We start from the raw sequence: 50,509 nt of genomic DNA, 5'->3' as shown, positions 1-50,509 counted from the left end.
TAGCGGTGCTGTTCCTTGCGAATAATCAATAGTTCATACCTGATTACTTTACACGGAAAATCATTACGTGAGGAATACTCAAGAATAAAACAATAAAAATGGAGAAGGCATAATAATGATAAAGAATTTTTATGCCTTTTTTCAAATTAATTGTGGACTTCCAACCGTATTCAATTTTTTGGTGAGGCGGACTTGTCCAGCGTATTGAGTGGACTTCTCTACTGTAACGAGTGGTCTTCCATTAGCGGAATACTCAACTAACAAATTTTAAAATTCTAGAAACATCACGTTGGGAATAGCCAGCATTTATTCTCGCTACTTTAAATCGATTGTTTATTTGATTGATTTTCATAATTTAGAATTTCCTTTCTAAGTTCATGTTGAACAAACCAATTAACTTTTTGAGTTAATTCTTTATTACTAGATATTTCAAATAGTAATTCTAGAAGTTCATCATTTAATCTTAATTTAGATTTTGCATATTCTATATGAGATGAGTAATCATCTAAACATAAGAGATAATCAAGAGATACATCAAAAATGTTTTTCATTTTGATTAAAGTTGTAACATTGGGCAGACGTAAATTTCGTTCATAGCATCCAATAGTTGCTTTTCCGCCCTTAAATCCTAAGGCAGTACTGAGTTCTGGTTGTGATAGACCAGCTTTTAATCGACATTCTTTAAACCTATTGGGTAAGGTTTTATCTTTGTAATAAATAGTCATTTTAATTCTCCTTTCATGAAATGTAAGTAGTTGGGAAACACCCTATATATACTTACAGGCTCTATTTTATTGGAAAGAAAATTATAAACAACGGTACGAATTTTTGATTTGTAGGTACTTCAATGCTTCTCTTTAAATTATTTGGAGTGCAGTTGTCGCATTTTTAGTGAAGTGTATTTATTTTAATGAAAAAAATTAAAAAAATTTTTTCTAATTTTCCTTCTTACATATCCATTTCAAGCGTTTGGTTATGTAGAAAGGAGTTTTTTTATGGAAAACAAATGTAAAGTGATTGCGATTGCCAATCAAAAAGGAGGTGTGGGAAAAACAGTAACATCTGTATGCTTAGGTGTTTGTCTTGCTCAAGACAATAAAAAAGTCCTCATAGTTGACTTCGATCCGCAAGGAAGCCTTACTAAAGGACTAGGTTATAGAAGTCCTGACTCTTATCAACAAAGTATTAAAGATTTACTGTTTAATGAGATTAATGAAGTTGATGTTGATTATCGTGATTCTATCATTCACACAAATGAGAAATTTGATTTATTACCATCAAACATTTCTCTATCCGGAGCAGACATTCAATTATCAAGTGTCATGAGTCGTGAAACTGTATTTAAAAGAGTATTAGATAAAATCAAAGATGATTATGATTACATTCTAATAGATAGTAATCCAGCATTAAATTTATTTACGATTAATGGCTTAGTAGCAGCAGATAGCATAATCATTCCAGTTCAAGCCGAACCATATGCTACTGACGGATTGAATGATTTACTGCATACGATTGCTACTGCAAAGAAACAAATTAATCCTAATTTAAAAATTGATGGAATCTTAATCACAATGACAGATGCAAGAACAAACTTATCAAAACATATTGCAAATGAAGTAAGAGAAAATTATGGTAAGTTTATTCGAGTATTTAAAACGGAGATTCCTAGAGCGATTAAGACAAGTGAAGCAGCATTATCTGGTCAAAGTCCTATTCAATATGCCCCTAATGCAGAATCTTCTTTAGCCTATCGTAGATTAGCAAAGGAGGTGGAGCAAATTGGCAAAAACATTACCAAAACTAGACATGAGTTCACTCGATGATCTATTTACTACTGAAGAACAAAGACAAGATGCTCAATTAGAAAAAGTAATGAAAATACCAATAAGTGAAATTCACGAGTTTAACAATCATCCTTTTGGTGTTCGATTAGATGAAGATATGACAAAACTTATTGAAAGTATTCATGATAATGGTGTATTAGTTCCAGTACTTGTTCGTCCAGACAAAGATGGCAAAGGATATGAAATGGTGTCCGGACATCGTAGAATGTTTGCCTTAGAAAAAACAGGTGCGAATGAGATTGATGCTATTGTTCGTGAATTAGATGATGACCAAGCAACAATTATCATGGTAGATAGCAATATTCAGCGTGAAAACATCTTACCTACTGAGCGTGGTTATGCTTATCGAATGAAATTAGAGGCAATGAAACATCAAGGAAAACGCCCAAATATAACTTCTACCCAAGTTGGGCAGAAGTTGAATGGAAAATATTCAGTAGAATTATTAGCCGATGAAATGAATGCTACTCGTTCACAAATACAAAGATATATTCGATTAACTTATCTTGTTAAGCCATTAAGAGATATGGTTGATGGTATTCATGAAGATGGTTTTAAGATAGCTTTAAACCCTGCTTATGAACTATCTTTTTTGACCACAAAAGAACAAAATGAATTAGTTGATTGTATTACTACCTGTTTAGCAACACCAAGTCTTGCACAAGCACAAGAATTAAAGCGAAAAAGTCAATCGAATGAATTAGATGAAACCATGATGATGGATATGCTTATGAGTGATAAGCCAAATCAAAAAGAAAAGATTAGTCTGAAAATGGAGGAAATTAATAAATATTTTCCAAAATCATATACACCTAATCAAAAGAAAGAGTTAATTATTAAATTACTGGGTGATTGGGCTAGAAAAAAAGAAAGGAGTCAAGAAAGATGAAAATTTGAAATTCATACCTATGACTTAAAAATTTGTAAAAAAGGCTAAAACAAGGGATAAGTCCGGACTTTTGCAAAATGACAGCCTCATTCTGCCCAAAAGCGTGACTGTGTTTTCCCCCTACAACCCCCTTTCAACATACCGAAGAAAAATTCCGTATGTAAAGAAAGATAATTCATTCTTAAAAGATAAATAGTTCTTATATCTAGATAAGTATAAATAAGAAATAGAGTGATTTATACATTAGTTCTTTTATAGATAACAATCTAAAATGAAATTACATGAATGGAGGAATGTAGATGAAAACACGAAAATGGTTGATGATGTTAGTGACATTGCTTTTGATAACGGGATGTAGTCAAAATGATAGTTCTCAATCTAAAAAAGATTTAAAAACAGAAAGTGCTGTAAACCAGAATACGATTGAAACACAAAAAGTGAAGACAGATGAAAAATCAAAAAAAGATGTTAAAACAACACAGAAACAAGAAATTAAGAAAAGTAAAGTGGTAAATGAAAAAGAGATTATCCACATGAAAAATGAATCAAATAAGACTGTAAAAGAGGAAGTTAAGGAACAACCAAAAGAAGAATCTAAACCTATTGAGAAACCACCTGTTGAAACAACAACTCCCCCTTCTCAAGATAACTCAGTAGTTGAAGTTCCTGAAACTCCAATTGTTGAAGAACCAGTCAAACAAGAAGCAATGGCTCAAGCCGTTATGAACCAAATCAATGCTTATCGACAACAACATGGTTTACAACCTTTAGCACAATCTAGTTATCATCAACAAAAAGCAGATAGTCATGCTTATGAAATGGCAAAAGCGAGAGCCTTATGGCATCAGGATAATGGAGAATGCATTACAAATTCTCCAGATCCATTTAGTGCTTGGGTTACTTCACCTGAACACAACGAAATATTACTAAGAGAAAATAATACACAAGGAGTGGTGTCAATTTACTATGTAGATGGATATTATTACTCCGTATTCAAAACATCTTGGTAGACAAACAATTGAATCTATTGATACAGACACGACTATACCTCGTGTCTTTTTTCATGAAAGGAGAAAAATTAAAATGAAAGGTATATGGAAAAAAATCATGTTATTAACTGCATCATTTGCAATGATATTCTCATCCGTATTTTCAAATATTGCTGTTCCTGTTTATGCAGCAGGTAATGAAACGACATTCTTTGAGATAAATAAAGCAGACGATGTCATCAATGAAGCAAAGAAACATTTAGGTAAGCCTTATGTTTGGGGTGCTGCAGGACCTAACAGTTTTGACTGTTCTGGATATGTGAGCTATGTTTTAAAACAAACAGGATTATCTTTAGGTGCTGATCGTATCACAACAGATACTGCAATTAAATTTTTGAATGGAAAAGGTGTTACTGCTTATCAGTATCCAACTAATGAAAGTAATCCTAAGAATGCTAGAAAAGGAGATTTAGTTTTCTATTATGATAAAAATGGAGATGCTCTTCATATGGCATTTTATATGGGTGAAGGAAAAATTATTCACTGTGCTGAAAACATGCCTAGTGGACCACAAAAACAGGTTATGATAAGTAATGTGGATGATTTATCAACTAAACACGGATCAAGAATGGTAACTTATAAAGTTTATCGTATCTTCCCACAATCTGGTGGAATGCGAATCAAGAAAGTCAATGAAAATGGACAAGCTCTTCCCGGAGTTGTCTTTGAAATCACAAAACCAGATGGAAGTAAATCCAATGTTACAACTGGTTCAGATGGTATTTGGGATAGTGAGCGAGAAAAACTTGATTTAGAAGTTGGAACTTATAAAGTCAAAGAAATTTCAACGATTGAAGGATATTTGCTTGATAGTTCAGTGAGAACTGTTGAAGTCAAAGCTGGTCAAAAGGCAAGCGAAAATGTTTTAGTCGTTACAAATAAAGCTCCTACTGGAGAAATCACATTAACAAAATACAATGATGATAAAAGTGCAGGAGTTGCAGGTACAACATATCATGTTACAAGTGATACTGGTTATGTGAATGATGTGACTACCGATGACAGTGGAAAAATTCATTTAACAGGATTAAAACTTGGAACATATACATTTGTTGAAACGCATGCAGCTGATGGATATTTACTCAATGGAGAACCTATCACAGTAACTCTATCTTATAAAGACCAACATACTGCCATTATTACTGGTAATGCTGAACAAACTAATAAAGAACCAACCGCAAGTATCTCTTTAACAAAAGAAGATAAAGAAACCGGTGGAACTGCTCAAGGTGATGCTACTTTAAAAGGTGCAGAATATCAGTTGATTGCTGCTGAAGATATTTACAATAAAGCACATACCAAAAAATTCTATTCTAAAGGTGAAGTCGTTGCTACTCGTATTACGGATGAAAAAGGAAGCATGGAAGATGTGAAAGGATTGCCTTTAGGCTTCTACCAATTCAAAGAAACAAAAGCAAGTGAAGGATATCTAATTGATCCAACTGTTTATGACATTCATTGTGATTATGAAGGACAAAATGTAGAAGTGGTTATTAGAAACCAATCATCAAAAGAACAAGTAAAGAAACAAGCATTTCAAATCATCAAAGTATCTACTGAAGGAAGTGAAGAATCTGATCTAGTTGCTGGTGCTGAGTTTACTGTGAAATTAACAAGTGAAGTCAATCAAGTTGGGTGGGATAAAGCAAGAACTTACAATATCTTAACGACTGATAAAAAAGGTTATGCTAAATCAATCGAATTACCTTATGGAACGTATACAGTGAAAGAAACAAAAGTACCTGATGAAATGATGCCAGTGGAAGATTTCCAAGTTGTCATTACGGAAGATTCAAGAGAGCCACAAGTGTGGCGAGTATTTAATGATGCTCCATTTAAAGCATTGATTAAAGCAGTCAAAATAGATCAAGAAACTGGAAAAACTGTTTTACTTCCAGATACAACATTTAAAATTAAAAATTTAGATACAAATGAATATGTTGGTCAATGGGTATGGTTCCCTATTCCTCATTATGTAACTGAATTTAAAACAGATGAAACTGGTACAGTAACGACTCCTAGCACATTAGAAGTTGGTGAATATCAGTTAGAAGAAATTCATGCTCCTTATGGATATGTCTTAAATACGGAACCGATTAAATTCAAAGTATCAACATCGACTCCTTATCAAATTGCTGATGATGGAAAAACATCAATCATCATGGTCACAAAAGAAGATAAATCTGTCAAAGGACAAATCAATATTACTAAGATTGGTGAACAATTGGTTGATACAAAAGAAGATGAAAATGGAAATATCCAATTTATCTATGAAAAATTACCTGTTGATGGAGCAACATTCATTATTGAAGCAGATGAAGATATTTACTCTGCCGATAATCAAAAAGACTTAATTTATTTAAAAGGGCAAAAGGTTGCAGAAATCACAACTGAAAATGGTTATGCTCAATCTAAAAAATTGCCTTTAGGTAAATACAAAGTTTATGAAAAAAATGCTGGTGATGGATTTGTGTTAAACAAAGAAATCAAGAAAGTAGAATTAACATACGAGAATGAAAATGTACCTGTTGTTTTTGAAAATGTTGAATATGAAAATCAAAGACAAAAAGTAGATTTAAGTGTCATTAAGAAAGATAAAGAAGATGATACTTTATTAAAAGGTGCAACTTTTGGTTTATATGCAAGCGAAGATATTTATGGAATTGATAATACTCCTCGTGCTAAACGATTATTAATTGAAAAAGGAAAATTGATTGAAAGAGTAGAAACGGATGAAAATGGTAAAGCTATCTTCAATGCCGACTTGCCAATCAATGCAAAACTTGAAATTAAAGAAATCAAAGCTCCTATTGGTTATGCAAGTACAGATGAAATCATTTCCATTGATACAACATATCAAGGACAAGATAAAGAAGTGATTACATTTGAGGAAGTATTCAAAAATGAAATCACAAAAATTGAAGTATCGAAAAAGGATATTACGAATGATGAAGAAATCGAAGGTGCATTCATGAGCGTATATCCTAAAGACGATAAAGGAGCAATCTTTGATGCATGGATTTCTGGCCAAGATGGTAAAAATGAAGATGGTACAGTTAAGCCTCATATGATCAAAGGATTAGAAGTTGGTACAACTTATATCTTAGAAGAAATCAGTTCTCCTTATGGATATGCGATTGCTAATGAAATTGAATTTACTGTAAAAGATACTGGTGAAGTACAATCGGTTGAAATGAAAGATGAAATGATCTTTGGTCAAGTGAAATGGAATAAGACTGGTGAAATCTTCATGCAAACAGTTACTGGACAAACTGAATTTGGTAAAACTGTTAGTCCTGTATGGGAAGAATCAAATATCTTAAATGCTGAAATTACTATTTATGCAGCACAGGATATTACCATTGGAAACCACACTTACTATAAAGAAAATGAAGCAATTCAAACATTAGAAAGTGATTGGAATGCAGTATTAAGTAAGAAATTACCTGTTGGTCGTTATTACTATGTAGAAACAAAAACTCCACATGGATATATCAACAATACTGAAAAACATTATTTTGAAGTAGAAGATAATCAAATCAATGAATTGCAAACGATTGAAACAACATTGGTTAATGATCGTCCTACTGTAGATATTGATATGACTAAGATGTTAGAAGAACAAGAAATCTTTAAAAATCCAAATGCTTATAAAGACATTGTATTTGGAATCTTTGCTCGTGAAGATATTTATAACTATATGGGTGATGTAGCCATTGAAAATGGAACAATGATTTATACTTCTGGTATAAATGAAGATGGACATTTAACATTAGCTGATACTTTCGATTTACCAAATGGTGTTTATTATTTAAAAGAACTTTCTACAAATGGTCAATATGTATTAAATGATAATGAATATGATTTTGAAATTGCTTATCATGGTGAAGATGTATCTAAGTATACTGTAAAGATTGGCAATGATGGAATTATCAATAATGAACTTGCTCGTGGTATGATTCAAGTGAAAAAGACGGATAAAGATAATGAATCTAAAGTATTATCTGATGTGCCATTCAATATTTCTGCAAAAGAAGATATGAGTGAAATCATCAAAACAGTTAAAACAAATGATAAAGGGTTTGCTATCTTTGAAGAATTAGAACTTGGAACGTACTATATTCAAGAAGCGAAACAAATTGATGGTTATGTATTAAATGATCATATCTATAAAGTTGAAGTTACGAAAAATGGTGATGCTTTAGAAATCAATTGCGTGAACACTCCAACAGAAATGCAATTTAGTAAACAAGATATTACAACTGGTAAAGAATTACCTGGTGCAACCATTACAGTTACCGATAAAGAAACTGGAAAAGTAATTGATGAATGGGTATCTACCGATAAACCACACATCATTAAATATCTAGTAGAAGGTAAAGAATATATCATGACTGAAAAAATCGCACCTAAAGGATATGACATTGCCGAAAGTATTACCTTTACTGCCGAACATGGAGAAAAGATTATCATGAAAGATGCATTAAAACCAAAAACTCCAGAAACTGGCGATCAAACAAATCTTAATTTATGGTTAGCGCTAGCTGGTATTTCATCAATCGGTGTATTAGGTTCTATCTACTTATCAAGAAGAAAAAAAGAAGGTACGAATGAATAACGCTGATTTAATGACTTGGAGTGTAGTTGGAATCTTATTATTCCTAGTTACTATAAAGATTTATTTCCAAGTACGTTCAATAAAAAAACATCAACAAAGATTAAGGGGCTGTGACAGATAAATCAAAGCTCTAAGGTAAAAAAATACACCCAATCCTATAAGGAAAAAGGTGTATTTTTTTGGTATAATTTATGTATGACAATTACTCAAATTAACCAACCAAATTATACAGCATATCAGCCATATATGCTACTGGATTTTGAATTTTCTTTTCAAAACGATGTCCTTAAGGATGATTTGAGTATCACGATCCTGGAAGTCTTGAGGAGGATTGATCTGAGTAAGTTCATAGATTTCCATCATCTTGATTCTCGTTCTTATGATCCTGTCATGATGCTGACCGTCATTCTTATGGCCTTCGCTGAAGACGGCTACGCTTCTTTACGCAAGCTGGAAAAACTTTGCCGCTATGATGTCCGTTATCGCAGTATCACAAACGGCTTCATTCCCAGCTACAAGAGCTTTGAACGCTTCATCAATAACACACTGAAAGAATCGATAGAAACCATTGCGAAAGAAATCTATCTGTATGTACAAGATGAAAAGGCATTGGAAGAACAGATTCTTTATATTGACGGGACGAAATTTGAGGCCAATGCCAATAAGATGACTTTCTGCTGGAGAGGCTGGAGCAAGCGTTATCTTCCAAGACACTGGCAGAAATGCATGGAACTGTTGAGACAGGTAAACCGATACTTTAAGAAACATGAAATCGATATACATTATTCGATTCTGAAATATCCAAATATCGAATATATGATAAAAATAGATGAAGCACTTGAAAACTGGCTGAAGGAAAAAGAACATATCCGAAAAGGCAGAGGAAAACACGAGATCGCAAAATTGTGCGATGAACTGAAGAAAAGTGCAGTCAAGATGTGGCAGTATGCCATACAGGAAGATATACTTGGAGAAAGAAACAGTTTCTCCAAGACGGATCCGGATGCCACATTCATGCATATGAAATATGATTATTATAATCATACGAATGTGTTCAAGCCTGGATATAATGTACAGATAGGAGTAAACAATGGGTACATCGCTTATCAGTATATCAGCAGTGATGCCAACGACATGAGAACCCTGCAGCCATTTACAGAAGGATACAAAGAACTGTATGGGCAGTATCCAAAGATGGAAGTAACGGATGCAGGATATGGGAGCTATGAAAACTACAGCTACTGTAAAAGCAAGGGGATCAAAGGCATATTGAAATATAGCGGATATGAAAAGAAGAAAGAAAAAGTAACTGACAAGAACCGTTATCAGCTGCGGCATATGGAACGCATGGAGGATGGAACACCAGTTTGTCCTGCAGGACATGTGTTTGAAAAAGAGCGAATCGGAGTAAATCTCCAGGGACAGTATCCAAAAATGACAGTGTATTATAGAAATAAAAACTGTTGTGGGTGTGCACAAAGAAATAAATGCACGACTTCAAAAAATGGAAGAAGTGCAAGGATCGTACCGGCATTAGAGAAGATGCATACAGAAATAGATGAATATCTAAAGAGCGAAGAAGGAAAGATGTTGATGAGGAAACGCAGCGCACAGGCAGAGGGGGCATTTGCGGATATCAAGCAGGACTTTGAATATGTGCGACTTCATCGACGAGGGGAAAGCGGAGTAAAAGTAGAATTGATTCTGGTATGTATAGGATATAACCTAAGAAAGTACCATAATCGAAAAAAGGTGAAAAATATGAATTAGTTTTCCACAATGAGCAGGGGGAAGATTGAAAAGCAAAGGTAGAAAATAGCTATTTTAAGGATAGTTGTTTTTAAAATACCCAAAAGCAGGAAGAATTATTAAAAAAAGCTGTGATTTTCGGAGAAACTATAATTTCTCTTACTCGTCACAGCCCCTTTTCCTATATATAAATATAAATAATTGAAAGGAGCTTATTTATGGAATTATTAAATACAAAAAACAAATTAATAAAGCAAATTGCAAAATTCGAGGAGGATCTTATGGATAAGTTTGCTCAACCATCGTTATTATTTCTATTGAGTAATGATATTAAAAATATTATTGGAATTTATGATGAATGTATGGATGTAGAGTATGTCGTATTAAATTTAGGAGATACTTATACTATATTAGAAAGAAATGAGATTAACTTTTCAAAACTTCAAAAAGAAGTATTTGATTCACAAATGGAGTCCTATGTACTGCAATTATTAGATGATGGTTATAATTTAAAATTTATGGACTTAGATTTTCATGCTCGTCTTTGGGATTTTATTGACGAATTCATTTATGAAGTAAATTTATATGAAAACGGATTATACAAATATCTAAGTTTTTGTGAAAAAACTGGAATCTGTTATAAAACATTAATTCAGCATACTTCTCAAATTATTTGTACTGATGCGTTATTTCATTTTTATCATGTTGAATTTAGAAATCATGGTGTTATTTTAGATAATTGTATTGGAGATCAATATTTATTATTAGGTTCTAGCTTTGATGAAAATGATAAACGATATTATTCAGTTATGCTATTAAATGATCATCATGAAGTTATTGATAAAAAAGATTATTACCAACTAGAATCTTCTATCATTGACTATAACAATCGCTTCTATGATTTAAAAATTAAAGAACATAGAGCGTGTGAAAAATATATAAGTGATTCTATTCACGATCATATTGAATTTCTTAAAGAAAGAAATGAGGAAGTACAATGAAGACGAATGAATCATATAATGAATGTTTAAAAATCTTGAAGAATCATCATTACAAACATTATAAAATTGATTATATTCTTCAAATGAGTAAATCTGATAATCATCATTTCATTGGATATGCAACTTCAAAAGAAAATAATGATGATATGGTATATATTAAATTCAAAGACAAGAGTATGTCAGAAGTATATCCGATTCCAGACTGGGACTTTAATGTAGATGGTTATCTATTATCTGAACTTGAATAAGGATATACAATTGATTATATGTCATTAGAATGCCACGATAATACATGGTGTAACATTGATGAGTGGCGTGATGAATTAGAACATTTTGATGGACTTCAAACATATCTATCCTATTGTCAAAGAAACGATATTAATTCCAATATTATGAGCATATATTCTAATAACCATTTAAATATCATGGATATGTATAAGGAAAATAATGCTGGATATGATATTATCGCATCAACTTCTATAGGGAGTCATACGATTGTATTAGGATATAACAAAAGAAAAGATGAATATGTAACTTGGCGTACTTCCCCAAATCGTAATGGTGGTTATGATGTAGGATTTTACTATACCAACTATAAAGATGCTTTCAAAAATTATGAAGGACGTTGTAATGATATATTAGAAAATCATCTTTCTTTTGAAAAGAATAAAATCAAACCAAAAGAAAAAGGTTTTGAAAGATAAATATATGTATTTATACATTAAGAATGGTAATAATAGACTCATATCCATATTCAATAAAATTATAGGTAATTAAATTTCCTAAATATGTGAATGGTGATTTACGTATTTTTGAACGCTATTCGAACGGGGATTTACGTATTTTTAGTGTTTACTTGAATGGAAAGAAAATCGAAGTAATAAATATGCATTATTAATCAAAGGAGCAAGACGTATCGAGAAAAGTACAATTGCTGAAGAGTTCACTAAAAAATGAATTTAAGTCATATATTTTAATCAATTTCGCACATACAAGTAAAGAAATCATTGATTTATATGAGGAGGATTTTGTTAAAATTGATGGTACAGGGCTTGCAGGAGATATTTACGATGCAATACTAGCAAATTTAAGCGGTAATGCATCAAGATATGTCTTATCAACTGCTAGAGAAGGCATAAGAGCGAATAGAGTACGTGAATTAATTCCTGATATGCTTAGTTCATTTACTATAAATATTGCGTATCATGCAAACAATCCTAATGTGGGTATGGCTGTAGAAAAGGATATTAGTCGTTATAAACTATTTTTTTCTGATGTGGGATTGTTCATAACACTTGCATTTAAAGATAAGGACTTTACCGATAATATGATTTATAGTAAACTCTTGTCAAATAAACTTGATACAAATTTAGGTTATGTGTACGAAAATATCGTAGCTCAAATGTTATTAGCAAATGGTAATAATTTATTTTATTATACAATGGATAGCGATAGTTCTAATCGTCTATACGAAATTGATTTCTTACTTTCAATAGGCAATAAAATATGTCCAATAGAAGTTAAATCTGGAAATTATAGATCTCATAAATCCTTAGATTTATTTAGTACTAAGTTCAGTAGTAGAATTAAAGAAAAATATGTTATTCATACGAAAGACTATAAATCAGAAAATGGAATTCAATATATTCCTATTTATATGGTTCCATTTATATAAAAAAGACATTTAATTTATTTCGCCAACCGGCACAGTAAATGGCACAGTAAACTAGTGCAGATATTGATTTAAGAAATAATATTTATAGGACAATTATAAGTGAAACTATAATGGAACTGTAAATTTCAAATAGTTTTGATAAACTATTTGCTTAATTTTCCTTCATAAAACTAAATATACTAAATTATTAGGAATTTCAAATGTTGGAGTTCCTTTTTTCATACAAAATTAAAGGAGGTGCGAAAATGCCAAGCAAATATCAATATGTTCACGAACTATGGCTAGAACAATCTCAACATATAACTTCTTCACCAGAAAGTTGGATGACATTTCTAAAAACTGCTTCATGGACATATAAATACCGATTTGAAGATCAAATTTTGATTTATTCTCAAAAACCTAACGCAAGAGCCTGTGCTGATTTTGATACATGGAATCAAAAGATGAATCGTTGGATTAAGAAAAATACCAAAGGAATTGCTTTACTGAACGAAAAAGGACATGGTCTTCGTTATGTATTTGATATTAGTGATACACGAAGTCCAACAAATAAACCATTACACCTTTGGAATATCCAAGAAGAATACTATCCTGAATTTATTGAAATGATTGATAATAAATATGGTCCATTTCAACATTCAAGTAATGATTTAGGTGAGATATTAATGAAAATGGCAGAAGTTATTGCACAAGATAACTGCCAAGATTATTTATCTTCTCTTGTTAAATATAATCGAGATAGTAATCTAGAGTACTTAGAAGAACATGAAATACAAACACTATTTGAAAGTTTAGTATCGAATACTATTGCCTTTGAATTTATCAATCGCTGTGGTTTAGATACAAGTTTATATTTTGATGAACAGGATTTTTATCCTATTACAAATTTTAACTCCCTTGATACAATCGGGCAGTTAGGAATGACTTGTCATGATTTATGTGAAATGGGAATGCAGGATATTTCTGTAAAAGCACGAGAAATTATGATTCGTACATTTGCAAAAGAAACGCAAACAATAGAAAATGATAGTGTCAAAGATGAAAGGAGCGATTTACATGAAAACAATCACATACAGTCAAGTGGGAGATTACCAGATTCCCAATCTAATGGCGAACGAACCAATTCTCAACAGCCATTACGCACGATTAAGATACCAATACCTAAAGAACAATCATCCGGGACATTTATTCGCACTGAAAGCGAAGAATCAACTCAACCAACATCTCAAAGAAATCGAAGTACAAGCCCAAGAGAGAATGGAAACAATGATGCAACAATTATTAGTGAAGTATCCAGCACCGAACAAAGAAAACAATCAAATGGAATGGGTAGCTTATATGAACAACTTGAAATCAATAGCCAACGAAGTAATTCTCAAGGAGATTATCAACAATTAGATTTAGGATTTGGATTAAACGATACAGGTGGTGACGAACAAAGTTTACCACCTTTTAATATGGATTATTTATCTACTTTACTTTGTACAGATATAGGATTAACAAAAAAGAAAGAAGACATTGTTCAATACTTTAAAGAACATACCGATGATGAAGAACGCACTGCTTTTATCTCTGAATGTTATGATGATACATTGATTCAAACCTATCGAAATCCGCAATGGTATGATTTTAACTATATTGGATATAAGAAAAATAGACATGGGTTAGACATTTGGGAAGGAAACTATTTAAATAAGAAATCTTCATCGTTTCTATCTTTTATGGAAATTCAATCTGAAATATCCAAGCTAATTGATAACTATGAATACACATTACCAAATTGGGATGGCATGTCAGGTGTTCAACTTGCTTATCAAAATAAAGTATTCAATAAATATGCATTATTTCAATTCATGATTTATAGAGCAGAGTTATTAAAACCATCAAGTGAGATTATCGCATATTTTAAAGAACATACCGATAAAGACGAACAAGCTCACTTTATTCAGGACTGTTATCCAAATCATGTTGTTGAATGGCAAGTCGATGGTGTGCCTTTGGGATATGTAAAAAATCATGAGCATCTTCACCTTTATTATGGTACTTATGATAATCAATTAGAAAGTGTTGATTACACATGGAGTCGAGTAGCTTATGAAATTGATGGACTGATATTATCACGATATTACGATCCAAATGTTCAGATACCTACTTTAGAAGAACAACAAAATGCTGTATTTGAAAATGAAGAATCTTTAAGAAATGGAATTTTCTTTTCACAAGAAGAAATTGATAGAGTTTTAACTCGTGGCAGTGGCTTTTCTCAAGGAAAATATCGAATCTATCAACAGTTGCAAAAACATAGATCATCAAAAGAAAAAGAGGCCTTTTTAAAACATGAATATGGTATTGGTGGTTCTTCTCCTGCTGTTGGATATATTAGTGAGGATCATGATGGTAAAGGAATCACGATCACACGAAGTATCGAAAATCGTAAAGATGAAATCAAGGTTACTTTAAAATGGGATAAAGTTGTAAAAAGGATAAGTGAATTGATTGCGTCAAATCGTTATCTAAGTCAAAAAGAATTAGAATACTATCCTACTTATCTGCAAGAACAAATCAACAATGAATTAGATAAAGAACGTAAGCAACTAGAAAGCACACAAACATCAAATCAAACAGAGGAAATAATACCTGCTGATGTTCCCAAAGAATATCAATGGCATATGGGAGATACGGTATATATCGGTATTTCAGAATACGAGATTATTCAAAATAATGATACGATTGTGCTTCAAGATAAAGAATTCCCATTATTTAATGAAACTTATACTCCTGATGAGTTACGCAAAGTGTTAGAGGAAAATCCTCTAAATGATGGTTTACTTGTTCCTATCCAAGAAAAAGAAACAACAAAAGATGAACTGATTCAAGAGTATATTCCTTTATTTCTTGATAAGATTAAACGTTCTTCTATTTATCCGTCTCTTCGTGATCGTGATACAACCATTGATGAAGCTCAAGATTTAATTGCTTCAGAAATGATAAGTATTATTGGTTCGATAAACGCTGAACATCGTGAAATATATGAGTTATATACGAGTGATGAGGTTATGCGTAAGATAATCATCAATGATTTAATTGATAAAACATATCAGGATTACAGTTTTTCTTCTATACAAGAAACAACTATGCCACATATGTTATATCAACAGTTAACCCAATTAAATAGTCGAATAGCTGAAACAAAATCAGCATTAATTGTTTTATATCCAAGAAACGATCGTGAATATCCGCTTATGCTGTCATATGATGATAAAACACATACAATAGATATGTTTCATTTTTATGAAATAGATGGTATAGAAGTCAATGAACCGTTTATGACTTTTAAAATTGATGCAGAAAAGCAAGTATTAACGCCTATCTATTATGAAAATCCTTTGATGAATGTTCAGTTTGATTTAAACAATACTCCTGAAGAACAAAAAGAATTTGTATCTAAGGATATGGAAAACTATGCATCAAGTTGGCTCAACAATATGATTCAAAAAAACTATTATATTGAAAGTGAGCAATTGTATAAAACTTCAGATCATAAGGGTATCTATCGTATTTATTATAATGAGGATGAAACTATCAAAGTTTCGGATATGCTTTATACTCAGTTAGCTGAGTTTGCAAAAGAATATCATTATGATATCCCAAATGACTATCGAATGTATCAAAAAATAGAAACGATTGAAGATATTTTATCTTATCTAAATATAGAAGATATCGAAGTACAGTGGGATGATGAATTTGAACAGATTATTGCTGCAGATGAAGATAATACATGGAATGGAAAAGAGTTTTATGATTTCTTACTCAACGAAGCCATTGTTTATGATGATAAAGATGCTCCAAATGGAATACCAACTTCTGTATATGAACGATTAAAAGATTTTGCTTCTATTCAAAAAATACCGGAAATTAAAGAAAGTCCTAAAATTGATTATCATATTGCTGATGAACATTTAGGTGCAGGTACTCCAAAAGAACGATATAGAAATAACATTGCAGCCATCAAGCTGCTTTTTTCTTTGGAAAAACAACATCATAGTGCTACAAAAGAAGAACAAGAAATCTTGGCAAAATATGTTGGCTGGGGTGGACTTGCCGATGTCTTTGATGAATCCAAATCCAACTGGACAAATGAATATCATGAACTGAAAGATTTACTGAACGAAGATGAATATAGAAATGCAAGAGAATCCACTTTAACTGCATTTTATACGCCATCTGTAGTTATTGAGAGTATCTATCAGATTCTTTCTAATTTAGGTTTTCGATATGGAAATATATTAGAACCAGCATGTGGTACCGGTAATTTTATGGGACTTGTTCCTGAATCAATGAAAGATTCTAAAATGTACGGAATTGAACTTGATTCTATTACTGGTCGTATTGCCAAACAACTATATCAAAATGCAAACATCAGTATCGAAGGATATGAAGATACTAAACTTCCAGATTCTTTCTTTGATGTCGCAGTCGGTAACGTTCCCTTTGGACAATTTGGTGTAGTCGATAAACGCTATGATAAGTACCATTTCAATATTCATGATTATTTCTTTGCGAAAACATTAGACAAAGTACGACCGGGAGGTATTATTGCATTTGTTACTTCTCGATTCACGATGGATAAAGCAAATAGTTCAGTTCGAAAATATATCAGTGAACGTGCTGAATTATTAGGAGCAATTCGTTTACCAAACAATACCTTTAGCGAAAGTGCAAATACGAAAGCGGTCAGCGATATTTTAGTTCTTCAAAAACGAGATCGTCCTATGGTTGTTGATGAAGCATGGTTATATACCGAAAAGGATTCTCAAGGAAATGTCATGAACAGTTACTTTGTTTCGCATCCAAATATGATTCTAGGAAATGTTGAAAAGTCAAAAAATATGTATGGTCGAGAAGATCTAACAGTAACACCTTATGAAGATGTTACCCTTAAAGAAGCATTAGATAGTGCAATACAATCTATTCATGGACATATTGAAAATAGTATTATCAATGAATTAGAATTAGATTCCAATGAACCGGATATTGTATCTATTCCAGCCAATCCTGATGTACGTAATTATAGTTATACAATGGTCGATGGCGATATTTATTTTCGTGAAAACAGTCAGATGGTCAAAATGGAGTTATCGAAAACAGCTCAAAATCGTATTACTGGTTTAATTGATATTCGTGAGTGTGTTAGAAAATTGATTGATTATCAAAAAGAAGATTATCCAGAATCCATGATTGAAAGCGAACAGAAACACTTAAATGAACTCTATGATACTTTTACAGCCCAATATGGACTGATCAATAGTCGTGGAAATGCTCTTGCTTTTCGAGAAGATAGTTCCTATTATCTTCTTTGTTCATTAGAAAATATAAATGAAGATGGCACATTAAAATCAAAAGCAGATATGTTTACAAAACGAACAATACGAAAAAAAGAAGTTGTTCAAAGTGTCGAAACATCACAAGAAGCTTTGATGTTGTCATTAGCTGAAAAGGCTACAATCGACTTTGACTATATGTCATCCTTAACTGGATTCGATAAGGAAAAGATGATTAACGATTTACATGGAGTGATTTATAAAATCCCAAATGTGAATGAACCTAGTTTAGAAGAATATGTAACAGCTGATGAATATTTGAGTGGAAATATTCGTGAGAAACTTAAAATCGCAAAGATATCAACTTTAATTGATCTTCAATATCAAGACCATGTAGATGCTCTTACAAAGGCAATGCCACAAGATCTAAGTGCTTCTGAAATTGAAGTACGACTTGGTGCTACATGGATAGATTCCGATATTTATGAACAGTTTATGTTTGAAATCTTATCTACATCCGGTTTTGCAAAACAGCATATCCATATTACCTATTCTAAATTTACAGATACTTGGAATGTATCTAATAAGAATTGGGATCGTGGCAATGCAAAAGCTGAAAAAACTTATGGAACACACCGAGCCAATGCTTATCGTTTGATTGAAGATTGTTTAAATCTTAAAGGGACAAAAATCTTCGATTATGAATACGATGATGATGGTAAAAAAGTCGCAATATTAAATAAAAAAGAAACCATGATTGCGCAACAAAAACAGGATTCCATTAAAGATGCTTTTAAAAACTGGATATGGAAAGATTTTGATCGCCGAGAGCATTTAACACAAAAATATAATGAATTATTCAATTCAACAAGACCAAGAGAATACAATGGAGATCATTTAGAGTTTCCAAATATGAATACGGAGATCACTTTAAGAAAACATCAAAAAGATGCGATTGCTCATATTCTTTATGGAAATAATGTTTTACTTGCACACGTCGTTGGTGCTGGAAAGACCTACGAAATGACTGCTGCCTGTATGGAATTGAAACGTTTGGGTATTAGCCAAAAAGCAATGTTTGTAGTTCCCAATCATTTAATTGAACAATGGGGTTCAGAATTTCTTCAATTGTATCCTAGTGCTAATATTTTGGTTGCTAGAAAACAAGACTTTGAAAAAAGTAATCGTAAAAAGTTTTGTTCAAGAATTGCCACTGGAGATTATGATGCGATTATCATTGGACATTCTATGTTTGAAAAAATACCCGTATCCATTGAACGACAAAAACGAATGATTGAAGAACAAATCGAAGGTATTACCCAAGGTATTCAAGATTTAAGACAAAACAATGGTGAAAGATATTCCATTAAACAATTAGAAAAGACAAAGAAAACACTAAAAAAGCGATTAGAAAAATTAAATAGTGATGAAAGAAAAGATGATGTTGTAACTTTTGAAGAATTAGGAGTCGATCGAATCTTTGTAGATGAAAGTCATAACTATAAAAATCTATTCCTATATACCAAGATGAGAAATGTAGCTGGATTATCCCAAACTGAAGCCCAAAAATCATCAGATTTATTTATGAAGTGTCAATATTTAGATGAATTAACAAATGGAAAAGGAATTGTTTTTGCGACAGGAACGCCAATTTCTAACTCTATGACAGAGATGTATACGATTCAACGTTATCTTCAATTTGATGCTTTAAAGAAACAAGGATTAGAACATTTTGATGCATGGGCTTCTACTTTTGGAGAAACAATTAGTGCAATAGAACTTGCTCCAGAGGGCACTGGTTATCGAATGAAAACACGATTCGCTAAATTTTACAACTTGCCTGAACTTATCAATATGTTTAAAGAAGTAGCTGATATTAAAACAGCAGATATGTTAAATCTACCAGTGCCAACGGCTCATTATGAAAATATTTCAGTAAAACCAAGTGAAATGCAAAAAGAAATTGTAGAGTCACTTGCTGATCGAGCGCAAGAAGTTCGAGATGGTAATGTTGATCCAACACAGGATAATATGCTTAAAATCACAAATGATGGGCGTAAACTTGCATTGGAACAAAGATTAATTAATCCTTTACTTCCCGAAAATGAACATAGTAAAGTGAATGCTTGTTTAGAAAATGTCTTTCGTATTTATGAAGAAAACAAAGATAAAAAATCAACGCAGCTTATCTTTTGTGATATGTCTACACCATCAAAAACATCATCGACTTTTATTGAAAGTTTAGATTCATCAGAAAATATTCCCTATACTAATGTCTATGATGATATAGCACATAAACTGATTGATTATGGTATTCCGCCTAGTGAAATTGCTTATATTCATGATGCTGCTACCGATGTAAAGAAGAAAGAATTATTCTCAAAAGTTCGTGCCGGTACAGTACGAATTTTATTAGGTTCGACACAAAAGATGGGTGCAGGAACAAATGTTCAGGACCGCTTGATTGCGATTCATGATTTAGATTGTCCATGGCGTCCTAGTGACTTAGAACAACGAGCAGGAAGAATTGTCAGACAAGGTAATCAAAATAGTGATGTTTATATTTATCGTTATGTTACGGAACAAACCTTTGATGCGTATTTGTATCAGTTAGTAGAAAATAAACAAAAGTTCATTTCTCAAATCATGACAAGTAAATCGCCTGTTCGAAGTGCTGAAGATATTGATGAAGCTTCGTTAAATTATGCAGAAATCAAGGCATTAGCAAGTGGAAATCCAAAGATTAAAGAAAAGATGGACTTGGATATTCAAGTCAGTAAATTAAAACTGGCAAAAGCGAATTATTTAAGTGAACGATATGACTTGGAAGATAAGATTATCAAATATTATCCAATGAAGATTGCTTCTATTAAAGAACGAATTTCAAATTATCAAAAAGATTTTGAAACTACAAAAGATGTTGAACAGTTTACTGGTATGAAAGTTCATGGAAAGTTCTATGACGAAAAAGAATTGGCAGGTAATGCATTGTTGCTTGCATGTAAGAATCATAAAACAACAGATTCTAAATCAATTGGTCAATATCGTGATTTTGAAATGCTATTATCCTATGACAGTTTTTATAATTATCACAAGATCACTTTGAAAAAGAATGCTCAATATGTTGTCGACTTAGGTGATGATGTCTATGGAAATATCACTCGTTTGGATAATCAAATCAATTCTATTTCTAAAAAATTAGAAACTGAAAAAACATTATTAGTTGATATTGAACATCAGTTTGAAAATGCAAAAGAAGAAGTCAATCGTCCTTTTGAAAAGGAACAAGAACTTCAAGAAAAATCTTCTCGATTGTCTGAATTAAATAAGGAATTGGATATTGGCAATAAAGATAATCACGCTGAAGTATCGTTAGATGATGAAACTGAAGAAATCGAATCTAGAAAAAATGAAATATCAAGATAAGGGAGTTTGTTTGACTCCCTTTTATCATGGAAAGGAATGTAATGTATGAATAAAAAATTATTAAAATTTGTTCCTCAAGAACAAATAACCATCATTAAACAAATTGATCTTCTCACATATTTAAAACTATTTGAACCCAATAGTATTGTCAAAGTTGGAAGACATTATGAATCGTGTATCCATCATGGATTGATTATTACAAATAAAAAATGGCAATGGAAAGAACTTCATTTAAGTGGTAAGAGTGCTATTCAATATCTTGTTTTCGTAGAACAAATGCCGTTTATAGATGCTGCTTATTTATTATCAAAATGTTTAAATGAATTAGGACTATCATAATGAGCAAACGTAAAGGTATTAGTAAACAAGATTTAAAACGAGTAAAAGAATTGGACTTACTCACTTATTTTAAAAACTATGAGCCAGATGAATTAGTTAAAAATAGTCGTGGGGATTACACAACAAGAACACATTCTTCTTTACATTTATCGAATGGATTATGGTGCTGGTGGGCTCAAGGGATTGGAGGTAAAACGGCTTTAAAGTATTTTATTGAAGTTGAAGGATGGGATTTTTTAGATGCGGCATTGCATATTAATGACTTGCTTGATAATCAACCACCATTAAAAATAGAACAAAAAGTAAAATCAAATTATCGTTTTCGATTACCATATCGTGCTGAAAATGATGATAAAGCCATCAGTTATTTAGTTAATGAACGCTGTATAGATAAAGATATTGTTCAGTATTGTAAAGAACAGTATCTTTTTTATGAAGCTGAGAATGATCATTCTATTGTCTTTATTGGATACGATGAACAGCGAATACCAAAATATGCATGTAAAAGAGCAACTGATGATAACTGGAAAAAAGATGTATTAGGCAGTGATAAACAATACAGTTTTTCAATTACGAATAGTGATAGTCATTCCCTTCATGTTTTTGAATCCGTAATTGATTTACTTTCTTATATGACTTTATTGAAAAGAAGTGGTCGAGACTATTTAAAAGATAATTACCTTTCCATTGCAGGAGCAACTATAATTGGTAAATCTATTCAAGATTCAACTGTTCCGATTGCACTAGAAACATTCTTAAATAACCATCCAAGTATTACAAATTTATATCTTCATTTAGACAATGATAGAGCTGGAAAAGATACAACATTAAAGATTATGTATCATTATGAGGATAAATATAACATCATTGATGAACATCCTACAAAGTGTAAGGATTTTAATGATTTGTTAAAAATGAAAGTTAGATTAAAGAAATATTGTTTAATTAAGTAATATATATTGTAGTTAATATTTGAAAATGAGATAATAATTCTATATAAAATTTGAGGTGATACAAACATATGGAATTAGAGAATTTTATACAATTTATTAAATCCTTCGAGCCAAATGATTGGGTTGTTATGGTATCAGCAATAATATCTGCAGGTAGTGCATTTTATTTAGGATATAAGAACAAGAAATTCGAAGAAAAATGGAAACAAAAACAAATTGATGCTGATTTAGTAGCAAAATCAAGAATACAATGGATACAAGAGGCAAGAAAGCATACTGCTGATTTAATTTCCTTATATTATAAAATTTTAAATGAAGATAATCAAAACGAGATATATAAACTGATTTCATTAGCAAGAGAAAAGAATGAATTATTAATTTTATACTTTGGTCCAGAAAAAGGTGAAAATCAGTATATTAAAGAAAATGATAAAGATATATTAATGAATGAATTTAATAATAAAGGAAAGAATGTATATATTATTAATTTTCTTGAAAGATTATTTTATGATTTTTTAAAATATTATAAAAATGGAATTAAACCTAAGCAAAAATATCTTAGAAAACAATTAAAGAATGCAGAAAAAGAATTATATAGTAACCTTTTAGAACCACAGCATGTGATAGATTACGAATATGATGAATATGGTAATGAAAAGCCAATATATAGTATTCCTTTGCTTGATCCAAAATTAGAGATACAAATGAAGAAAATAGAGGATAACCTTATAGTCACTAACAAAGAAATTAGAGAATTACAACAAAGCATCAAATATTTTAGAGATATTATGAGACTTTATCTGAAGATAGAATGGCGAAAAGCAAAAAGAGGAGAATAGTAAATTCAAAATAATATCTTTTTGAAATATTTAACCAAATTAAAATTTCTACTATCTTTGTAGCTTAATATAGAACAAAATGCCAGCATTTCTTTGATTGGTTGAAAATAAAACCTTAAGGTTATATATAGATAAAACATTTTGTATTTCATATTAGAATGTGAAATATTAGTATTAAAATTCAAAAAGGAGGATTTGAATGTATGGACGATTTTTTAAATATTAAGAAGAAATACAATACATTAAGGGAAAATGAAAGAAAAAAAATAATAGATTCTTTGGCAAGCAAAATTGATAAAGATGGAAATCACTTATTCACTAAAAAAGACGGAACAAAGTATTGTAAAAAAAATCTTTATTGCGGAGGTAGTGGGAAACATAATTATACTTCTAATAGAAAGTTAGAGAAAAAATATGATTTATCAAATCACAAATATATAGAAACTAAATATAAAGGACAGTATGTTTTTATTTCATTGCAAAGCTTTGATATTGATCCATGCACTAAAAATATTCATATATTATATGATCGTATAGGAATAATGTTTGAAGAAGATAATATAACGAAGACAAAAGAAAATGTTGAGGTATCTAATGCTTTTATAAAAATGAAAACAACAGATTGGGAACTTCCTTTATCAAATAAAGACTTAAATGATATGATAGATTATATTATTAATCATTTTGAAAATAATAATTAAAAGTAATAGGCTTATTATATTTACAACAAAATTGATTAATTATTAAAGAGTAATTTTATAAATAGGTTGCTCTTTTCTTATGCTCAAAAGGAGGTATAACATGAAAACATATTTAGTAAAAATTACAGAAACACTTCAAAAACAAATCACAATCACAGCCAATTCTCGTGAAGAAGCTACACAAAAAGCAAAAGAAAATATAAAAATGAAGAAATTGTTTTAGATGAGAGTGATTATGTTGATACAGAATTTGAAGTATTAAAAGAAAAAAAGAATGATATTTAGAAAAGATAATTACCTCCGTATTTGACTTCTTATTCATGCTGAAAATGATGAAAAAGTTATTGATTATTTATTAAATGGCAGATGTATTGATAAAGAAATAGTTAATTGTTGTAAAGAATATTATCTATTTTATGTAATTGATAAGTCTATACAAGAATCTACTGCCCTAATTACCTTAGAAACATCTCTAAATAATCATTCTAATAACACTGATTTATATCTTAATTTACACAACGACAAATCCTGTAAGAATACGATACTAAAGACTGTTAATAATTAAGAATATAAGTATATTAAATAATAGAAAAATATAATTTGATATATTAATATTATATTTTTACAAAAAGATACATTTTGTATCATTATTTAAATATTGACAACTTATATAAGTTTGATAGAATAGATATGGAGGTATATTTATATGAAAGAACTAGTTAGGATTGAAGAGATTAAAATAAACGGTATTAAGAATGTATGCCATGGTAAAATTAGTTTTAATGAATATAGTAATATTTTGAAAGGAAACTTTCATGATTTAAAATCTGTCTTGGGTATTTATGGTCAAAATGGTTCAGGTAAAACAACAGTTTTAGAGGTAACAAAACTATTAAAGAATATTTTAATTGGAAATAAATTACCAGATTACTTTGATAAATTTATTAACAATGAATGTGAAAATGCGGAAATTAGTTATACTTTTTTTATAAATTCTATGGCTTCAAAGCAGTTGGTAACTTATACTTTTTTGATTGGCTTGATTGATGAAAAATATCAAATTTATTCAGAAAAAATCGTATCAAAGGAATATTCTGAAACTGAAAATAAATGGAAACCACAAGTAACTTTAATTGAATGTACTAATCAAGAAATTGTTTTAAAGAAACTTGCGAATAAGATTTCTAAGGATAGTTTAATTGAATTACGAGTTGCACAAGATATTGAAAAAGGGACCTCTTTTATCTTTCACAAAAGAAATAATAAAATATTATTGGAACAATTAACAAATACAATTCGAAATGATGATCAAAGACTAATTGATGTATTACGTTTATTACCACTCTATGCTGAAACTAGCTTAATCATTATCGAAAATGATGTGATGGGTAGTATTAATTTGAATACTTATGTTCCAATTAACTTATACCTTTCTAAGAATGATTCGTTAAAGATGGGAGAAATAGCTGTCAATTTATTGAAACCTAATGAAATGCCTATGGAAGTATTTAAAGATTTAGAAATAGTTATCAAGCAAATTGATATTGTTTTAAATGCAATTATCCCTTCAATACGATTGGAAATCACAAATCAGAAAAAGCAATTTTTAAAAAACGGGGAAGATGGTATTAACTTTGAAATAGTTAGCATCAGAAATAATAAACTCATTCCCCTAAAATACGAATCTGAAGGTATTAAACGCTTAATTTCTGTTATCAGTTCAATGATAGCTGCATTCAATAACTATTCTATTTGTTTAATGATTGATGAATTTGATTCTGGTATTTTTGAATATTTGTTAGGAGAGTTAGTTGAAATTATTGATGAATCTGCAAAAGGTCAATTTGTTTTTACTTCTCACAATTTAAGGGCACTAGAAAAATTATCATATAAATCTATTATCGTTACTACTGCTAATACAAATAATCGTTATATTCAATTAACTGGAATCAAATCAAATAATAATGTTCGAGATTATTATTATACAAACATTCTTTTAGGCGGACAATGTGAACCTATCTACGAAGAAACTAAGAATTTTAAAATTAAACGTGCATTTAGAAAGGCAGGTTCTTTTAATGAATAAAAAAATTCTATTATTTCTTGTAGAAGGATTAAGTGATAAAGATGCATTAGAGCCAATTCTATCTGAATTAGTTGATAGTACTAAAATACACTTTGAAGTTCTAAGATGCGATTTAACTGCGAGTTTAGATCCTGAAGTGCGTAATTTAAATATGAAACAACGTATTACTAGAGTAATTAAGAGTTTCCTAGAAAATAACCATGGTATTAAGAAAAAGCATATTGAAAAAATCATATTCCTATCAGATAGTGATGGATGTTATATTGATGATTCCTATATTTATTTTTCCGAAAATGATATTTCATTCCGCTATGAAGATGATGGAATATATACAAATCGTCCTAATGATGCAATTGATAGAAATCAAAGAAAATCTAGAAATTTAAATATGATTCATTCTACTGCAAAAGTGTACGCACTCCCAATTGAAACATATTATTTCTCTTGCAATTTAGATCATGTATTGCATAATAAAAGAAATTTAGAACAATATCTCAAAGAAGATTATGCGTTTGATTTTGCTGATAAATATGAGAACAAGGAAGAACAGTTTATCGATTTTGTGAATGATTCTTCACTATGTTTAGCGAATAATTATGCAGATACATGGACAATAATACAAGAAGATAGAAACTCTTTACTAAGATTTACTAATCTTAAAATATTTTTTGATAATAATTTTGAATTCTTGAAAGATGAAGCAAAAGAAAGAGTAGTACAGTATCAAGGAGGATAAGCAATTGGTTAGTTCTTATTATAGAAATCTTATTAAACAAGTTCTCTACAATTCTTACGGAGATACTTGGGAAGAAGCAGTTGAAGAATGGGAAATTATTGATTGGGAAGAGGATAAACAATGTAATTCTTTTTGTGTTTGTGGAAAAGAAAATATCCGTTATCTTTATACAATTCAAAATATATATACAAAGCGAATTCTATATCCAATAGGTTCATCGTGCATAAAGAAGTTTGAACGTGATGATTTAGATCAAACCACAATTATCATCGAACAAATGTTTAAACTTTTAAATGCAATTAAAAATAGAGAACGAATTGAATTAAATTCTAAATATTTTACAAAAAAACTAATAAAATACCTTTATGATGAAGGTGCATTAGATTCACAATCTAATGGTTTTGATGGTTATAATGATTATCAATTTATGCTTGATATGTTTAGAAAACGAGATAAGAATAGTATTAGTCAGAGGCAAAAAAGTAAAATTAATGGTATTATCGGATTTTCAATTAAACCTTATCTTATAAAAAAATTAGAAGAAAAAAATAGTAGATCCATTGTATAAAATAGAGTAATTCAATTTGATTTTTTATCTAAAATGGATGAATCTATCTTGTAGTTATCAGTTGAAAGTGAAATCCAATAAATATTAGATAACGATAAATTAGAATTTGAAAAGGAGAATTTAAAATGAAACCATTAGCTGAAGAAAGTAAATTATATAAGGAAATATCTGATTTATTTGATAAAAATAATGGAAAGATAACTTTGGATAATTATAAAGAAGCTATAAAAATAGCTAAAGAATATGAAAAAGAAGAAATTCAATATGTATTGTTTCGATTAAAATATGTTAACAGTGACGTAGAAACAGGAGTGATTGTAGTGGATAAAGGGCTCAACATCTTAACGAAGATAGCGAACACTTTAAAAAGAAAGGACTATAAATTAGCATTTATTTATTCTGTTTTGGAAACTGTATAAAATAAGTATAAATTTTGATTTATTGGTATGCTTTAGTTATTTAATAAAGAGTAATTCATTATGAATTGCTCTTTTTTTATTTTAAAAATGGAGGTACAACATGAAAAAATATTTAGTGGAAATTACAGAAACACTTCAAAAACAAATCACGATTACAGCTAGTTCTCGTGAAGAGGCTGAACAAAAAGTAAAAGAAAAATATAGAAATGAAGAAATTGTATTAGATGAAAATGATTATGTTGATACAGTTTTTACTGTATTAAAAGAAAAAAGAATGAAAGATATTGAGGGAAGATGATTTAAATATTGTCTTTCCTTTTTTCATCGGCAAGTAAAAAATACGAAAGGATGATGCACATTGATTAAAAAAATAAACAAAGAGATTCATCGATTGGAACAACAAAAGGGGTTGAAATCATCTCAAAAATCAAAACTTGAATTAGAAATAAATGAAATTTCCGGTAAATTGAAAGAATTAAATTCATTAAAAAATCAGTATGAAAAATTAGAAGAAGGAGTGAAAAACTTCTTTAACCCAACGGGTGAAATGGGACATTTATAGAATGTCCTGTATTGTAGCAAGCACTGATTTTGTCCGTACACAAAATCGCTTGTTAGGGTTGAACCCTAATACCCACCATGAAAGGAAGATTTTATGAAGAAGAAAAGAAAAAGAACGCATCGTGTTGAAGTAGCCATGAACGATAAAGAATACGAACAGTTTCTAACATACGTTCATGGTTGTGGTTTATCGCAACAAGCCTATTTATTATTGTTAATCAAGAATAGAATTCCACAACCATTACCAAGTGATGATTTTCAAGAAGTCATCAAACAGTTACGAAAGATTGGAAATAACTTAAATCAGTTAACAGTTATTGCTCATAAAACAGGAAGTATTGATATTATGAAATATAAGGAAGATATGAAAACTTTAAACAATTCGATTGTAGAAATTCGTGAGCAAGTCTATTTACAAAAGGAAGTATCATAATGGCAACAACAGCAATATGGGATGTGAAAGATAATCTTCAACGTGTATTGAATTATGCTTCTAATCCTAATAAAACAGAAGTTCACGAAAACAGTTATCACTATAATGGTTTAGAACAAGCCATCAGTTATACGACCAATGATTTAAAGACAGAAAAGCAATTATATGTTACTGGTTTGAATTGCAATCTTGCGACGGCTCATAAAGAAATGATGATTACCAAAAAAGGATTCAATAAGACAGATGGTATTCTTGCCTATCACGCTTATCAATCTTTTGTTCCCGGTGAAGTAGATGCAGAAACAGCACATCAAATTGGAATTGAATTAGCACAAGAAATGTGGGGAGATCATTTTGAAGTTTTGGTATCCACTCATTTAGATAAAAAACATTTCCATAATCATTTTATTATCAATTCAGTATCTTTTATTGATGGTAAGAAATATAAAGATAATAAAGAGAATTATAAAAAAATGAGAAAATGTTCCGATGATTTATGTAGAAAGTATAGGTTATCGGTGATTGAAAATCCTCAAAATAGAAAGATGCACTATGCTGAATGGATGGCTGAACAAAATCATAAACCAACATGGCGTTCTGTAATTCGTGATGATGTTGATTATGCTATCAGTCATTCAATGACCATGAAACAATTCTATTCAAATTTAGAAAAACAAGGCTATGAAATTAAATTTGGAAAACACATTGCAATCCGACCTAAAGGAAAAGAGCGTTTTGTTCGATTAAGAAGTTTAGATAAAAAGAATACCTATACTGAAGATAACATTAAGGATATGATTTTAGCTCAATCGGTTATTAAATGGGAGTCTATATCCGAACCTAAAAAACAGACACTTTATTATAAAGGTAATTTATCGAAAGCAAGAAAGATTACCGGATTTAAGGCATTATATTTTAAATATATGTATATGATGGGGATTTTACCCAAGAATGCACCTAATAAAAAAAAGGTGCATTTTTTATTGAAAGAAGATCTTATCTATATGGATAAGATAACCCAAGAAGTAACTCTTATTTCAAAAAAGAAAATTGATAATATCGCTGATTTAGATGCCAATGAATATTTTGCAAAAAGTAGATTAGATAATCTCATCAAGGAAAGAAGATGTATCTACAACAAAGTGAAACGTTGTCGAAAGCCAGAATTAAAGGAACAGCTTCAACAAGATATATCTTTATTATCAAATGAGATTAAGGAACTACGAAAGGAGGTGGTGCTTTATGAGGGTATTCGTCAGCGTTCTTTAACAATGAAGAACAAGATGAAAATGATTGAACAAGAAAGAAAGGAGAATAACGAACATGAACACGGGAGAAACATCCGATCAAATCGTTAGAATGACTTTGCAAGGAATTGAAGTTGCTGCCAATGTCGCATTAAAAGCTGGTGGTGAGATGACAAGATCATTGGCTGCTACTTTATATGCAATACTTACTGACAAGAAAAAAGTGAAAGGAAAAGCAAGACTAGATTCTTTATTGAAGTCTGGAAAAGAACTGAAAGTATTTGCAATTCGTCATGAAGATTTAAAGAAATTCTGTGAAGAAGCAAAACGTTATGGAGTTTTATATTCTGTACTAAAAGAAAAAAACAATACCGATGGTATCTGTGACATTATGGTACGTGCTGAAGATGCTTCAAAGATTAGTCGAATCGTAGATAAATTTGAACTTGCTACCATTGATACAAAGGCTATTCGAGAATCTATTATGAATGCGAAAGAAAATCCACTGCAAGATGTTCCTACACTTACTGATAAAGAACATGATGAATTAGTCAATGCTTTAATGAATTCTACGGTACAGGAGAGAAAGGTTGAAACTCCACAAAACGAAAACCCCACTCTGGCTCGCAACAAGACGAGCGACAATCTGTTCGAGCCTACATCAGAGAAAGTAAACGTCGCAGAGGATACTACTAAAGAAGTTAGACCATCCGTTCGTAAAGAACTCAAGGATATTAAAGAAAAACAACAAAAAGAGATGAAGAAAAACAAACAACAATCTCAATCAAAATATCCTCAAAAGAAAACAAAACATAAAAGAAAGAAAAAGGAGCGTTAAATCATGAACAATATATATGATGTTTTTAATGATGAACATACTAAACCACAACAACAAGAAAGAAAACCAAGATTGTCAAAAGAAGAATATGCTCAGATGATGAAAGAAAAAAGACAAGCATTATTCAATATGGCAAATGAGCAAACTTTTAAAGCAGTTGAAAATCCAGATCAATATTTGCAATATCTAAAATTACAAAGTATTTTGGATTACACTGTCACCAATACTTTATTAGTTATGGCACAAAACCCAAATGCTACCATCTTGAAAGATTACACGCATTGGAGAGAGATGAATAAATATGTTCAAAAAGGTGCTAAAGGAATTACTATTTTAGAACCTGGAAAAGAATATCAAAGACAAGATGGTTCTATTGGAATCAATTACAACCCAAAAACTGTATTTGATATTAGTCAATTAAATGGAAAAGATAATAATCCTCCCCTACCTGCAAGATTTAATATCAAAGAACTTGTTGGAGCTATTGTTCATCGAGTTGATATTAAACCAGAAATCGTTTCAGAAGATTCAGATATGCCAAAAGATGTTTATTTTGATAGAGATAGAAATTCTTTATTTGTTAAAAATGGATTGCAACCTGAAGCAATGCTTACTGGTTTAATTCGTGAGTATTGTTTTATTGATTGTGCAGATCAATTCAATTCAAGAAGTGAAGCAAGATTTATGGCAGAAAGTGCTGCTTATATGATTGCTCAAAAATATGGATTGGTGCATTATGATAAAGACTTTGTCAATAACATTTATCATCATTTTGAAGGTAAGGAACAAAAAGATATTAAGGGTGAATTAGAAAATATCAAAATATTAAAAGATAGTGTTGTTGAACGTATGGAACATGGTATTTATGTGCAACAACAAAATCGCCAAGAAAAGCAAACAAGACGAGATTCTTATTCTCGCTAATAAATGATGAAAGAAAATCATTATTCAATTGTCGTTACCGATATGGAAAGACGAATCATTATCAAAGCATTAACTTTATTAAAGGATAAGCAAATCCATGACAATAAGAAATTTGATTTTATTGATGATCTTATTGTGCGTTCTTGTGATGCACCATTAATCAATAAAAAGAATCGATTTTATGAAGAAAGATAGAACAGATGAGTATATTCTTTTAGGTATCCTTGTTGTACCAGTGATATGGGGAGCATTGTTATTTGCTCCCTATATGCATGATGGATTATTGAATGCTTTACCTCAATTCATTGAAGCTATGAATCATCCTTTTGCTATTACTTGGTGCAGAGATACTTTAAAAACAATATTTATTTTTGTACTTATGTATTTGATGGGTATTGGAATTTATTTATCTTCAATTAAAAACTATCGTAGGAAAGAGGAATATGGTTCTGCAAAATGGGCAAATAGTTCTAAAGTGAATAAAAAATATGCAAATCGAAATGTATTTGAGAACAAACTTTTTACCCAGCATTTTCGATTAGGGTTGGATGGTAAAAAACATCGGCGAAACTTAAATTCTTTAATCATTGGTGGAAGTGGTGCAGGAAAGACACGATTTTATGGAAAGCCCAATATTATGCAATGCAATACGAGTTTTGTCGTGCTAGATCCTAAAGGCGAAATTTTAAGAGATACAGGATATCTACTTGAAAAAGAAGGTTATGTCATTAAAGTTGTTGATTTAATCAATATGTCAAAAAGTCATTGTTATAATCCATTTCATTATATTCAAGATGATAAAGATGTACTGAAATTGATAACAAACCTAATTCGTAACACTACACCTAAAGGAAGTCAAACGAATGATCCATTTTGGGAAAAATCAGAAACTGCCTTATTAGAAGCATTATGTTTATACCTTATTCATGAAGCGCCAGAAGATGAACAAAACTTTACAATGGTCATGGAAATGATTGCATCGGCTGAAGTTAGAGAAGATGATGATCAGTACCAAAGTCCATTAGATGAACTATTTGAAAGACTGGAAATGAGAAAACCCCAAAGTCTAGCCGTAAAACAATATAAGATTTACAAACAAGCTGCTGGAAAAACCGCTAAATCAATTTTGATTTCTGTTGGTGTACGACTAGCAGCTTTTAATTTAGATAGTATTGCCAGTATTACTGCCGTAGACGAATTGGAACTTGAACAAATGGGAGAAAGAAAAACTGTGTTGTTTGCCGTAATTCCAGATAATGATTCTACATTTAACTTTCTTATTGGTATGTTATATACACAATTATTTCAAACGCTTTATTATCAAGCAGATATTGTTCATGGAGGAGAATTGCCTATCCCTGTTCATTTTTTGATGGACGAATTCGCTAATGTTGCATTACCTGATGAGTTTGATAAATTACTAAGTACGATGCGTTCAAGACAAATATTTGTATCAATCATCATTCAAAATCTAGCTCAAATCAAAGCACTGTATAAAGATTCATGGGAATCTATTGTTGGTAACTGTGATGAACTTTATTATCTCGGTGGTAATGAACAATCCACACATAAATTTATGAGCGAGTATTTAGGAAAAGAAACTTTAGATACAAATACCTATGGTAAGTCAACTGGACGTAGTGGAAACTATTCTACAAACTATCAACAAGCAGGACGTGAACTATTAACAGCTGATGAAGTAAGACTACTTGATAATGATTATGCTTTACTTTTTATTCGAGGCGAACGACCTATCTTTGATAAAAAATATGATATATTGAAGCACCCTAATATTAAATATACAAAAGATGGCAAGGCATTGCTTTATCATCATGGTGTTATAAAACACAACTTTGAAAACTGGCAAGATATTGTTCTATCCGATAATGAATATGAATTATATTCTGAAGAAGATATGGAAGAATACTTTGCTGAAATTGAAAAGAATACGGAGGAACATTAAATGAAAAAATGGAATAAGAAAACAACGAAATATTTTATCTTTTATGCAGTTATGATTATGACATTAAGCATGGGCGTATTACCAGTTCATGCAGAAGGTGATCCATTAACTGTGGTTAATAATTTAAGTAATTTTATCTTTGGATTGATTCGTGCAGTAGGTATGATTTTACTTGGTTTTGGTGTCGTTCAAGTTGGTTTGTCTTTGAAAAGCCATGATCCGAGCCAAAGAGCCAATGGATTTTTAACTGTTGCCGGTGGAATCATTATTACTTTCGCCAAAGAAATCTTAAATTTGATTGTTGGTGGCTAACACTAACAATCTCTTTGAAAGGAAGTGATTTTGTTGGATGGAATTATTGATAACTTAGAAAATGCAATACAGACATGGAATCAAAAACTAGCTGAAATATGGACCTTGCTCACACAATCACCTCAAGAATTTAAAGGTGGTGGTATTTGGAATATTATAACTCAAATTCATGGAGCATTGCTTGCGATAGGACTTGCGCTTCTCGTATTATTTTTTGTTTATGGAGTTGCTAAGTCCTGCACAAATCTAACAGAAATAAAACGACCAGAACATGCATTAAAATTATTCTTACGCTTTGCGATTGCTAGAGGGCTTGTCGTATATGGAATGGAATTGATGGTAACAGTATTTGAAATAATACAAGGTATTACTTCTACCATCATGACTACTGTTGGACTGGGTAGTGCAAGTCAGACAGTATTGCCCCAAGAAATCATTGATGCCGTAAGTGATTGCGGATTTTTAGAAAGTATTCCCTTATGGGCAGTAACATTACTGGGTGGTATTTTTATCACCATACTTTCTTTTATTATGATTTTAACTGTATATGGTCGTTTCTTTAAACTCTATATGTACACAGCAATTTCTCCTGTCCCATTATCTTGTTCTGCTGGGGAAACAACACAAAATATTTCAGTTACATTTATGAAATCTTATGCAGGTGTATGTTTAGAGGGTGCAATCATAGTTCTTGCTTGTATTATCTTTTCAGCATTTGCAGCTGCACCACCAGTGATAGATCCAAATGCGAGTGCAATTAGTATGGTATGGAGTTATACTGGAGAATTGATTTTTAACATGTTAGTGCTTGTTGGAACAGTTAAAATGAGTGATAGAATTGTGAAAGAAATGATGGGATTATAAATGTTATATCATTTTAATTTTAAAGATGGTAAAATGAAAACATAAAAATATGTAACAAAATCTAATGCAATAAGGAGAGATGCAAATGAAGAAAAGTATAGTCGATGAAATCATTAATGTAGTTTGTGAAACTTGGAAGAATAATATTAATAAAGATTATCTTGAAGGATTATTGTTAGAAGAACACATTGAAATGCGCTTTTTATCATCATCTAAGAACAAAACTTGGTAAATTATTAAATGAAAACAATCTTTGCATATATACTGAATATTTGGGTTCAGAATTTAAAGAATTAGGTTATCGACCAGATATGGTTGTTGTAAAAATGAAAAAGGATTGTGATGAAAAATACTTGATAAATCACATTGAAGAAGTTGTTGTAGCATTCGAATTTAAATTTAAAGATAAATACGAATTTAATACAATTGTTGCAGATGCTGATAAAATTTATAACTATATAAAACGAATCAACAATAATTGCCAATATGTTATGGCTATCATTCACGAAAAATATTGGGAAAATCCTTTTTGGCTTACTAAAAAACAAACTAATAATTGGGCAAAAGGAAGAGTAACGGAATTAGTAGCAAGTTATAACGACGAAATTACCGAAGAAATGAATTTTCTTTCTAAAGGGTATTGATGAACTAGCATTGTGCTGGTTTTTTTATTTGGAGGAGTTTATGGAAATCAAAGTAAATAAAGAAGTAAGGAATTATACAGAGAGTATATTTCTTGGCTTATCTATTCGACAATGTTTTTTTTCAGTCATTGCTTGTATAGTAGCTGTATTGATGTACTTTCTATGTATTGATTCTTTAGGAATGGAAATGACCAGTTGGTTATGTATGCTAGGTGCTGCACCTTTTGCATCACTTGGCTTTATCACATATCAAAACATGAATGCTGAACAGATTGTATTAACTGCTTGGCATTCTTTTTTATTGTCAAAGACGGATTTAATATATAAACCATTTAATTTATATCAAGAATTATTTAAAGATGTCTTTGAGAAACAAAAGAAGGAGGCGTTAGGTAAAAATGATAAAAAGTTACGCAAAATTAAAGAAACAAAATAAGGAAAAATTTAAAATACCGAAATCTGCACAAGATACTGTTCCCATTGATACCATCTACAAAGATGGTATTTTTCGTATGGGAAATAGATATTCTAAGAGTTATCGCTTTTTAGATATCAACTATTCGATTGCATCAAAAGAAGAAAAAATGGATTTATTCTTAAATTATGGAGAATTATTGAATTCGTTTGATTCTTCTATGATGGTAAAGATTACGATTAATAATCGTAAAATTGATTTAAAGCAGTTTAAAGAAGATATTCTGATACCTTTGCAAAATGACAAATTAGATTTTTATCGCAAAGAATATAATCATATGTTATTAGATAAGCTGGCAGAAAGTGATGATATTGTTCAGGAAAAATATATTACAATTACCATTTTTAGAAACAATATAGCGGAAGCACGTTCTTTCTTTTCTAGACTTACAACTGAGCTAACTTCTCATTTTTCTAAATTAGGAAGTGGCTGTATTGAGTTAGATGTCTATGATCGCTTAAAAATATTACATGATTTTTATCGAGGAGAAGAGGAAGAATTCGTTTTTGATTTAAAGGATTCCGCTAATAAAGGTCATTCTTTTAAAGATGTTATTTGTCCTTATGCTCCAAAATTTAATCATAAAGGCTTCATGTTTGGAGATAGATATGGACGTGTTTTATATTTAAGCAATTATTCAAGATTTATTAAAGATAGTTTTATTTCAGAACTATGCGATTTAAATCGTAATCTTATGTATTCAATGGATATTATTAGCGTTCCTACGGATGAAGCAGTCAAAGAAATGGAAAATAAGTTATTAGGTGTCAATACCAATATCACAAATTGGCAAAGACGTCAAAATGCAAATAATAACTTTTCAGCGGTTATTCCCTATGATATGGAACTACAAAGAGAAGAATGTAAAGAGTTCTTAGATGATTTGACTATTCGTGATCAACGAATGATGTTATGTAATATTACGATTACTCATCTTGCAGATTCAAAAAATGAATTAGATAATGATACGGAAATACTCAAGTCTATTGCTAGAAAGTATATGTGTGAGTTATCGACATTGTTCTTTTCTAAAAGACAATTAGACGGAGTATTAACAACACTTCCTATTGGAGTGAATCGTTTAGATATAACTCGTACATTGCTTACTGAAAGTGCATCGGTATTTATTCCATTTAGAGCACAGGAAATTATGGATAAAGGTGGTATTTGGTATGGTCAAAATGCTATTACTAATAACCCTATTTTATGTAATAAGGAATTGCTACAAAATCCCAATGCTTTTATCTTAGGGGTTCCGGGTGCTGGTAAATCATTCTTAACAAAAGAAGAAATTGAATTTATTATTATGTCCACCAATGATGACGTCCTTATCTGCGATCCCGAAGGTGAATATGATCCAATCATTAAAGAATTTGGTGGCGAAGTGATTGAAATATCCGTAGGAAGTAAAGATCATATTAACCCTATGGATATGGAAGAAGGATATGGTGATTCTGGAAATCCAGTTGGAGATAAATCCCAATTTATCATGTCTTTATTTGAACAGTTAGACAGAGAAAATAAATCAATTACACCGATCGAAAGAAGTTTGATTGACCGTTGTGTATCTATTGTTTATGCAGAGTATAGAAAAACAAAAATAATGCCAACACTTAAAACTTTAAGAAATATATTATTAAAGCAACCAGAAAGTGAAGCAAGAACGCTTGCTTTACGTTTGGAATATATTGCTGAAGGTACATCTGATATTTTTGCTCATGAAACGAATGTTGATGTATCTAATCGTATTATTTCTTATAATATCTTTAATCTAGGAACACAACTTAAAACAATTGGATTATTGATTATTACGGATGCCATGTTGAATCGTGTTATTTCGAACTGGAAAAAAGGAAAACGAACTCATGTATTTATTGATGAAATTCATGTTATTTTTGAGAATGAAGAAAGTGCTACGTTCTTTGCTTCTGCTTGGAGACAGTTTAGAAAGCGTGATGCTTTTCCTACGGGTATTACCCAAAATGTGAAGTATCTTTTATCTAGTCAACAAGGCACATCTATGTTATCGAACAGTGAGTTTATTGTTATGTTAAATCAGTCGCCTAATGATAGAGAGGATTTAGCTGATTTATTAAAGATCAGTGAAGAACAAATGAGTTATATCACCAATGCTCAAAGTGGTTGTGGTTTGATTAAATATGGAGCATCTTTAGTCCCATTTATTAATCGCATGCCAAAAGATATGGAACTTTATCGTTTGAATACAACGAAACCTACGGATCGAAAAGAAATGCTTGTACAGATTGAACAGTCTAATTAAAGGCTGTTCTTCTTTTTTATGAAAGGTCAAAGTTTATGAAAAACAATCCAAATAAAATTAAGATAAAAGAAACTGTACATGACATTAAAACAAAAGATAGTAAACAAAACATTAAATACTTTGTTAAGGATGTAGCCATCCATGAAAAAGAAAAAATCAAAGCAAATGATAATGGGAAAACCAAAAATGACACGACACAAGATTATGCTCCAAATCGAGTGGATGAAGTACAAAAAGCAACTGCTAAACAATCTTATCGAAGAACAAAGCAATTTATAGACAAGAAAAGAAAAAGAAATAAATCATTGAATGGAAAAGATATTATTGAAAATAAAGATAGCTTATCTTTAATACAGCCAAAACAAAAGGAAAAATTGATTTCCAATCATAAAAAAAGGTTATCTATAGATTCCAAAAATAAGATTCTTACAAAGAAACAGAAAGTTAAACAAACACTTCCTTATTCCAATTCATTTCAAACAAGTGATACTTATCAAAAGAGAATGAAGTCTTTCATGATGGTTAAGCATAAAAACAAAGTAAAAGCATCGAAAGAGATTGTCAAAAAGCCTATTCAAGCAGGAAATATTCTAGTAAGAACATGGAAAAGTGGTGCTTATGTTTTAACAAAAGCAGTACATGGAATATCACACCTTTGGACCTATGGAATGGGATTAATCATATTAGTTGTGATTACTTTGTTTATCGGTGTGTTTGCTTGTTTATCCGATGATGGAGGTATTAATAGTGAGATTGAACCATTAAGTGCGGAAGTATTAGCTTATGAAGAAACCATAACAAAATATGCCGAACAATATAAAATAGAAGAGTATGTTCCTATTTTAGAAGCCATCATGATGCAAGAATCTGGAGGAAAAGGAAATGACCCAATGCAATCTAGTGAAAGTGGATTTAATACAAAATACCCTAGAAAGCCAAATGGTATCACTGATGCAGATTATTCAATAGAAGTAGGAGTTCAAACATTTTCGAATTGTCTAACAAGAGCGAAAGTTGAAAGTCCAGCTGATACAGAAAAATTATATTTAGCCTTACAAGGATATAATTACGGTAGCGGATATATCGAATGGGCAGTAACAAACTTTGGTGGATATACTAAAGCAAATGCAAAATTGTTTTCAGATAACAAAAGAGCCGAGTTAGGAACTGATGTATATGGAGATCCTTTTTATGTCAGTCATGTTATGCGATATGTCAGTTTTTCATTTCGTGGAGGAACAAAACCAAATTTTGATAATTATGATGCTTGGGTAAACAAAAATCCATATGCTCAAGCAAAGTTGTATGGACAATGTACTTGGTTTGCATGGGGACGTTTCTATGAATTATATGGATATTCACCGGGATTTATCGGAGATGGTTGGAAGTGCGTAGATCAATTATTAAAAACACATGGAGATAAATTTGAGCGCTCAACAACGCCAAAAGCAGGTGCTGTATTTTCGGGTATTGGAAGAAATCATGTCGGCATAGTCATTGATGTTAAAGGAGATGTTCTTATCATTCAAGAAGGAAATTTAGATGGGAAAACTAACACTTTTAAAGATGCACGAAAAGATTGGCATACTAAAGAATACACGTTATCTCAATTAAGAGCTGCCATGCAAGGAGTTATATTTGCCAATCCAAAATAAAAGGTACTGATTATTTCAGTACCTAATTACATATAAATAATTTATTCAAAATTTTATATCTAATTTGCGATTATCCGCATAAACACTATACTTTTAAGCATTTTGAAATATAAGAAAACACTCATTTTACCACGATTTTACCACGATTGAATGAGCCTTGATATGACCTATAAAGTAACACCCAAAAGACATCATACATCTAAATGGTGTCTTTTTTAAAAGCAGCTAATCCTAAGACTAACTGCTTTGTAAATATTGATATTTCTTTTTAGTTTACAAACGATTTAAAATGGTCGCTAAGTTCTCTTTATGCCATGAAGCACCAACCATTGTCTTATTTACCTTAAATGCTAATGTACCCTTTGATGTAGTAATTTCTAATTCGTAAGACATCAACTTTTTATTGAATTTAGTGCTTGCTATTTCTTCCTTAGAAACGAAAAGAAATGCTTCATCTTCTAATTTGCCCGTTACATTATTTAAACCGATAATAGCAATACCACTATCACTAAAGTTTATTGCGTAATACTGCATTGAAAGAGCAGTAGCAATCGGTCCAAGAGCATATGTGAATTTACTCGGAAATATAACTCCAATAATAGATGAATTTTCATTAAATGTAATATCCTTCTTCTTTAGATATTCTCTAATATCTTGTTCTTTTAGCATTTTAATATCCTCCTGTAAAATTTAATTTGTCATAAATGGTTATTCTCATTTTATCATTTGAAAAAAACGATTACAATAAAATATCATCCCATTATAAAAATATTATACCATTATAAAAATATCATCCCATTATAAAAATATGTTTAAACGAATAACGCAGATAAACCGACAAAAATACACATTACTCCAAAAATCATACACATTACATTTTTGATACCGACTTTTTTGTTAAGTACGAAAGATGATGGATTTTTAGGGTTTATATATATACGATATTCATTTCCCTTAACCATATCCTTATCTAATTTCTTAAAGCTATATGTGTTAGAACACTGACGGACATATGTTTTTCCGTTGTACTTGTATTTAAAAATAGGAGCATAGCTTGATACTGTTTTACTTGGATACGAATTATAGCCTTGATAGACCCCCATAATTTCTTCATTACAAATAGCAACAGATTTAATATTATGATAAAAAATCATCGTAATCATTCCTCCTATTGTAACGCCTATTAATATAAATGTATATTTAGCTCCGCCTGGGATAAGAAAACATATAAAAGCTAATAAAAGCCCACCGAATATCAACGCAAGAAACTTAAATGATTCAGGATCCATCTTATGCATTTTTTGTTTAAAAGCCATATAAACAATCCAACCAAAAGCTGCTACACAAAATAATAATTTTAATCCTTCAAAGTTCATTGTTTATCTATTCCTTTCCTTCAATCTTACTTACTACTATGTTTCCTATGCGTTAATGTCAAAGCAAGATATTTTTAATTCTTAATCTTTTTCATTATTTTGATTTTGTTTTTTCCATTCCTTATAATCTTTTTTTGCTTCTTGTTGTCTTTTAACATCTTCCATTTTTTCTAAAATCGCTTCTACATCTGGTTGACTGTGCTGTTCTGGTAGAGAATAGAAAATAATGTTATCATCATTTGTATATACTGAAATATTAAAAACCAAAGCACTTTCTACAATTTCTTGCATGATATAGGAAATTTCTTCTGCATATTCTTCGTCTGTTTTTCCCTCGTTAAGATATATACTTGTTTCTATTTCGTATTCTCTTTTTTTCAGATATTCTTCTACACTTTCCTTACCATTCCATTCTGTTGTGGTTGTATGCCCTTGAACTTCAATTTGATAATCTCTTATAAAAGGCTTATCTTGAAATAAAGGAGTTGCAAGTTCTTTTATTTCATCAGAAAAGTAATAAACATGGTAACTATCCTCAAAAAGTCCAGTATTTCGTGTATATACAGTAGCAGTTTGAGAAGAATTTTCTTTACTGGAAACTTCTGCCATAATCCAGTTCAATCCTATTTTTTCTTCTTTATACTTCTTCACTTCTGTAATGATAAATTCTTCATTGTATTTGTCCTTTAATTTGGATAAGATATATTTTTGTGCTTCTTCACTAGAGTTAAAATCATGCGAATAACCACTACAACCATTTAATATTCCCAAACAAAGCACGCCTGCAATAACACCTAATAAAATTTTTTTATATCGCATAATCGCCACCTCTATGTGATTTGATGATTTAATACAGTTCTACAAACTGGAAGTTACAAGTCAGTTAAAAAAATTTTTGAAATACCTTTTTTCTGAAGTTTGTATTTTTGAACTTGAGATAATGGAATTTCAAATGCTGTGCTTGTCTTTGGGAATTTATTGTTCAATATATCATCATAGAGAACGGTAATAAATTTCCCCCATTCTTTTAAGTCAGTTATCTTTGTTGAATCGTCTAAGAAAGCATAACCATCACTTAAATAAAATATCTCTAATGCTAGTGCTAAATCACAACTGGGGGCAGCAAGTATTTGTTTTGGAATTTCAAATCCGTCATCCCAGTTGTATTCATTTAGTTTACTTCTTAAATCATTATATACCATTTTTATATCTCCCAAATTCTAATTTACTGCACTACAAACTGGAAGTTGTCTATTTAAAAGAAAATTACTAAATATCTTTTTAGCGGTCATTTTAATTCTCCCATAGCTACCTTAATCTATTAAAAGCTCTTAATCTATCAATAAAATCATCTAAGGCTTCTTCCTCATCTAAATAAATATCTTGTGAATTTGTAACCTTACTAGCCCTTTCATCTGTTGCATAAACAATCCACTTATCATTCTCACGCATTAACACAACTTCATTTTCTCTATCATCTTTCCTTTCATTCATATTATAACCTTGTAATTTCTCGTCCTGTATCATTTTTATTGCTTCTTTTATGTTCATGTTTCATGTTCCTATTTTTGCATTGCAACTTCAAAGTTGTCTATTCATTTTTCGTAACAGTATCAACGATTTCTTGATATTCTTCATCTGTTAATACTTTCGCCCATAATCCATAGTGAACTTCATCAAATTCTTCATAAAATGTAGGATCATTCGACTGGGTAACAGGAAATAATGCATGTCTATCTTCGCCCATCACACGATAAGGGGCAAGATTGCATAAAAAGCCTTTGTAATATATTTTCACTTCGCATTCCTCCACATACAATTTGGATTGGTCGCTTTCTTCATATCCATATTATAACAGTTACGTATATCCGCTACAATGAAAATCTATTTAGGAATACTATTTTTTCGGCTGTCCCTGCGGTGTAGGGTTCTGTGGATTGACTGCGTTCTGGTTGCCTTTATTCTTCAACACAATATTTTCTGCCTTTACATATAAATTTATGTACAGTATTGGTATTTCAAAAACAAAATAGGTTATCCCTTTCTTCCTCTTGGCTACCAAACACAGAAAAGAAAAAGTGTGATGTCATACTCAATTTTTTTATCTTGCACGCATAAAAAGATTGAAAGAGGTGTTTGTTTCCAGTATAATGTTTTTGTATAGAAGCAAGGATTGAATTTTTTGAAAGAAAGGGTTGACAGTCATGTTCACAAATTGTTACGCTTGCGACAGACAGACAGACAGACAGACAGACAGACAGACAGACAGACAGACAGACAGACAGACAGACAGACAGACAGACAGACAGACAGACAGACAAGTAAATTCTGCCCTTTTTTCAATTTTATCAATAAGAAACAGAACGCACAGGTTACCCAGCTATAAGGGGTGCTTTGTGCGTTTTTCTATGCAGAAAATTTATGAAGAACAAGGAGCGAACAAACTATGAAGAAAAAACAAGTCCTTGCAGTAAGTTCCGCATTGATGATCGGGACAACAACTGCACTTACAGGGCTTCCTACTCCTGTCATGGCACAGGAAAACACAGAAGTTGTGCAGGAAGCCATTGTAGAAGAAAACAAGACAGAGCAAGTTCCTGTGGAACAGGAAACAGAAAACGCAGAAGTGCAGGAATATGCAACAAACAAAGAGCAGGAAAAAACAGCTGAAAATGCAGAAACTTTAAAAGAAGATTTAACAGAAGAAAGTACAAAACAGGAAACACCTGCAACACCAAAAAAAGAAGTGGTTACTGAAGATAAGACAGTCGAAGAAAACAAGAATACAGAGGTAAAGGCTGGAAGTATTGCTATTGATGAAGCACATTTTCCTAATCAGGCATTTAGATTATTTGTAGAAACTAATTTTGACAAAGATAAGGACAAAAGTTTATCAAAAGAAGAAATCAATAATGTTACTAGCATGAAAATACAAGAAAGGTATAATCAGGAATTTACATCTATAAAAGGTATAGAATACTTTACAAATTTACAGGATTTATCTCTTGCTGCACCTCTTAAAGAATTAGACTTAAGCAAAAATACAAGTTTGAAAAATCTTGAAATAATAGGTTTAAATATGTGGGGATTTGATGTAAGTAAAAATACAAATTTAAAGTCTTTAACTGCTGATACGCACTATACATGGTATAACATTGGCAACAATCCAAATCTTGAAACTGTAAATGTTGGAAATACTAACCTTTGGACTACAACAGAAAAAAATCACTTCTATTTCAAAGATATATGTAAAGGAATAGATATTTCAAAAATTACTATTTTGCAGAATGGGAAATTAGATAAAGATACAGGAATTGCTTATATTGATGATGTAAACAAAGAATTCATTTATCAATATGATTGTGGCACATATAAAGGGGGTAAAAAAACATTAGAGATTACAATACATATACTTGGAACATCATCTCTACCCGATATTTTTGCAGAAGATGTCACATTAAAAGTGGGGGATACATTTGACCCATTGAAAAATGTAACTGCCAGTGATTTTGAAGATGGTCCAATTACTTTAACACGAGAAAATATAATTGAAAATGATGTAGACACTTCTAGGGCTGGTGTTTATCATGTAACTTATGAAGTAACAGATAGTGAAGGAAAATCTAGTAGAAAAGTTATTACTGTTACTGTAGAAGGTTCAACTGATATTCCGAATACTGCTCCAACTATTTCTGCAAATGATGTTACATTGAATGTAGGCGATACTTTCAACCCATTGGCAAATGTTACAGCAACGGATAAAGAGGACGGAACTATCACTTTGACAAAAGATAATATCATTGCAAATGATGTTGATACTTCTAAGGCTGGTACTTACCATGTAACCTATAAGGTAACAGATAAAAACGGAGCTTCTTCCGAAAAGACGATTACTGTAATTGTGAAACAAAATACAGGCGACCTTAACTCTGTTCCAACCATTTCCGCAAATGATGTTACATTGAATGTAGGCGATATGTTCGACCCATTGGCAAATGTTACAGCAACGGATAAAGAGGACGGAACGATTACTTTAACAAAAGATAATATCATTGCAAATGATGTTGATACTTCTAAGGCTGGTACTTACCATGTAACCTATAAGGTAACAGATAAAAACGGAGCTTCTTCCGAAAAAACAATTACAGTTACAGTAAAAGAAAAAACAACAAATAAACCTGTAAGTCCACAACAGCCACAGAAACCGAACAAACCAACTACTCCAACAAAGCCTAGCGGACAAAAGAACCCTGTAAAAACAGGCGATGTAACAAACGTAGGATTGTTCGCTTCTATGTTTGCTGGTTCAACTGGTGCATTAGCTGTTTTATTCCGTAAAAAACGTAAAAGAAATAGGAACGATTAACAAAATGTATAATAACAATCAATAGCGACTAATGATTGTTCATGTAAAAGGACACCAAACTATAAGGTGTCCTTTTCAAATTCCTATCGTCATATCAAGGCTCGTTCAATCGTGGTAAATTCGTGGTAAAATGAGTGTTTTCTTATATTTCAAAATGTTTAAAAGTATAGTGTTTATGCGGATAATTGAAAATTAGATATAAAATTTTGAATAAATACTTTTCGCTACTATTGTTCTTTTACCAATTTATTTGATGATTAAGCTGATAGAACCAGAAAAGTTATTCATTTCAAGAATAATATAATTACTTGCAGAAGGTAATGATATCATTTCAAAATATGAACCATTACTATCAAATAGTGTTTTTGGTTTAGCTGCACCAGTTTTTAAAATTAATTTACATGAACCATCTTTAATAATGGAATTGTATTTAATTTGTAAGTTGTTACTGTTTTTTCTTTCTAATGCAGTTCCCCCAAATAGTATTTCTTGTCCAGAAAAATGGCTATATTCGGCATCATAAGTTCCTACATAATTATCTTGTCCAAAATTACGATTACCTTGAAGTTCTTTATCTTTACTCAGACTAATATCACCTATTGTTTGTAATATGTTGTTATACTGTTCAATCATTTCGTCTTTAGTGCAAGCAGATAAACATAGTAATAAACAACATATAGTTAAAATTAAGCCTTGTGTCACTAAATTAAATAACATGTATGTAGAACTTTATGAATAAAAAATAGTTTGTATAAGGCAGAGATATCGTTGATGTCTCTGTTTTTTTGCTCATATTCGTTTAAAATGGAGTATTCTACTAATAGTAGGTTTACTTGCGAATGGAAATAACTAATAATGTGCTTGAGGAGGGATAGATTATGAAACAAATAGACAATGAAAAATTTGGTAAGTTTATTACTGAATTAAGAAAAGAAAAGAATTTAACACAAAAGAAATTAGCAGATCAATTATTTGTATCTGATAAAACTGTGAGTAAGTGGGAAAGAGGTGCAAGTTTCCCAAATGTAGTATTATTGATTCCAATTGCTGAATGTTTAGAAGTTAGTGTGACAGAACTATTGATGGGAGAACATCTAGATAGACATGATATGATTCAACACGATGATGTAGACAATATGGTTTCGTATTCATTAGAATCGTCTGTTAAAGCAATGGTTTCCTATAATAAAAGAAAATGGAAAATGATTTGGGGGATATCTTGTTTTATTGTCATTTTAGAATGTTTATATTTATTGGTATCTACATACCCGTTAGAACATATAAGAGGAATTGCTTGTGTTTCAGGAGTAATGATGATTTTTGCACTATGGGCGTGTGTTTATGCCAGAGAATTACCATCTTTTTATGACGAAAATAGAATCAATTATGTATCACAAGGTATATTTAGAATTCATATGCCAGGCTTAACTTTTAATAATTCAAACTGGCCAGAAATACTAAAGTTATTACGCTTTGATTCTTTATGTATGGCGGTAGGTACTCCTTTGTTTTATCATATCTCTATATTAATGGTCGGCTATCAATTGTTTGATAATATCAAATTGTATGCTTTATGGATTGTTATCCTTATATCAATAGGTGCAGTATATTACATAGGAAAAAAGTACGAGTAAGAGTTGTTTAACTTTTTTTGTAAAATAAGTGTATGTTATTGTAAGAAATTATTGTAAGAAATTAACTATTTTGATAAAATGGAGTAAAAGTTAATGGTAATATTTAATTAAGGGAGAGATTGTTATGCACATGAAATATTATTTAGAATGCAATTCAATTGTACTGCAAAACCCATATTACCTTTTAACATGTTCAAATTTAAGATGATTTTTAACGCATAATAACGGATAAAATTAATTTAGTTATTATGCGTTTTTTTATTTGAATAGGAGCGATTTATATTGTGAAGAAAATATTGGCATACGCTATGACTATATCTTTATTACTTTGTGGTTGTAGCTATCAAGAATCTTATAGAGGAGGGGTTGAAATGGATAAATCATATAAAGAATTATCAACTATTTTTAGACAATATGGGCTTAATGGCCTTAATGATGAGTTAGTTTATAATCTAGAACAAAGATATAAGGAACTACCTTCTGAAATAGAATTTAATAAAGCAGCGGATTTATTAACATCACTTGGAGAAGGGGATATCGATTATGAAAATATGACATGGAAACCATCTGAAAATGGAGTTTATGCTTTTGACGTAGAAATATTTGATGTTGAAAATATGTATAAAAACTTCTTAATTGGTGTTTCATATTTAGATAGAGAAGAACTAAATTTTACAAATATAGTAGAAGATACAAGTCTTGTTGATTGGGAAGATGGCACTGGATCTAGAAGTGTTTCATTTGATTGGAATGGACAACATTTTAACATTGATGCAAAAGTTGAAGGAGATTGGTTTGATTCAAGTGTTGCAGATGATTTAAATAGAATTATTATAAGTCAAGATACAGGCAAACAATTGTATTTTACAAGTGATGGATATCAAGAAGGAATTGTATTTTATTGCGATAAAGAATGGGCTAATGATTTTGAAAAGGACACAGGTTTGAAATTAGAAGAATTTAATCAATGATTGAAATTTTTAAAAAGGATTGGTGTTTTATGAGAGAACTATATTGTAAAAAATGCGGAAAGAAAGTTAATACAAAGTTATGGATGGTTCCTAATAGCTGTGTTTGTGGTGTAAATCTTGACGAATGGCAAAAAGATAGTGGAAGAACTACTTTTCGTTATTTGCTATGCTTATTTTTATTGATGCTTCCTTTGTTTTTGCTTATTTATTTACTACGAACGCTATTAAAGAATTTGATTATATTATATGCTCTTATTCTTTTGATTTCGATGATATGGCTTCGGCAAGCTGATGGACTTTTAATTCGTATAGGAATAGTAAAGATGAAGAATATTATTGTAAAGTAGTATTTCTTATTTAAATTATTTCAATCATAAGAATAACTTTGTAATAGTGAGGTGATGGAGATGCTTATTGTTTTTGGAATTGTTGTGTTGGCTAGTGCTGTATTGTTACTTTATTTAAAGTATCGTGTAGTGCTTGGCGGAGATAAATGTAAAGCCACAATTGTTGACGTTGCTAGTCGTAATGGTGGTTATGTCGTTGGTGGTGTACAAGTTAGAAAAAAAGCATTTATCGTTAAAATTAACAATCGTAAATATTATACAGCACATGGTTGTATATTCGAAAAATTTGGAAAGCAAAAAATTGGAAAAGAAATCACTGTTTATAAAAAGGAACAGTATGGTAATGAAGTTTTTAAAATGCACGATTATCGAATTGAGATTGTAAGTTTAATTTTAGTGATTTTTAGTATATTTTTAATCAGATATAGTCTATAGATACTATAAAGAAGTTCCAATTCTAAAAGTATAAATTATATAAAATAAGAAGGTGAGAATATGAAAGATTCAAACTTAAAAATAACTTCTATGAAGGATATATATGAATGATTTCTTGAACAAGGATATAATGTAACAATTGATAATGATAATTCATTTATATCTGTTATTGGAAAAGATTTTATTGTATGTGGCGATGATGATCTCGTTACATCAAAAGGGAAAAAGGATTTATTTACGACAAGTAGTCATGTTATAAGCGGTGACTTGTATGTGTATGAGGAAGTATATAAACTATTTAAATATTATACTGATAATGCAGACCAGTATATTTCAAAGAAAATATTTAATTTGTTGTGAATGATAAGTAAAAGCTAATGCTTTCTAAAACTTAGGGGGATGATATATGAAAAAAGAATTAAGACACATAATAATGATTATTGTTGCGTCAGTAGTGGGTAGCATAGTCGGTTATATCTTAGGAAAAATTCAGCTTCAGCAACTACAAGATCCGGATTTTATCCAACAGCTTATGAGCCATAATATGATGATTCATGAACCTATTGGAGTTATAAACAGTATGCTGCTAGGTATTTGTATTTTTTCTGGTGTAGCTACGGGCTTGATAATCTATAATCATTTTACTTGTAAATTTACTTTAGCAACGAGAATGATTATTGGTATTTTGGCATTCCCATTCTATTCAATTCTTGGAATTTTGGGTGTTATACCATATTTTATTTATAACGTAGTGCTTTTGATGAAAAAATAAGAGGGTGATGATTATGAAATTAAAACGATTAGTAGCAGTGTTTTTGCTTTTAATATCTATGAGTGTTAGTGGCTGTGCATCAAAAGATATAGTAGATAAAAATAATAATTTAATCTATCAAGAATCAATATCTCCTAATGAAAAATATGTTGATAATAAAGAAGATGTCGTTCGCTATATCGTTGAAGTCTACCAAGA

Annotated in this window: 50 protein-coding genes (1 of these 50 only partly in view); 42 read left to right on the top strand and 8 right to left on the bottom strand. The window is 30.7% G+C overall.

Annotation, left to right across the window (positions count from 1 at the left end; genetic code table 11):
- Positions 1–320: 320 nt before the first annotated feature.
- Positions 321–725, bottom strand: coding sequence for a helix-turn-helix domain-containing protein (locus H8909_RS00995; protein ID WP_117517515.1), 405 nt, complete (start codon positions 723–725; stop codon positions 321–323).
- Positions 726–995: 270 nt separating this feature from the next.
- On the opposite strand from H8909_RS00995, the gene H8909_RS00990 reads away from it, so the two are divergent.
- The 34 genes from H8909_RS00990 (at position 996) to H8909_RS00820 (ending at position 40,410) form a co-directional block, all read left to right on the top strand.
- Positions 996–1,823 carry a ParA family protein gene (locus H8909_RS00990; RefSeq protein ID WP_117517513.1) on the top strand — a complete coding sequence of 276 codons (828 nt, stop codon included), beginning with the start codon at positions 996–998 and terminating at the stop codon, positions 1,821–1,823.
- Positions 1,780–2,733 carry a ParB/RepB/Spo0J family partition protein gene (locus H8909_RS00985; protein ID WP_374011428.1) on the top strand — a complete coding sequence of 318 codons (954 nt, stop codon included), beginning with the start codon at positions 1,780–1,782 and terminating at the stop codon, positions 2,731–2,733. The genes H8909_RS00990 and H8909_RS00985 overlap by 44 nt, the downstream gene beginning before the upstream one ends.
- Before the next feature lie 299 nt (positions 2,734–3,032).
- Positions 3,033–3,743 (top strand): CAP domain-containing protein, encoded by a 711-nt coding sequence (locus H8909_RS00980; RefSeq protein WP_117517511.1) that lies wholly within the window; start codon positions 3,033–3,035, stop codon positions 3,741–3,743.
- 73 nt (positions 3,744–3,816) lie between these two features.
- Complete coding sequence (locus H8909_RS00975; RefSeq protein WP_187011499.1) at positions 3,817–8,400, top strand: SpaA isopeptide-forming pilin-related protein; 4,584 nt, start codon at positions 3,817–3,819, stop codon at positions 8,398–8,400.
- A 195-nt stretch (positions 8,401–8,595) separates the two neighbouring features.
- Positions 8,596–10,170 (top strand): IS1182 family transposase, encoded by a 1,575-nt coding sequence (locus H8909_RS00970; protein WP_115715574.1) that lies wholly within the window; start codon positions 8,596–8,598, stop codon positions 10,168–10,170.
- A 197-nt stretch (positions 10,171–10,367) separates the two neighbouring features.
- Positions 10,368–11,150: a hypothetical protein gene (locus H8909_RS00965; RefSeq protein WP_117517507.1), complete on the top strand. Its 783-nt coding sequence runs from the start codon at positions 10,368–10,370 to the stop codon at positions 11,148–11,150.
- On the top strand, positions 11,147–11,398 hold the full coding sequence (locus H8909_RS00960; RefSeq protein WP_117517505.1) for a hypothetical protein: 252 nt from the start codon (positions 11,147–11,149) through the stop codon (positions 11,396–11,398). The genes H8909_RS00965 and H8909_RS00960 overlap by 4 nt, the downstream gene beginning before the upstream one ends.
- 18 nt (positions 11,399–11,416) lie before the next feature.
- Positions 11,417–11,854 (top strand): hypothetical protein, encoded by a 438-nt coding sequence (locus tag H8909_RS00955; RefSeq protein ID WP_117517503.1) that lies wholly within the window; start codon positions 11,417–11,419, stop codon positions 11,852–11,854.
- Between the two features lie 227 nt (positions 11,855–12,081).
- The gene (locus tag H8909_RS00950; RefSeq protein WP_238928181.1) at positions 12,082–12,825 is read left to right on the top strand and encodes a DUF4143 domain-containing protein; all 744 of its coding nucleotides are present in this window, start codon (positions 12,082–12,084) and stop codon (positions 12,823–12,825) included.
- Positions 12,826–13,070: 245 nt separating this feature from the next.
- Positions 13,071–21,572, top strand: coding sequence for a helicase-like domain-containing protein (locus H8909_RS00940; RefSeq protein WP_238928180.1), 8,502 nt, complete (start codon positions 13,071–13,073; stop codon positions 21,570–21,572).
- Between the two features lie 45 nt (positions 21,573–21,617).
- Positions 21,618–21,911, top strand: coding sequence for a hypothetical protein (locus tag H8909_RS00935; protein ID WP_117517499.1), 294 nt, complete (start codon positions 21,618–21,620; stop codon positions 21,909–21,911).
- Positions 21,911–22,864 (top strand): DUF3991 domain-containing protein, encoded by a 954-nt coding sequence (locus H8909_RS00930; protein WP_117517497.1) that lies wholly within the window; start codon positions 21,911–21,913, stop codon positions 22,862–22,864. The genes H8909_RS00935 and H8909_RS00930 overlap by 1 nt, the downstream gene beginning before the upstream one ends.
- A gap of 68 nt (positions 22,865–22,932) precedes the next feature.
- Positions 22,933–23,703 (top strand): hypothetical protein, encoded by a 771-nt coding sequence (locus tag H8909_RS00925; RefSeq protein WP_117517495.1) that lies wholly within the window; start codon positions 22,933–22,935, stop codon positions 23,701–23,703.
- Positions 23,704–23,906: 203 nt separating this feature from the next.
- Positions 23,907–24,404: a hypothetical protein gene (locus tag H8909_RS00920; RefSeq protein WP_117517493.1), complete on the top strand. Its 498-nt coding sequence runs from the start codon at positions 23,907–23,909 to the stop codon at positions 24,402–24,404.
- A 100-nt stretch (positions 24,405–24,504) separates the two neighbouring features.
- Positions 24,505–24,627, top strand: coding sequence for a DpnD/PcfM family protein (locus tag H8909_RS00915; RefSeq protein WP_199413573.1), 123 nt, complete (start codon positions 24,505–24,507; stop codon positions 24,625–24,627).
- A 483-nt stretch (positions 24,628–25,110) separates the two neighbouring features.
- Entirely contained in the window at positions 25,111–26,490 is a 1,380-nt protein-coding gene (locus tag H8909_RS00910) for an AAA family ATPase (protein ID WP_117517491.1), read from the top strand.
- A complete protein-coding gene (locus tag H8909_RS00905; RefSeq protein WP_117561257.1) occupies positions 26,483–27,226 on the top strand; it encodes a hypothetical protein in 744 nt (247 codons plus the stop codon). The genes H8909_RS00910 and H8909_RS00905 overlap by 8 nt, the downstream gene beginning before the upstream one ends.
- A gap of 4 nt (positions 27,227–27,230) precedes the next feature.
- A complete protein-coding gene (locus tag H8909_RS00900; protein ID WP_117517487.1) occupies positions 27,231–27,794 on the top strand; it encodes a hypothetical protein in 564 nt (187 codons plus the stop codon).
- A gap of 125 nt (positions 27,795–27,919) precedes the next feature.
- Complete coding sequence (locus H8909_RS00895) at positions 27,920–28,213, top strand: hypothetical protein (protein ID WP_117517485.1); 294 nt, start codon at positions 27,920–27,922, stop codon at positions 28,211–28,213.
- A 100-nt stretch (positions 28,214–28,313) separates the two neighbouring features.
- Positions 28,314–28,511, top strand: a complete 198-nt coding sequence (locus tag H8909_RS00890; RefSeq protein WP_117517483.1) for a DpnD/PcfM family protein — start codon at positions 28,314–28,316, stop codon at positions 28,509–28,511.
- A gap of 60 nt (positions 28,512–28,571) precedes the next feature.
- Positions 28,572–28,775, top strand: a complete 204-nt coding sequence (locus tag H8909_RS00885) for a hypothetical protein (protein ID WP_187011497.1) — start codon at positions 28,572–28,574, stop codon at positions 28,773–28,775.
- A 93-nt stretch (positions 28,776–28,868) separates the two neighbouring features.
- Entirely contained in the window at positions 28,869–29,207 is a 339-nt protein-coding gene (locus H8909_RS00880; protein ID WP_118667558.1) for a plasmid mobilization protein, read from the top strand.
- On the top strand, positions 29,207–30,565 hold the full coding sequence (locus H8909_RS00875) for a relaxase/mobilization nuclease domain-containing protein (protein ID WP_187011496.1): 1,359 nt from the start codon (positions 29,207–29,209) through the stop codon (positions 30,563–30,565). The genes H8909_RS00880 and H8909_RS00875 overlap by 1 nt, the downstream gene beginning before the upstream one ends.
- Positions 30,531–31,292: a PcfB family protein gene (locus tag H8909_RS00870; protein ID WP_117517475.1), complete on the top strand. Its 762-nt coding sequence runs from the start codon at positions 30,531–30,533 to the stop codon at positions 31,290–31,292. The genes H8909_RS00875 and H8909_RS00870 overlap by 35 nt, the downstream gene beginning before the upstream one ends.
- 3 nt (positions 31,293–31,295) lie before the next feature.
- Positions 31,296–32,216, top strand: a complete 921-nt coding sequence (locus H8909_RS00865; protein ID WP_117517473.1) for a hypothetical protein — start codon at positions 31,296–31,298, stop codon at positions 32,214–32,216.
- A 3-nt stretch (positions 32,217–32,219) separates the two neighbouring features.
- Entirely contained in the window at positions 32,220–32,411 is a 192-nt protein-coding gene (locus tag H8909_RS00860; protein ID WP_117517471.1) for a hypothetical protein, read from the top strand.
- Entirely contained in the window at positions 32,398–34,179 is a 1,782-nt protein-coding gene (locus H8909_RS00855; RefSeq protein WP_117517469.1) for a VirD4-like conjugal transfer protein, CD1115 family, read from the top strand. Before H8909_RS00860 ends, H8909_RS00855 begins: the two co-directional genes overlap by 14 nt.
- Before the next feature lie 51 nt (positions 34,180–34,230).
- Entirely contained in the window at positions 34,231–34,491 is a 261-nt protein-coding gene (locus H8909_RS00850; protein ID WP_233105199.1) for a glutamyl-tRNA amidotransferase, read from the top strand.
- A gap of 33 nt (positions 34,492–34,524) precedes the next feature.
- Positions 34,525–35,355, top strand: coding sequence for a VirB6/TrbL-like conjugal transfer protein, CD1112 family (locus H8909_RS00845; RefSeq protein WP_117517465.1), 831 nt, complete (start codon positions 34,525–34,527; stop codon positions 35,353–35,355).
- 85 nt (positions 35,356–35,440) lie between these two features.
- Positions 35,441–35,587 carry a hypothetical protein gene (locus tag H8909_RS00840; protein ID WP_154410888.1) on the top strand — a complete coding sequence of 49 codons (147 nt, stop codon included), beginning with the start codon at positions 35,441–35,443 and terminating at the stop codon, positions 35,585–35,587.
- A gap of 79 nt (positions 35,588–35,666) precedes the next feature.
- Positions 35,667–35,999 carry a hypothetical protein gene (locus H8909_RS00835; RefSeq protein WP_117517463.1) on the top strand — a complete coding sequence of 111 codons (333 nt, stop codon included), beginning with the start codon at positions 35,667–35,669 and terminating at the stop codon, positions 35,997–35,999.
- A gap of 40 nt (positions 36,000–36,039) precedes the next feature.
- Positions 36,040–36,435 carry a PrgI family protein gene (locus H8909_RS00830; RefSeq protein ID WP_117517461.1) on the top strand — a complete coding sequence of 132 codons (396 nt, stop codon included), beginning with the start codon at positions 36,040–36,042 and terminating at the stop codon, positions 36,433–36,435.
- Positions 36,398–38,755, top strand: coding sequence for a VirB4-like conjugal transfer ATPase, CD1110 family (locus H8909_RS00825; RefSeq protein ID WP_117517459.1), 2,358 nt, complete (start codon positions 36,398–36,400; stop codon positions 38,753–38,755). Before H8909_RS00830 ends, H8909_RS00825 begins: the two co-directional genes overlap by 38 nt.
- 35 nt (positions 38,756–38,790) lie before the next feature.
- Positions 38,791–40,410, top strand: a complete 1,620-nt coding sequence (locus H8909_RS00820) for a lysozyme family protein (RefSeq protein ID WP_117517457.1) — start codon at positions 38,791–38,793, stop codon at positions 40,408–40,410.
- 273 nt (positions 40,411–40,683) lie between these two features.
- On the opposite strand, the gene H8909_RS00815 is transcribed toward H8909_RS00820, so the two are convergent.
- The 6 genes from H8909_RS00815 to H8909_RS00790 form a co-directional block, all read right to left on the bottom strand.
- A complete protein-coding gene (locus H8909_RS00815) occupies positions 40,684–41,079 on the bottom strand; it encodes a hypothetical protein (protein ID WP_117517449.1) in 396 nt (131 codons plus the stop codon).
- Between the two features lie 143 nt (positions 41,080–41,222).
- Positions 41,223–41,786, bottom strand: a complete 564-nt coding sequence (locus H8909_RS00810) for a DUF3592 domain-containing protein (RefSeq protein WP_117561251.1) — start codon at positions 41,784–41,786, stop codon at positions 41,223–41,225.
- A gap of 81 nt (positions 41,787–41,867) precedes the next feature.
- Positions 41,868–42,605: a hypothetical protein gene (locus H8909_RS00805; RefSeq protein ID WP_074142322.1), complete on the bottom strand. Its 738-nt coding sequence runs from the start codon at positions 42,603–42,605 to the stop codon at positions 41,868–41,870.
- Between the two features lie 53 nt (positions 42,606–42,658).
- Positions 42,659–42,988: a DUF4274 domain-containing protein gene (locus H8909_RS00800; protein WP_055169970.1), complete on the bottom strand. Its 330-nt coding sequence runs from the start codon at positions 42,986–42,988 to the stop codon at positions 42,659–42,661.
- Positions 42,989–43,094: 106 nt separating this feature from the next.
- On the bottom strand, positions 43,095–43,337 hold the full coding sequence (locus H8909_RS00795) for an Imm59 family immunity protein (protein ID WP_016728906.1): 243 nt from the start codon (positions 43,335–43,337) through the stop codon (positions 43,095–43,097).
- Positions 43,338–43,377: 40 nt separating this feature from the next.
- Positions 43,378–43,584 (bottom strand): hypothetical protein, encoded by a 207-nt coding sequence (locus H8909_RS00790; RefSeq protein WP_182456274.1) that lies wholly within the window; start codon positions 43,582–43,584, stop codon positions 43,378–43,380.
- Positions 43,585–43,968: 384 nt separating this feature from the next.
- Between H8909_RS00790 and H8909_RS00785 the strand changes: the two genes are divergently transcribed.
- Together H8909_RS00785 and H8909_RS00780 are read left to right on the top strand one after the other, a co-directional pair.
- Positions 43,969–44,172: a hypothetical protein gene (locus tag H8909_RS00785; protein WP_187011495.1), complete on the top strand. Its 204-nt coding sequence runs from the start codon at positions 43,969–43,971 to the stop codon at positions 44,170–44,172.
- A gap of 60 nt (positions 44,173–44,232) precedes the next feature.
- Positions 44,233–46,152 carry an immunoglobulin-like domain-containing protein gene (locus H8909_RS00780; RefSeq protein WP_187011494.1) on the top strand — a complete coding sequence of 640 codons (1,920 nt, stop codon included), beginning with the start codon at positions 44,233–44,235 and terminating at the stop codon, positions 46,150–46,152.
- Positions 46,153–46,398: 246 nt separating this feature from the next.
- On the opposite strand, the gene H8909_RS00775 is transcribed toward H8909_RS00780, so the two are convergent.
- The gene (locus H8909_RS00775) at positions 46,399–46,869 is read right to left on the bottom strand and encodes a hypothetical protein (protein WP_117517447.1); all 471 of its coding nucleotides are present in this window, start codon (positions 46,867–46,869) and stop codon (positions 46,399–46,401) included.
- A 161-nt stretch (positions 46,870–47,030) separates the two neighbouring features.
- Between H8909_RS00775 and H8909_RS00770 the strand changes: the two genes are divergently transcribed.
- From H8909_RS00770 to H8909_RS00745, 6 genes are all read left to right on the top strand, one after another.
- Complete coding sequence (locus H8909_RS00770; RefSeq protein WP_117517445.1) at positions 47,031–47,786, top strand: helix-turn-helix domain-containing protein; 756 nt, start codon at positions 47,031–47,033, stop codon at positions 47,784–47,786.
- Between the two features lie 371 nt (positions 47,787–48,157).
- Entirely contained in the window at positions 48,158–48,757 is a 600-nt protein-coding gene (locus H8909_RS00765; protein ID WP_199413572.1) for a hypothetical protein, read from the top strand.
- On the top strand, positions 48,754–49,104 hold the full coding sequence (locus H8909_RS00760) for a hypothetical protein (protein ID WP_117517443.1): 351 nt from the start codon (positions 48,754–48,756) through the stop codon (positions 49,102–49,104). Before H8909_RS00765 ends, H8909_RS00760 begins: the two co-directional genes overlap by 4 nt.
- 60 nt (positions 49,105–49,164) lie before the next feature.
- Positions 49,165–49,539 carry a hypothetical protein gene (locus H8909_RS00755; protein WP_117517441.1) on the top strand — a complete coding sequence of 125 codons (375 nt, stop codon included), beginning with the start codon at positions 49,165–49,167 and terminating at the stop codon, positions 49,537–49,539.
- A 406-nt stretch (positions 49,540–49,945) separates the two neighbouring features.
- Positions 49,946–50,311 carry a hypothetical protein gene (locus H8909_RS00750; protein WP_187011493.1) on the top strand — a complete coding sequence of 122 codons (366 nt, stop codon included), beginning with the start codon at positions 49,946–49,948 and terminating at the stop codon, positions 50,309–50,311.
- 13 nt (positions 50,312–50,324) lie between these two features.
- Positions 50,325–50,509, top strand: partial view of a hypothetical protein gene (locus tag H8909_RS00745; RefSeq protein WP_117517438.1) — the start only. Its footprint extends 259 nt past the window's final position; the window shows 185 of its 444 coding nt (coding positions 1–185); it begins with the start codon at positions 50,325–50,327; the stop codon falls past the right edge of the window.

The sequence above is a fragment of the Catenibacterium faecis genome, from assembly GCF_014306455.1.
Classification (GTDB): domain Bacteria; phylum Bacillota_I; class Bacilli_A; order Erysipelotrichales; family Coprobacillaceae; genus Catenibacterium; species Catenibacterium mitsuoka_A.
Note: the sequence above shows the minus strand (reverse complement) of the source record. Positions and strands in the feature narration are given on the sequence as shown.

Excerpts from the sequence above, each read along its gene's own strand:
- H8909_RS00860 (WP_117517471.1), top strand. The coding sequence starts at position 32,220 with ATGATGAAAGAAAATCATTATTCAATTGTCGTTACCGATATGGAAAGA.
- H8909_RS00910 (WP_117517491.1), top strand. The coding sequence starts at position 25,111 with ATGAAAGAACTAGTTAGGATTGAAGAGATTAAAATAAACGGTATTAAG.
- H8909_RS00780 (WP_187011494.1), top strand. The coding sequence starts at position 44,233 with ATGAAGAAAAAACAAGTCCTTGCAGTAAGTTCCGCATTGATGATCGGG.
- H8909_RS00865 (WP_117517473.1), top strand. The coding sequence starts at position 31,296 with ATGAACAATATATATGATGTTTTTAATGATGAACATACTAAACCACAA.
- H8909_RS00890 (WP_117517483.1), top strand. The coding sequence starts at position 28,314 with ATGAAAAAATATTTAGTGGAAATTACAGAAACACTTCAAAAACAAATC.
- H8909_RS00925 (WP_117517495.1), top strand. The coding sequence starts at position 22,933 with ATGGAATTAGAGAATTTTATACAATTTATTAAATCCTTCGAGCCAAAT.
- H8909_RS00990 (WP_117517513.1), top strand. The coding sequence starts at position 996 with ATGGAAAACAAATGTAAAGTGATTGCGATTGCCAATCAAAAAGGAGGT.
- H8909_RS00995 (WP_117517515.1), bottom strand. The coding sequence starts at position 725 with ATGACTATTTATTACAAAGATAAAACCTTACCCAATAGGTTTAAAGAA.
- H8909_RS00765 (WP_199413572.1), top strand. The coding sequence starts at position 48,158 with ATGGATAAATCATATAAAGAATTATCAACTATTTTTAGACAATATGGG.
- H8909_RS00875 (WP_187011496.1), top strand. The coding sequence starts at position 29,207 with ATGGCAACAACAGCAATATGGGATGTGAAAGATAATCTTCAACGTGTA.
- H8909_RS00920 (WP_117517493.1), top strand. The coding sequence starts at position 23,907 with ATGGACGATTTTTTAAATATTAAGAAGAAATACAATACATTAAGGGAA.
- H8909_RS00850 (WP_233105199.1), top strand. The coding sequence starts at position 34,231 with ATGATTATGACATTAAGCATGGGCGTATTACCAGTTCATGCAGAAGGT.
- H8909_RS00855 (WP_117517469.1), top strand. The coding sequence starts at position 32,398 with ATGAAGAAAGATAGAACAGATGAGTATATTCTTTTAGGTATCCTTGTT.
- H8909_RS00895 (WP_117517485.1), top strand. The coding sequence starts at position 27,920 with ATGAAACCATTAGCTGAAGAAAGTAAATTATATAAGGAAATATCTGAT.
- H8909_RS00840 (WP_154410888.1), top strand. The coding sequence starts at position 35,441 with ATGAAGAAAAGTATAGTCGATGAAATCATTAATGTAGTTTGTGAAACT.
- H8909_RS00815 (WP_117517449.1), bottom strand. The coding sequence starts at position 41,079 with ATGCTAAAAGAACAAGATATTAGAGAATATCTAAAGAAGAAGGATATT.
- H8909_RS00835 (WP_117517463.1), top strand. The coding sequence starts at position 35,667 with ATGGTTGTTGTAAAAATGAAAAAGGATTGTGATGAAAAATACTTGATA.
- H8909_RS00770 (WP_117517445.1), top strand. The coding sequence starts at position 47,031 with ATGAAACAAATAGACAATGAAAAATTTGGTAAGTTTATTACTGAATTA.
- H8909_RS00775 (WP_117517447.1), bottom strand. The coding sequence starts at position 46,869 with ATGTTATTTAATTTAGTGACACAAGGCTTAATTTTAACTATATGTTGT.
- H8909_RS00965 (WP_117517507.1), top strand. The coding sequence starts at position 10,368 with ATGGAATTATTAAATACAAAAAACAAATTAATAAAGCAAATTGCAAAA.
- H8909_RS00940 (WP_238928180.1), top strand. The coding sequence starts at position 13,071 with ATGCCAAGCAAATATCAATATGTTCACGAACTATGGCTAGAACAATCT.
- H8909_RS00915 (WP_199413573.1), top strand. The coding sequence starts at position 24,505 with ATGAAAACATATTTAGTAAAAATTACAGAAACACTTCAAAAACAAATC.
- H8909_RS00880 (WP_118667558.1), top strand. The coding sequence starts at position 28,869 with ATGAAGAAGAAAAGAAAAAGAACGCATCGTGTTGAAGTAGCCATGAAC.
- H8909_RS00905 (WP_117561257.1), top strand. The coding sequence starts at position 26,483 with ATGAATAAAAAAATTCTATTATTTCTTGTAGAAGGATTAAGTGATAAA.
- H8909_RS00870 (WP_117517475.1), top strand. The coding sequence starts at position 30,531 with ATGAACACGGGAGAAACATCCGATCAAATCGTTAGAATGACTTTGCAA.
- H8909_RS00975 (WP_187011499.1), top strand. The coding sequence starts at position 3,817 with ATGAAAGGTATATGGAAAAAAATCATGTTATTAACTGCATCATTTGCA.
- H8909_RS00805 (WP_074142322.1), bottom strand. The coding sequence starts at position 42,605 with ATGCGATATAAAAAAATTTTATTAGGTGTTATTGCAGGCGTGCTTTGT.
- H8909_RS00955 (WP_117517503.1), top strand. The coding sequence starts at position 11,417 with ATGTCATTAGAATGCCACGATAATACATGGTGTAACATTGATGAGTGG.
- H8909_RS00825 (WP_117517459.1), top strand. The coding sequence starts at position 36,398 with ATGATAAAAAGTTACGCAAAATTAAAGAAACAAAATAAGGAAAAATTT.
- H8909_RS00810 (WP_117561251.1), bottom strand. The coding sequence starts at position 41,786 with ATGAACTTTGAAGGATTAAAATTATTATTTTGTGTAGCAGCTTTTGGT.
- H8909_RS00830 (WP_117517461.1), top strand. The coding sequence starts at position 36,040 with ATGGAAATCAAAGTAAATAAAGAAGTAAGGAATTATACAGAGAGTATA.
- H8909_RS00820 (WP_117517457.1), top strand. The coding sequence starts at position 38,791 with ATGAAAAACAATCCAAATAAAATTAAGATAAAAGAAACTGTACATGAC.
- H8909_RS00750 (WP_187011493.1), top strand. The coding sequence starts at position 49,946 with ATGAAAAAAGAATTAAGACACATAATAATGATTATTGTTGCGTCAGTA.
- H8909_RS00980 (WP_117517511.1), top strand. The coding sequence starts at position 3,033 with ATGAAAACACGAAAATGGTTGATGATGTTAGTGACATTGCTTTTGATA.
- H8909_RS00930 (WP_117517497.1), top strand. The coding sequence starts at position 21,911 with ATGAGCAAACGTAAAGGTATTAGTAAACAAGATTTAAAACGAGTAAAA.
- H8909_RS00755 (WP_117517441.1), top strand. The coding sequence starts at position 49,165 with ATGCTTATTGTTTTTGGAATTGTTGTGTTGGCTAGTGCTGTATTGTTA.
- H8909_RS00800 (WP_055169970.1), bottom strand. The coding sequence starts at position 42,988 with ATGGTATATAATGATTTAAGAAGTAAACTAAATGAATACAACTGGGAT.
- H8909_RS00960 (WP_117517505.1), top strand. The coding sequence starts at position 11,147 with ATGAAGACGAATGAATCATATAATGAATGTTTAAAAATCTTGAAGAAT.
- H8909_RS00760 (WP_117517443.1), top strand. The coding sequence starts at position 48,754 with ATGATTGAAATTTTTAAAAAGGATTGGTGTTTTATGAGAGAACTATAT.
- H8909_RS00935 (WP_117517499.1), top strand. The coding sequence starts at position 21,618 with ATGAATAAAAAATTATTAAAATTTGTTCCTCAAGAACAAATAACCATC.
- H8909_RS00970 (WP_115715574.1), top strand. The coding sequence starts at position 8,596 with ATGACAATTACTCAAATTAACCAACCAAATTATACAGCATATCAGCCA.
- H8909_RS00795 (WP_016728906.1), bottom strand. The coding sequence starts at position 43,337 with ATGAACATAAAAGAAGCAATAAAAATGATACAGGACGAGAAATTACAA.